We start from the raw sequence: 57,671 nt of genomic DNA on the forward strand, positions 1-57,671 counted from the left end.
GGGCGGCCTGGCTTATGACTCGAGGGTCTCAGTTCGGAGCTGGACAGGAAGAAAAGCGGAAAGCGGTCCGGAGCGACAGCGGAGGAGCTGCCTGACAAGCATAAGACGAGCAGGCCGTGGGAAGCGGTTTTTCTTCCCATGGACGGATTGGCTTATGACTCGAAGGCAGCAGCTTGAAGCTGGACAGATAGAAAAGCGGAGAACGGTGCCTGCTAAAGCAAGCTATTTTAATAAGCAATGATGTACCAGCTTTTTTTAAAAGCTGCTAAAGGCAACGCTTAAACAAACAGGGGATGCAGCTTCCCCGATCACTACTACAGAAATGGGGGATCCCCTTGCGCTTTGATGAAGCATATTCAGGTAATGTATTTATAAAGAGCCATCCGGATTTTGAGGAGTCAGAAGCCGTTATTTATGGAATGCCAATGGACTGGACGGTCAGCTATCGTCCCGGTTCACGTTTCGGCCCTTCAAGAATCCGTGAGGTATCAATCGGACTTGAGGAATACAGCCCGTATTTAGACCGTGATCTTGACGATGTAAAATACTTTGATGCCGGTGATATTCCGCTTCCTTTCGGGAATGCGCAGCGGAGCCTTGATTTAATCGAGAATTTTGCAGATAAGATCTTTGCAGAAGGAAAATTTCCGCTGGGTATGGGCGGGGAACACCTTGTCTCATGGCCTGTTATGAAGGCTGCTGCAAAGAAGTATCCCAACCTGGCCATCATTCATATGGACGCACATACAGATCTTCGTGAGGAATATGAAGGAGAGCCGCTCTCTCACTCCACACCGATCCGTAAAATTGCCGAGCATATCGGACCAAAGAATGTCTATTCATTCGGAATCCGCTCAGGCATGAAGGAAGAGTTCCAATGGGCGAAGGAAAACGGCATGCTCATCTCAAAATTTGAGGTGCTGGAGCCATTAAAAGAAATCCTTCCGACTCTTGCAGGACGTCCGGTCTATGTCACCATCGATATCGATGTATTGGATCCGGCCCATGCACCTGGCACAGGAACCGTTGATGCTGGAGGAATTACTTCCAAAGAATTGCTGGCCTCCATACATGCCATTGCCAAATCAGACATTAATGTGATCGGATGCGACCTTGTTGAGGTGGCGCCTGTCTATGATGTATCTGAACAAACAGCGAACACAGCGAGCAAACTGATTCGCGAAATGCTTCTCGGATGGGTGAATAAAAAATAATAGACGCAGCTTTTTTAAAAAGGGGTTCAGTATGGTTTCATGCTGAATCCCTTTTTAAATTTCGGGCGGGTAGGGCTTGCTGATAGGAAGGTGTGCGAAGCGGTATCAGAAATCGGACAAACAGGGTCTGTTGATGAGAAAGTTGTTCGAGCTCAACCTTCTGGAAATATGTAAGCATCCTTGCATTGAAGATTAAAAGTCTCACAAGATGATTCAGCAAGACTAAGATTTTGCCTTGATCAATAGATAAGATGTCGACCGTTCAGGAGGTTCCATACAAAATTGAAGAATCTTGTTGGTTGGAGTGGAAGGCGCGAAGACTCCTGCGGGAGCAGCGGGACAGGTGAGACCCCACAGGCGAAGCCGAGGAGGCTCACCGGCCGCCCCGCGGAAAGCGAAGCGCCTGGAATGTTAAACCAACAGCCCTTGAAGGGGGAACCAAAAAGATTTTATTTATCCATGGTTTGGTTTGGGCTTTTTATCTTTTGTTCACACTGATAAAGGGCTCTTGAATATTAGCGTGCAAATCCTTATACTTATATAGTTATTGGCTTTTCTATAGGAATCCTAAGATCAGCCGTACAATAAAGCTGGAGGTGTGTTTTTTGAATCGAACAGACTCCGAAAAGAAAAATGTTAAGATTACGGTGAAAACGACCATTACCAATGATGGGGATTCAGAGACATTTGAATTAAAGACCTCTGGGGTTTTGCATAGTAAAGCATCTGCGGATTATCTGCAGTATGAGGAACACGATGAAAATGGAAAAATCCAAACGCTTGTTAAATTCAATGATACGGATGTCATGCTGAAAAGAAGCGGATCTGTCAAGATGAAGCAGAACTTCCATGAAGCAGAAACAACAAATGGCTACTACGAAAGTATGTATGGCAGACTTCTGATGGAAACCAATACCCAGAAGATCGTGAGGGAATGGGACAGCGTTCAAAGGGAAGGTCTGATCAGGCTGCTATACCGTTTAAATATGCAGGGAAATTCGTTAGGGACCTATTTAATGGAGATTACATATAGGGAGGAAGCGTAAAAGCATGAATGTTGCAGAACAAGTGCAGGAAAAACTTAAACAGGAGATTAAGGACGCCGTAATAAAAGGCGGTCTGGCTTCGGAGGAACAAATACCGAATGTAGTTTTAGAAGTACCAAAAGAAAAGGCCCATGGCGATTTTTCTACCAATATGGCCATGCAGCTGGCTAGGGTCGCTAAGAAAGCACCTCGGATGATTGCTGAAACACTGGTGGAGCATTTTGATTCTTCTAAAGCAAACATTGATAAAATCGAGATCGCAGGACCAGGCTTTATTAATTTTTACATGAATAATTCCTATCTTACGGATATCATCCCGGCCGTTTTAGAGCAGGGGGACCGATACGGTGAAAGTAAGGTAGGCGGCAATAAAAAAGTTCAGGTTGAGTTTGTTTCGGCCAACCCGACCGGAGACCTTCACCTTGGACATGCCCGCGGTGCGGCAGTAGGGGATTCCCTGTGCAATGTCCTGGCTAAGGCCGGGTATGACGTTTCCCGTGAATATTATATAAATGATGCCGGAAATCAGATCAACAATCTTGCGAAATCCGTAGAAGCCCGCTATTTCCAGGCTCTTGGCAAGGATTTTCCGATGCCTGAGGACGGCTATCATGGCGAGGATATCATTGGGATCGGAAAGAAGATCGCTGAGGAATATGGAGAAAAATTCGCTGAGGCAGGAGAAAAAGAACGGTTTGATTTCTTTAGAAGCTATGGCCTTCAGGTAGAAATGGAAAAGCTTAAGCAGGATCTTGAGAACTTCCGCGTGAAATTTGATGTATGGTACTCTGAAACCTCTCTTTACCATAATGGGAAAATCGATGAGGCTCTAAGTGTGCTTCGTGAAAGAGGCTATATTTATGAGCAGGATGGGGCTACCTGGTTCCGCTCAACAGATCTCGGAGACGATAAGGACCGGGTATTAATCAAACAGGATGGCTCCTATACGTATCTGACGCCAGACCTTGCGTATCACCGTGATAAGCTTGAACGCGGCTTTGAAACGATCATCAATATCTGGGGAGCCGATCACCATGGCTATATCCCTCGCATGAAAGCGGCCATTGAGGCACTGGGCTATGAACGCAATCAGCTGGAAGTGGAAATTATCCAGCTTGTCCACCTGTTTAAGAACGGTGAAAAGATGAAGATGAGCAAGCGTACAGGCAAGGCTGTGACTATGAGGGACTTGATTGATGAAGTGGGCCTAGATGCAGTCCGTTATTTCTTTGCGATGAGAAGCTCTGATACGCATCTGGATTTCGACCTGGATCTCGCTGTCTCTCAATCCAATGAAAACCCGGTTTACTATGCACAGTATGCTCACGCTCGTATTGAGAGCATCCTGCGCCAGGGAAGAGAAATGAATCTAAGCTATGAAGACGGGCAGATTTCTTACGGGCAGATTTCTTCCGAGAAGGAATTCGATCTTCTGAAAAAAGTGGCAGACTTCCCGCAAATCGTGGCAGAAGCAGCCCAAAAGAGAATTCCGCACCGAATTACCAATTACATCAATGAGCTGGCTTCCGTGTTCCACAGCTTCTATAATGCAGAGAAGGTACTCGATGCTGATCAGAAGGAACGCTCTAAAGCACGCCTTGCCTTGATCAGATCTGTGCAGATCACGATTAAAAATGCACTTTCCCTGATCGGAGTCCATGCGCCGGATCAGATGTAATATCCATAAGAAAAGCTGTCTCCGCTTTAGGAGACAGCTTTTTCTTTACGGCCACTGTATACTCGCCCCGCTGGTCCTTTTTATGCCCCGTACTTTAGAAATATCCCCAACAAGCTGCAGAAGGGCTTTATCCTTTGTTTTGGCTTCAATCATAAAGTCGGCATCTAGGTTCATTTCCTTCAATAGGTGAAGCAGGGGCATAATGAAATCCACATCCACATAATCTGCATGATGCCTGAAGGCTTTTTCGCTTTTTGGTGAGGATATATGGATTTTTGGCACCCAATCAATTCTTTCCCAGGTTTTATAAACCCTCGCCAGCAGGTCTGGAAGAGGGAGATCGGATGGATTGGCCATATGATGATGATAATCGAAGGCAAGCGGAATATCCTCCTTTTCACAGACGGCCAGTGTTTCTTCGGTTGTATAAGTTTTATCATCATTCTCCAGGGTCATGGCCCGTTTAATATGGACAGGAAGCTTCCGGATGTTCTCGTGGAAGCGCTTGATGCTGGATTCCTTGTCCCCATAGGCTCCGCCTACATGGATATTGATGTTGGACCTGTCTTCTACTCCCATCGCTTCAAGCATGGCATAATGATACACCATGTCTTTCACGGAATTCGCCGTCAGCTCTGCTTTTTTTCCGGTAAAGAGCGTATACTGGCTTGGGTGGAAACTCACTCTGAGCTTATATTTTTTTACAAGCTCCCCGATTTCCCTCCATTCCTCCCTGAAGGGGGTGATGAAGTCCCACATCACCTCGGGATGGGTTGCGAGCGGGACCAGTGAGCTTGAGAACCGGTAGACTTCGATTTCATGGGCGATATTATAATAAAGGATTCGTAAGGTGTTCCGAAGGTTTTCCCGGGTAATATCCAATAGCTTGTCTCTTGCAGCTTCACTGCCTATTTCTCCATATCTTTTAAAAGTCATTGTCCTGGAAGGGGATGCTTCCCATAGGTTTAAGGCGGTGGACACATAGCCGAATCTGATTTTCATAAGCTGCTCCTTTGCTTTAAGGCATTTGCTGGATTCTCTCCGCTTTTAACAATTGCTTGCGAAAAGGATTCAAAGGCGATTCGGAACCGGCTGAATGCCATGAAAAGAGGCCCTGGATACTTCTACATAACCCGCTATCTATGAAGATAAACCACTTTTAAGAAGGAGTCACAGAAAATGAGAAATGGCCGCTGCTGCCAGCTCCAGGAAGATTCTTTTAGGATGAAAACCGGTGAGGCTTTTCAGCTCGACCTTTTCGGAGGAAGAAATATCTTCTATGAGGGCAGCCTCGATTTCTGAAATACAATCTTGGTCATAGATATAGCAGTTTAGTTCATGGTTTAGAAATAAGCTCCGCTTATCAAAGTTGCTGGTTCCCACATCACACATTTCATGATCAATTAAGATGACCTTCGGATGGTAAAAGCCATTTTGATAGTGATAGATGCCCGCTCCTTCTGGGATCAGTTTTCGGAAATAGGTGTAGGAGGCTTCTTTTACAAAAGGATGATCGGCTTTCCCCGGAACAATGACGGTAAGCTTGACTCCTTTTCTTAGAGCCTTGATCAGCTCATCAAGCAGCAGCCGGCTTGGGATGAAGTAGGGGGTGCCGATGATAATCTGTTCTTTCGCAATCCTGATCAGCTGTGTAAACTTTTCCTCGAGCGAGATCCCTTCACATGGGATGATCCGGTGCCTGCATTTTCCCTTTTTGGGCTTTGAATGAAAGGTCCCGGACTTGCGGAAATCCCTGCCTGTTGCTTCAAACCAGTCCTCAAGGAACTCCTCTTGAAGATCCTGGACACCCTCGCCGATGATTTTTAAATGATAATCCCTCCAAGGGGAGAGTTTTTTGTCTTCGTTGATATATTCCTTGCCGATATTAAAGCCGCCAAGATAGCCGGTTTTGCCATCAATGACCGCAATCTTTCTGTGATTCCGCTCCTGGGAGGAATAAAAAAGATAAGGCAGTTTTGGAACCTGGCAGAATGAAAGATGGATGTTGTGCTTTCTGATTTCCCTGATGGTGGTTTTCTTCAGCTTAAAGCTTCCCATCCAGTCAAGAAGAAGGCGGACCTGCACTCCCTCGTCTGCCTTTTTCTTTAATAAGCCCAGAAACTCTCTGCTGAAGTGATCCTCCTTTACGATGTAAAACAAAATATGGATATGGAGCTCAGCACGCTCAATCTCCGCAAACATATCCTCGAACAATGGGATACCGTCAGTAAAGAGGGATATATCGCTGTATCGATAAGGAAAATCGCGGTGGTGTGCCTTTTTTAGATGCGATTTCCTTCCAAGCTTAAAATCTATCCAAAACCAAAGAACAATAAGGAGAATAGCGTATAAGACAGCAAGCATCGGACTCAGCGGTTTTCCCTCCTTTTCCTGCCATGATAACAATTAGTGTGGCTCAAAAGGCAGGAAAGTATGAAGGGAGGCGGGGAGTTTAGAGAAAATAAAAATGTCATTTTCTTCGGAAAGAAAAACATTGACTGAATGCTCATTCATTATATAATGGAGATAAGTTATATTCAGAAAAGTTATACTCTTCAGTCGTAAAGAGAGAAAGGAGAATCATCTGTGAATATTTTTCTATGGATCAACCTCATCGCTTTTCTTGCTGTCACTGCTTACGCAGTCTCCCTCTTTGTCTATTTGATAAAAACAAGAGTTGCGTATATAAAGCTTGGAAAAAAAGAGGAATTTGATGCAGACACAAGAGAGCGCTTACAAAGAGTGTGGGTCAATGTATTTGGCCAAAAGAAACTGTTAAAGGATAAAAAAAGTGGAGCCATACACGTTATGTTCTTCTATGGTTTTATTCTTGTTCAGTTCGGGGCGATCGATTTTATTATAAAAGGGCTGCATCCCGGCTCCCATCTGCCGCTCGGCCCGCTTTATCCTGGTTTTACTTTTTTCCAGGAGATTGTGACTCTTGTCATTTTAGTGGCAGTGGTATGGGCGTTCTACAGACGATATATTGAAAAGCTTGTCCGTCTTAAGCGGGGCTTTAAGTCAGGGCTTGTGCTCCTGTTTATCGGCGGACTGATGCTTTCCGTCCTTTTAGGAAACGGAATGGCACAGATTTGGCACAGCGAGCCCGGCACATGGACTGAACCTGTCGCTTCCTTGATTGCTTCCGCCTTTTCATGGGCCGGAAAAACGGGAGCTGTTGCAGTCTTTTATGCTGCCTGGTGGATTCATCTATTGTTCCTGCTGACCTTCCTGGTTTATGTGCCTCAATCCAAGCATGCCCACTTAATAGCGGGGCCGGCCAATACCTATCTTGGCAGGACCACAAAGCCTGGAAAGCTGAGAGCGGTTAATTTCGAAGATGAAACACAGGAAAGCTTTGGGGCTGGAAAAATTGAAGACTTTACCCAAATCCAGCTCATTGATTTATATGCATGTGTGGAATGCGGGCGATGCACCAATATGTGTCCGGCAACAGGAACAGGAAAGATGCTGTCTCCTATGGACATCATCCTAAAAATGCGTGATCACCTGACAAACAAAGGGGCAGCCATTACATCCCGCCAGCCATGGGTTCCGGCTCTTGCCTTTTCCCATACACAGGGCAACCAGCTGGCACTTGCCGGCGCTGCGCAGGGTGCAAAGGAAGCAGCTGCCGCACTGGAATATAACCCTTCCCTGGTAGGGGAGGTCATTACGGAAGAAGAACTGTGGGCCTGTACGACCTGCCGGAACTGTGAGGATCAATGTCCGGTTATGAACGAGCATGTTGATAAAATTATCGATATGCGCCGCTATCTGGTCCTCACCGAAGGAAAAATGGACCCGGATGCACAGCGGGCCATGACCAATATCGAACGCCAGGGCAATCCTTGGGGGCTGAACCGCAAGGAGCGCGAGGACTGGCGCGAGGCCCGCGAAGATGTGGAGATTCCAACCGTGAAAGAATTGAAAAAGGCAGGAGAGGAATTTGAATATCTGTTCTGGGTCGGATCTATGGGTTCCTATGACAACCGAAGCCAGAAAATTGCCCTTTCCTTTGCGAAGCTTCTGAATGAAGCCGGAGTGAAATTTGCTATCCTCGGCAACAAGGAAAAGAACTCGGGAGACACACCGAGAAGGCTGGGGAATGAGTTCCTATTCCAGGAGCTGGCTGCGAAAAACATCGAGGAATTCGAAAAGAATGAGGTTGCGAAGATCGTTACGATTGATCCTCATGCTTACAATATCTTTAAAAATGAATATCCTGACTTCGGGCTGCAGGCGGAGGTCTATCATCATACGGAACTGCTTGCGAAGCTTGTGAAGGAAGGCAGGCTGGTTCCGAAGCATGAAGTTAAAGAAACGATCACCTTCCACGATTCCTGTTACCTGGGAAGATACAATGAAGTCTATGATGCACCGCGGGATATTCTGAAGTCCATCCCTGGAGTAAAGCTAGTGGAAATGGAACGGAACAGGGAAAACGGAATGTGCTGCGGAGCAGGCGGAGGGCTGATGTGGATGGAAGAGGAAACTGGACACCGCATCAATGTTTCCCGTACCGAACAGGCACTGGCTGTAAATCCATCCGTCATCAGCTCAGGCTGTCCTTACTGCCTGACCATGATTACAGACGGAACAAAAGCCAAAGAAGTAGAAGAAGATGTGAAAACCTACGATGTAGCCGAATTGCTTGAAAAGTCCGTGGTAGGGGAAGCAGTCCCTGCTTGATTGCCATTCTTTAAAAATTTTTTAGTAAAAGACCCGTCATAAAAAGCTGCCTCCCTTGAAAACCGAAAATCGGAGATCAACCAGGCAGCTTTTTTATGATTGTGAGTTCTGTCAGGACCAAGACTAATAGATCTTCAATCAAAAATACGATAAAAAATATTTTGAATATACTGACCAGTCAGGTAATATTAGGATATAAAGCGCTTACATATCAGGCGGTTTGTTTTTATAGGCTGTATTCTGAGCGAGCGTTCGGTCAACAGGATGATCATCAACATATAACCCTTAATTAACAGGAGGAATCACATATGGGAAAAACGGTCATTATCAGCGGAGTCAGGACACCATTTGGAAAGTTTGGGGGAGCGCTCAGCAGCTTCACCGCTTCAGAACTGGGCGGGAAGGTCATTAAGGAAGCAATCCACAGGGCAGGTATCTCTCCTGAATCCATTGATGAAGTCATCATGGGGACTGTGCTTCAGGGAGGCCAGGGCCAGATCCCATCCCGCCAGGCTGCAAGGCATGCCGGTCTACCGTGGGAGATTAAGACAGAAACGGTCAATAAAGTATGTGCGTCAGGGATGCGGAGCGTAACTCTTGCGGATCAGATCATCCGCTCTGGAGATGAGGAAGTGATTGTGGCAGGGGGAATGGAATCCATGAGCAGTGCCCCTTATATCCTTCCAAAGGCAAGGTGGGGCCTTAGGATGGGGGATAGCTCCCTGACGGATATGATGATCCATGATGGATTAAGCTGCAGCTTCACAGGCGTACACATGGGGACGTACGGAAACAGTACAGCGGAAGATTTGGAAATACCAAGGGAAGATCAGGACAGATGGGCATTAAGAAGCCATCAAAGAGCCATACAGGCGATTGAAAGCGGGGTTTTTGCCGAGGAAATCGTTCCTGTCGAGGTTCCGCAGAAAAAAGGCGAGCCTGTTGTTGTCTATCATGATGAAGCGCCAAGGAAGGATACAACGGCTGAGGTCCTTGCCAAGCTGAAGCCTGCATTCGGTAAAGATGGAACCATTACTGCAGGGAATGCCCCAGGGGTGAATGACGGAGCAGCTGCCCTTGTCCTGATGAGCGAAGAACGCGCAGAAAGGGAAGGGATCAAGCCTTTAGCCTATATAGTCGGGCATGCGGAAGTGGCTGTCGAAGCTAAGGATTTCCCTAAAACACCAGGTCTTGTCATCAATGAAATTCTAAAAAAGACCGGCAGGGATGTCAGTGAAATAGATTTATTTGAAATTAATGAAGCATTTGCAGCTGTCTCGCTTGCAAGCAGCAAAATTGCCGGACTGGATCACGAGAAGGTAAATGTGAATGGCGGGGCGGTGGCCCTTGGACATCCAATCGGGGCGAGCGGAGGCAGGGTCATCATTACCCTGGTAAACGAGCTAAAACGACGCGGAGGCGGAATCGGCATTGCGGCCATCTGCTCTGGAAGCGGGCAGGGAGATGCTGTAATGGTTGAGGTCCCAAAGGAAGCGTAAACGGTAAGAAGACCACAAAGGGAGGAAGCATGATGGGGATTCAAAAAGTAATGGTGATCGGCGCTGGACAGATGGGCTCTGGCATTGCCCAGGTATGTGCCATGAATGGCTATGAAGTGATCCTGCATGATCTAAAGGCTGAATTTGTTGAACGCGGCCAGGGAACGATCCGGAAAAACCTGATGCGGCAGGTGGAAAAGGGCAGGCTGCCTCAGGAAGAAATGAATCGTACGTTAAGCAGAATCAAGGAATCTACGGATCTGGTAAATGCCGGTGATGCGGATATTATCATTGAGGCCGCCGTAGAAAACATGGAGATTAAAACCCAGTTGTTTGCGCAGCTGGACGAGATTTGCAAGGAAGAGGCCATTCTTGCCTCAAATACCTCCTCTCTTCCGATCACGGAAATAGCGGCAGCTACCAAAAGGCCTGAAAAGGTGATCGGCATGCATTTCATGAATCCGGTTCCGGTCATGAAGCTGGTCGAAATCATCAAAGGGCTGGCGACAGCACCAGAGGTCTATCAGGCTGTGGAGGATATGGCAAAGGCATTAAATAAAGTACCGGTTGAAGTGAATGACTTTCCAGGATTTGTTTCGAACCGCATTCTTATGCCAATGATCAACGAGGCCATTTACACCCTTTATGAGGGAGTCGCCTCAAAGGAAGCGATTGATGAAGTCATGAAGCTCGGCATGAATCACCCGATGGGTCCGCTGACTCTGGCTGATTTTATCGGCCTGGATACCTGCTTGTACATTATGGAGACTCTCCACGAAGGCTTCGGTGATGATAAGTACCGCCCGTGCCCGCTTCTGCGTAAATATGTAAAAGCAGGCTGGCTGGGAAAGAAATCCAAGCGTGGCTTTTATATCTATGAGTAGCGAGGAAGCGGAACTCAAAGCCTTTTTTGCAAAATAGAAACTCCCCAGGAGGGCCATCATGAACTTTCGGTTGAACGATGAGCAGGAAATGATGAAAAAGATGGTGCAGGATTTCGCACGGACAGAAATCACACCTTTTATTGAAAAAATGGAGCAGGGCCATTTTCCAAAAGAAATCATTAAAAAGATGGGGGCTTTGGGCTTAATGGGCATTCCTGTACCTGAAAAATATGGCGGCTCGGAAATGGATTATTTGTCTTATATCATTGCCATCCAGGAAATCTCCAAGGTAAGCGCGGCTGTAGGGGTCATCCTATCCGTGCATACGTCCGTGGGCACCAATCCCATTTTATATTTTGGGACAGAAGAACAAAAAAACAAGTATGTGCCAAAGCTTGCATCAGGTGAGTATCTGGGTGCCTTTGCGCTCACTGAGCCTTCTGCGGGCTCGGATGCAGGAAGCCTGAAGACGAGAGCGGTAAAGGACGGGGATTCCTATATCCTGAACGGCTCTAAGATTTTTATCACCAACGGGGGAGAGGCGGATGTCTATATCACCTTTGCATCCACCGCCCCGGAGAAAGGATCAAAAGGGATCACGGCTTTCATTCTGGAGAAGGACACCCCGGGCCTTGTCATCGGAAAAAATGAACATAAAATGGGGCTTCATGGTTCCATGACTGTTCAGCTGATGTTTGAAGATATGAGGATACCAGCTGAAAATATCCTGGGAGCTGAGAACGAAGGAATGAAGGTGGCACTCGCGAACCTGGAAGCAGGGAGAATCGGAATTGCGGCCCAGGCGCTGGGAATTGCTGAAGGCGCTTTTGAGCACGCGGTCCGATATGCCAAGGAGAGACAGCAGTTCGGAAAGCCGATCGCAGCCCAGCAGGGAATTTCCTTCAAGCTTGCTGAAATGGCCACAAATATTGAAGCAGCTAAGATGCTTCTTTATCGTGCGGCAAACATGAGATCAGAGGGTATACCATGCAAGAAGGAAGCCTCCATGGCCAAGCTCATGGCATCCAAAACCGCGATGGAAACCGCTATAGAGGCGGTCCAGATCTTCGGCGGCTATGGCTATACCGAAGATTACCCCGTGGAAAGATATTTCCGGGATGCGAAGATTACAGAAATTTATGAAGGAACGAGCGAGATCCAGAGAATCGTCATCAGCAAGGAGCTTTAATCGTGTTCATACTATCAATCAAATTCAAGGAATGCTCTGCAATACCAAACATAGATCACCATGGAGGTTGTAATCATGCAATTTAAACTGACAGAAGAACATGAAATGATCAGGAAGATGGTCCGCGATTTTGCCAGGAATGAAGTGGCCCCTACAGCCGCTGAGCGGGATGAGGAAGAACGGTTTGACCGGGAGATATTTGACAAAATGGCTGAGCTTGGGCTGACAGGTATTCCATGGCCGGAGGAATATGGCGGGATCGGCAGCGATTATCTTGCATACTGCATCGCCGTGGAGGAGCTTTCCAGAGTCTGCGCCTCCACAGGAGTGACCTTGTCCGCACATACCTCGCTAGCGGGCTGGCCGATTTATAAATTTGGATCAGAGGAGCAGAAGCAAAAGTATCTGCGGCCGATGGCACAGGGGGAAAAAATCGGGGCCTATGGACTGACTGAACCTGGATCGGGCTCGGATGCAGGAGGGATGAGGACGGCTGCACGGCTTGAAGGAGACCATTACATCCTGAATGGATCCAAGATCTTTATCACGAATGGCGGGATTGCTGATACGTATGTGGTCTTTGCTCTGACAGATCCTTCCTCCCGTCAAAAGGGAACCAGCGCGTTTATCGTGGAAAAGGACTTTCCGGGATTCAGTGTCGGGAAGAAAGAAAAGAAGCTCGGCATTCGTTCATCACCGACAACCGAGATTATCTTTGAAGAATGCCGGGTGCCGAAGGAAAACCTTCTTGGTCAAGAGGGAGAAGGCTTCAAGATTGCCATGATGACGCTTGACGGCGGAAGAAACGGAATTGCGGCCCAGGCAGTCGGGATTGCCCAGGGAGCGCTCGATGCTTCCGTCGCTTATGCAAAAGAAAGGCAGCAGTTTGGCAAACCGATCGCGGCCCAGCAGGGAATAGGTTTTAAGCTGGCCGATATGGCGACCCAGGTGGAAGCTTCCAGACTATTAACCTACCAGGCAGCATGGCTTGAATCTGAAGGTCTTCCGTATGGAAAGGAATCTGCCATGAGCAAGCTCTTTGCCGGTGACACGGCTATGAAGGTAACGACAGAAGCCGTTCAGGTTTTTGGCGGATACGGCTATACCAAGGATTACCCGGTAGAGAGATATATGAGGGATGCAAAAATCACCCAGATTTATGAGGGAACCCAGGAAATCCAGAAGCTGGTTATTTCCCGGATGATTACGAAGGATTAACCCTCAAGTTTTCAATGAAAGGCGGTGGGAGGCAATGAAAAGGGATGTTCACGCCACGGTCAAGGATGAAAGACTCATCCTTAAAAGAAGAAATGAGATGATCAAAGGTGCTGTGACCCTCTTTAAAGAAAAAGGCTTTCACCGCACCACTACTAGAGAAATTGCGAAAGCCGCCGGATTCAGCATCGGCACTCTCTATGAATATATTAGAACCAAAGAAGATGTGCTGTATTTAGTCTGCGACCATATCTATGAGGAAGTGCGGGCACGCCTTCAGCAGGATCTGGATACCAGTCAGGGTACCCTGGATTCCTTAAGAGCCGGGATCCTGAACTTCTTCAAGGTGATGGATGATATGCAGGACGAGGTATTGGTCATGTACCAGGAAGTGAAGTCCCTTACAAAGGACGCCCTGTCCTATGTACTGGAAAAAGAGATCGAAATGGTTGCCCTGTTTGAGCAGATCATCCAATCCTGTGCAAATAACGGGGAGCTCGAGGCATCAGGGCCGGAAATAAAAATGATTGCCCACAATATTTTTGTCCAGGGCCAGATGTGGAGCTTTAGAAGATGGGCACTAAGAAAGATGTATACTCTTCCGGAATATGTGGATCTTCAGACACGGCTTTTATTCCGGGGACTGAACATCAAAACCAATAGTTAGAGGGGAGTGCAGAAACATGGCGGGCTACCAGCCTAAGCACCATATACGTTTTGTTACAGCTTCCAGCCTGTTTGACGGGCATGATGCCTCCATCAATATCATGAGGAGGATCCTGCAGTCAAGCGGCGCGGAGGTCATCCACCTGGGCCATAACCGTTCGGTGGAGGAAGTCGTGAATGCCGCCATCCAGGAGGATGTGCAGGGCATCGCGATTTCCTCCTATCAGGGAGGCCATGTGGAATATTTCAAATATATGTACGATCTGCTCCAGGAAAGAAATGCTTCCCACATCCGGATATATGGAGGCGGGGGCGGCGTCATCATCCCAAGAGAAATCAAAGAACTGCACGATTACGGCATTGCCTGGATATTTTCTCCTGATGACGGAAGGAAATACGGACTTCAGGGAATGATTGACATCATGATCAAGGAGTGCGATTTTTCTACGGTCGCTTCCAATCTGGGAGAAAAGCTGGATCTGTTAAAAGCGGGGGACCATCAGACGGTTGCCCAGGCTATCACACTTGCGGAAAATCAGATTTCCCTGCAGGATCAGACAGCTGCTTCCCTTGAGATCCTGGAGGAAGTCAAGCAGCAGGATAACAGGGTCCCTATCCTTGGAATCACAGGTACAGGAGGAGCGGGAAAGAGCTCGCTGACGGATGAATTAATCAGACGGTTTTTAAATGAAATTCCGGAGAAAAAAATCGCCATCCTCTCCATCGATCCTACCAAGAGAAAAACCGGAGGAGCCCTGCTGGGAGACCGGATCCGGATGAACTCCATCTTCAACCCAAGAGTGTTTATGAGAAGCATGGCTACAAGGGATTCCGGTAGTGAAGTATCGCTTGCCCTTAAGGATGCTCTATCGATTGTAAGCGCTGCCGGTTTTGATTTGATTATTGTGGAAACAAGCGGAATCGGGCAGGGAGATGCCAGCATTACGGATTTTACGGATCTTTCCATGTATGTCATGACCAGCGAATTCGGTGCGCCATCCCAGCTTGAAAAAATCGATATGATCGATTATGCGGATCTCGTAGTCATTAACAAATTTGAGCGTAAAGGATCAGAAGACGCAAAGCGCCAGGTCCAGAAGCAATTCCAGAGAAGCAGGATGTTATTTGAGCAGGAGCCGGATCACATGCCGGTCTATGGCACGATTGCCAGCCAATTCAATGATCCTGGAACGAATGCCTTATTTGCAGCCCTTGTGGAAAAGATCAATGAAAAATCCGGACTGGGATGGACCACAAGCTTTAGCAAAGAAGCAGACGTAAAAAAACAAAATGTGATTATTCCTAATAACCGCCGTTATTACTTAAGGGAAATTTCTGATACGGTCAGGGGCTACCACAGCAAGGCGGAAGAACAGGTACAGACAGCAAGGCGCCTGTTCCAGCTTGAAGGGGCCATCCAGGCGGTCCGCGAAAAAGAGCAGAACGGTGAAGTTCTGGCCTCCCTTGAAGCGCTCCGCACCGAAACTCTTGAAAAGCTGACAGAGGAATCCAAAAAGATTATCTTCGGCTGGGAAGAATTCAAAGGCAGATACTCAGGAGAAAAGTTCGTTACAAAAATAAGGGATAAGGAAATTGTGACTGATTTGACGGTTAAATCCCTTTCAGGATTGAACATCCCTAAGGTATCCCTGCCCAAATACGTGGATTATGGTGAAATCCTGAAGTGGGTGTACAGGGAAAATGCCCCTGGTTTCTTCCCGTACACAGCAGGTGTCTTTCCATTTAAGAGAGAAGGGGAGGATCCCAAGCGCCAGTTTGCCGGCGAAGGCTCTCCTGAACGAACCAACCGCCGGTTCCACTACCTCTCGAAAGATGATAACGCCAAGCGCCTGAGCACTGCGTTTGATTCTGTTACGCTGTACGGAGAAGACCCGGACTACCGGCCGGACATTTATGGCAAGGTCGGGGAAAGCGGGGTAAGCATCTGTACCCTCGAGGATATGAAAAAGCTGTATGCCGGCTTTGATCTCTGTCATCCATCGACCTCTGTTTCTATGACCATCAACGGTCCAGCTCCGATTATCCTGGCCATGTACCTGAATACGGCAGTCGCGCAGCAGGCTGAAAGGAAAAGGGAGGAATTAGGAAGAGAGCTGACTCAGGAAGAATATGAAGAAGTGAAGGCCTTCACCTTCCAATCTGTCAGGGGAACGGTCCAGGCGGATATTTTGAAGGAGGACCAGGGCCAGAATACCTGCATCTTCTCTACCGAGTTTGCCCTGCGCCTGATGGGAGATATCCAGCAGTATTTCATAGAGAAAAAGGTTAGGAACTATTACTCGGTCTCCATCTCCGGCTATCATATCGCCGAAGCGGGGGCCAACCCGATTTCGCAGCTTGCCTTTACGCTGGCAAACGGCTTTACGTATGTAGAATACTATTTAAGCCGCGGCATGAACATCAATGATTTTGCTCCTAATCTGTCCTTTTTCTTCTCCAATGGCCTTGATCCTGAATATACGGTTCTGGGCAGGGTGGCAAGAAGGATTTGGGCGACGGTCATGCGGAATAAATATGGGGCGGATGAACGCAGCCAGAAGCTTAAGTATCATATCCAGACCTCAGGGCGTTCGCTTCATGCCCAGGAAATTGATTTTAATGATATCAGGACGACACTTCAGGCGCTGATGGCCCTGCAGGATAACTGCAACTCGCTGCACACGAATGCGTATGATGAAGCGATCACCACTCCAACGGAGGAATCCGTCCGCAGGGCGATGGCTATTCAGATGATCATCACCAAGGAGCATGGCTTGAGTAAGAATGAAAATCCTCTCCAGGGTGCCTTTATCGTAGAAGAGCTGACCGACCTGGTAGAAGAGGCGGTCCTCCAGGAATTCGACCGGCTGAATGACCGCGGAGGAGTCCTCGGGGCCATGGAAACCCAGTATCAGCGGGGGAAAATCCAGGACGAATCCATGTTTTATGAAATGAAAAAGCATTCCGGGGAGCTGCCGATCATCGGGGTCAACACCTATCTGAATCCGAATCCACCATCAGAGGAGGAAATGAACAGCATGGAGCTTGCCCGGGCATCCAGAGAAGAAAAAGAACAGCAGATTGCCAATCTAAGAACGTTCCAGGACTCTCACAAGGATGAAAGCACTTCAAGGCTCAGCCGGCTTCAAAAGACGGCCTATGAAGGCGGGAATATCTTTGCAGAACTGATGGAAACTGTAAAATATGCGAGTCTCGGCCAGATAACAAAAGCCTTATATGAAGTGGGCGGGCAATACCGGCGGAATATGTAAATAATAGGTTGAATAGGCCGGCTTATGCTGGGGCAGTCCCTCTGGGTCAGCTGCCTCCTGTATAAGCCGGCCTTTATATGTCTGTTTAAAGCAGTTTTGGGGTATGATGGTAGATGAAACCTAAGTTCTTTTCGGAGGCTGCTGGAGAGGCGGCCCGGAGCCAAAATGTATAGAATCTGGAAAAACAGGAGAATCTATAAGATTGAACTAGCATAAACTCTGAACTATTGTTTATAATGTTATATATGTCCAGCAATGTCTTTTATGCTGACGAGCGAAGAACCAAGCAAATTTCAGCATACATATACGGTTTTGGCCTGAAATGTGCCGGAACGTCCGATTGGTGCGTATTATAGAAAGGAAGTGCAGAGGGTTGAGTTTAAGCCAATACTCTAAAGAAGAAATACAGGAAATGTCTTTGATAGAGCTTGCATACGATTACCTTGCAGGCCAGAAGCAAGCTATACCATTCAGTGAAATCATAGATGAAATCAAACGTCTCCAGGATCTTTCCGATGAGGACCTTAAATCCAGACTGGCTCAATTTTATACAGATTTGAATATCGATGGAAGGTTTACTTCTCTAGGAGAGAATAGATGGGGCCTGAAAGCCTGGTATCCTGTCGATCAGATCGAGGATGAAGTGCTGCCGGCAGCCAAGCCTAAGAAGAAGAAAGCTAAAGCCGCCGATGAGGATGAGCTGGAAGATTTCGATGAGATTGATGAGGATCTGGACTTCGATGAGGACTTTGAAGAGGAAGACGAAGAGGATCTTGTAGAAGACGATGACGATTTGATTGATGATGACGAAGATGATGATGAAGAAGAGGAAAACCTGGAGGAAGCTCTCGAGGACAGCGGCTTCATGATCGATGAAGATGAAGCAGATCTTGATGAGGAAGACGAAGATGAAGATCTGGAAGAAGAGAAAGAGGACGACGATAAACTGTAACTCTTTCAGTTAATGCTTGACTTTTTATAGCGATATTTGTAGAATCATTTTTGGGCTCCTTAAAAAAGGGCATGATTTAATCCATATATTACCGCTCCCCTTACATTCGTAGGCGGAGCGTTTTTTTATTGGCTTTTTTCTAAACCGAATGGTGAGAGTAGTGAAGCCAAGTCCATACAGCAGACTTATGAAGAGATTCGCTAAAGCTGAAAGCATGAAAAACCTTTGGGGAAAAAGGCCGATCGATTCATAAGTTTTCTTTATTGTGGCAAACTTTTCAGAGAATGTTTCATTTATGCTCCCTGCACAAAAAGACAGGCAAAATGAAACTGGCATTATTCTATTATTTATATTGCAAATGAAAAGGGCAGAAGGTTGTTAAAATTTGAAGGGGGAAGCAGCACATGACAAAATATATATTCGTAACAGGCGGAGTGGTTTCGTCTCTGGGAAAAGGAATTACAGCAGCTTCTCTAGGAAGGCTCCTGAAAAATAGAGGCCTGAATGTAACCATCCAGAAATTCGACCCGTATATCAACGTAGACCCGGGAACCATGAGCCCTTATCAGCATGGGGAAGTATTCGTTACAGATGACGGTGCGGAGACAGATCTTGATTTAGGTCACTATGAGCGCTTTATTGACATTAACCTTGGCAAGCACAGCAACGTAACGACAGGGAAGATCTATTCCACTGTGCTGAAAAAAGAGCGCCGCGGTGATTATTTGGGCGGAACGGTACAGGTTATTCCCCACATTACCAATGAAATTAAAGAGCGCGTATTCCGTTCAGGCCGCGAAACGAACGCAGATGTAGTCATCACAGAAATTGGCGGAACAGTCGGGGATATCGAATCACTTCCATTCCTTGAGGCCATCCGCCAAATTAAGAGTGATATCGGCCGGGATAATGTCATGTACATCCACTGTACACTGGTGCCTTTCATTAAAGCGGCGGGAGAAATGAAGACAAAGCCGACCCAGCACAGTGTAAAAGAGCTGCGCAGCATCGGTATCCAGCCAAACATCATTGTCCTTCGTACGGAAATGGAGATTTCTCAGGATATGAAGGATAAAATTGCTTTATTCTGTGACATCGATACTAAAGCAGTAATCGAATGCCGCGATGCAGAGACTTTATATTCGATTCCATTGACTCTACAAGAACAGAACATGGATCAGATTGTCTGCGACCACTTGAAATTGAAGTGCGGAGAAGCAGAAATGACAGATTGGAAGGTACTGGTTGAAAAAGTGCAGCACCTTTCAAAAACAGCCAAAATTGCCCTTGTCGGAAAGTATGTAGAACTGCAGGATGCCTACATTTCAGTCGTAGAGGCTCTCAAGCATGCAGGCTATCAGTTTGATGCAGACATTGAAATCAAATGGATAAATGCGGAGCATGTAACCAAGGAAAATGCAGCCGAGCTTCTAGATGATGCGGATGGCATCCTTGTACCGGGAGGTTTCGGAGACAGAGGTGTTGAAGGGAAGATCCTTGCCATCGAATATGCCCGTGTGAATAAAGTGCCATTCTTCGGCATCTGCCTAGGGATGCAGCTGGCTTCCATTGAATACGCGCGCAATGTTCTGAAGCTTGATGGAGCCCACTCATCCGAGCTGGATCCAGAAACTTCTTATCCGATCATCGACCTTCTTCCTGAACAAAAGGATGTCGAGGACCTCGGAGGAACTCTGCGTCTGGGACTGTATCCTGCGAAATTGACTGAAGGAACAAAAGCCTTTGAAGCCTACCAGGATGAAGTCATTTACGAGCGCCACCGCCATCGTTATGAATTCAACAACCAGTACCGTCAGGAGATGGAAAAAGCTGGATTTATCTTCTCGGGCACAAGCCCTGATGGAAGACTCATCGAAATCATTGAACTGGCTGACCACCCTTGGTTCCTGGCATCCCAGTTCCATCCGGAATTCACATCAAGACCGACCCGCCCGCAGCCGCTCTTCCGCGACTTCATTGAAGCGTCATTAAAATATAGCGAAAAATTGTAAAGATGATTTTAAAAAAGAGCAATCACCGCTTGGGGATTGCTCTTTTGCTGTTCATTATCCCTCATTATATTCCCGGATAATCTCTTCCATATTAAACTTCAGTCCATAGTAGGCGAAAAGAGCAGCCATAAGGGAAGGAAAACCGACACGGGAGCCGGTTTCGTTCGGGACCAGGGCTCTGGTCAGCTTTGTGTCGATATGGATGTCAGCTAACTCAGCCAGTTCATTTTTATGATCCTTCTGTATAGAAGAGACCGCAACAAAGCCTATGTCGTTTTTTTGCAGTTCACGGGCGAGTGCGACAGCTTCTTCGTCATCGGCAAATCTTGTGAAAAGAAGGACCCGGTCTTCATGGGCAAGCCTGCTTACATCATCCTGAAGAGGTTTAATGAACGAAAGAGTTTCTGCCCCGCAGAGTGCTTCGGTCTCAACTCCCTGCATTTCGTTAAACCCTTTTAAATAGAGGGTGCCTGCACTCACTGCCGCCTGGCATAATAGGCGGGCCCCATCCTCAAGGGAGAACTCTTCCTGATCCATGATTCGATTGTATACACCGGAAAGCTGTGTGGAAAAAATTTTTAGCATATGGCTGCTCCTTTAAAATGAATTCTCTATTTTTATATCATATCCATGCACTGCGCGCATTACTTGCCGCTATATTTTATAAAAAATAGCTGACAGGAAAAGCAGGATTTTGCCATCAGGGGGAAGAAATAAGTAAGATGAAATAGAACGCATAGTTGATTTATATAGATAGAAAAGGGGTAAATAATGATGGGAAGACGAGTATTGATAGTGGACGACCAATTTGGAATCAGAATCCTGCTCAATGAGGTTCTGCAAAGGGAAGGGTATGAAACCTTCCAGGCAGCGAATGGACCGCAGGCACTGGATATCGTGAAGAAGCATCCGCCGGATCTCGTTCTGTTAGATATGAAGATTCCCGGTATGGATGGAATTGAGATTTTAAAGAGAATGAAGCAAATTGATAAAGATATTAAAATCATCATTATGACAGCATATGGTGAACTGGATATGATCCAGGAGGCGAGAGACCTGGGAGCCTTGACGCATTTTGCCAAGCCTTTTGATATAGACGATATCCGCAAGGCCGTCAGGGAAAATATTCTCGTGTAGATCCGAGTCAATGCCTTTTCCTCCTTTTTCATAATTATATGAAATATGAGATTTTTTCAGCTGGAGGGAGCGGTAATTGGTTGCTCATTCCAGCTTCAATTGATATGCTAAAAATGGTTTTTAGTAGACCTCTTACTGTTCTTAGCGTATAGCGCCCTTTCGTAGAAGGAAGAATTTTAGGAGGGGCGTTAAGAGAATGAAGTCTGTTTACTTTTGAGGAGGAAAGATAATGCCTTTAGTTTCTATGAAAGAAATGCTGAACAAAGCACTGGAAGGTAAGTACGCGGTTGGTCAATTCAATATTAACAATCTTGAATGGACACAGGCAATCCTGGCAGCCGCTGAACAAGAGAAGTCGCCGGTCATCCTGGGAGTCTCTGAAGGTGCTGCACGCCATATGGGCGGCTTTTATACCACAGTCATGATGGTTAAGGGCCTGATGGAAGATATGAAGATTACCGTTCCTGCGGCGATTCATCTTGACCACGGCTCAAGCTTTGATAAATGCAAAGAAGCCATCGATGCTGGCTTTACCTCTGTCATGATTGATGCTTCTCACCACGCGTTTGAGGAAAACATTGAAATTACTTCCAAAGTGGTAGAGTATGCACACTCTAAAAATGTTTCAGTAGAAGCTGAACTTGGAGTAGTAGGCGGTCAGGAAGACGATGTGGTAGCATCCGGAGTGATCTACGCGGACCCTAAGGAATGCGCCGAGCTTGTAAAACGTACAGGCGTCGACTGTATCGCACCAGCATTAGGCTCTGTCCACGGTCCTTACAAAGGGGAGCCAAACCTTGGCTTTAAAGAAATGGAAGAAGTCCGCGACTCTACTGGCATTCCTCTCGTTCTTCATGGAGGCACGGGAATCCCGACACATGATATCCAAAGGTCCATTTCTTTAGGTACATCCAAGATCAACGTAAACACTGAAAACCAAATCTCCTTTACGAACGCTGTCCGTGAAGTGCTTAACAGCGATAAGGAAGTTTACGATCCGCGTAAATATTTCGGCCCTGGCCGTGAAGCTATTAAAGAAACGGTCATCGGAAAAATCCGTGAGTTTGGTTCCAATAATAAAGCGTAATCTGCACGCAGAAAACCGGGGCACCCCATATGGGTCCTGCTCCCACATGAATCGGTATTTAGACTAATGTAAATAGGGGCTAAATATTGGATGGTGGGGGAGGCCCCTTTTTATTTTTCAGCCTGTATTTCCTATAGGATTGTATGGATTACTATTTATAACAGGTTGATCTGCGTTCCATGTGCGGACATCCTGGAACGGAAATCAGCCTGATATCTTGGATACAGCCCTTACTATGCCTCTCATACTGGAACACTCTAGTACTTTCCTTTCTCCCCGGGGATTCTTCGTGAACATTCACTCATGGTTTTATTGATCCTAGTCAAATTGAAAATTTTGGAAATGGTTCATGGGAAAATATTTATTTTATTACATGATTTATAAATAATTGTGTAAACTAGAGAATAAAGACTGTCGTTTTATGCAGATTACTGTTGGAAGATAATACCTAATGAGCCTTTGCGGGATGTATGCTTGGGCATAGAAGGGAGCTATATCATGGAAAAGCTTAAAATTGCGGGAGGGTATCCATTAAAAGGATCGATTAGAGTCAGCGGTGCTAAAAACAGTGCGGTTGCATTAATTCCGGCCACGATCCTGGCTGACTCTCCGGTTACGATAGAAGGACTGCCGGAAATTTCGGATGTGGAAATACTAAAGGGTCTTCTCGAGGAAATCGGGGGCAAAGTATCCTTTTCGAATAATGAAATGATGGTAGATCCATCAGGAATGATTTCCATGCCGCTTCCAAACGGGCGTGTGAAAAAGCTTCGCGCTTCTTACTATTTAATGGGGGCGATGCTTGGCCGCTTTAAAAGGGCTGCGATCGGGCTTCCAGGGGGATGCCATCTTGGTCCCCGTCCGATTGACCAGCATATTAAAGGGTTTGAGGCTCTCGGTGCCCAGATTACCAATGAACAGGGAGCCATTTATCTGAGAGCAGATGAGCTGAGGGGAGCCAAAATCTATCTGGATGTCGTCAGTGTCGGAGCGACCATCAATATCATGCTTGCCGCTGTAAGGGCAAAGGGGCGCACCATCATTGAAAACGCGGCAAAAGAGCCAGAAATCATTGATGTAGCTACCCTGCTGACCAATATGGGCGCTAAAATCAAAGGAGCCGGAACGGATATTATCCGCATCGATGGAGTGGAGAGCCTGCATGGGTGCCGCCATACCATCATTCCAGACAGGATCGAGGCCGGCACGTTCATGATTCTTGCGGCAGCTGCAGGCAAGGGCATTGTGATTGACAATGTCATTCCTCAGCATTTAGAATCTCTTACGGCAAAATTAAGAGAGATGGGAGTCCATGTAGAAGCTGGCGACGACCAGATCTTCGTGTCTCCGGGCAGCAGACTGAAAGCAGTGGATATTAAAACTCTTGTCTATCCGGGCTTCCCAACGGATCTCCAGCAGCCATTCACGTCCCTCCTGACGAAGGCGGAGGGGTCTGCTGTCGTAACCGATACCATTTATGGGGCGCGCTTCAAACATATAGATGAATTGAGACGCATGAATGCCAATATTAAGGTAGAAGGAAGGTCTGCAATCATCTCCGGGGCCGTGCAGCTGCAAGGAGCGAAAGTGAAGGCGAGTGATCTTCGTGCAGGTGCCGCCCTGGTCATTGCCGGATTAATGGCAGAAGGAATCACCGAGGTGACTGGGCTTGAGCATATTGACCGCGGATACAGCAATCTGGAAGAAAAGCTTACCGGGCTGGGTGCTACCATCTGGCGTGAAAAAATGACAGAAGAAGAAGTGGAGCAGCTGAAAAGCTCCTGATAAAAGGAGTTTTGGCAGCTGCAGCTTTAAATGTTTAGGCGTGGAAATTCTGGGTAAATTAGTACCGCAGAATGAGGAAGAGATGACACAGTGTTTGAAAATGAGGCTTGATGTCAATAAAGTAGTAAGGATGGAAGTTTTGGTAAGGGGCGAGGATGCCATCTTTGCTGCCAAAGGGGTGACCGATGGAGAGCTCCTAAAGAGGCGTTCCGTATAAGGGCGCCTTACTGTTTATGCGTGAGAAAACAGGGTCTGTCCGCTTTATTGATGGCAGCCACAGTTTTGCAGGAAACCCAGCCTTTTGATCAAATAATAATCCGCAAGTTGAATAGATTACCATACAAGCGGGCGCCTCTCGAGCTCGCTTCCCTTTTGGACAAGGACTGCCTGGACGTTTATCCAACCTGATTCCGGGCTCATGACTGGTGGGAAATAATGGGCAGTCTCTCTTAATAGTTGAATAATTGCCATAAAAAAAGTAAAATAAATCTTGTTTTCAAATCCAAAATTCTTCAAACTTACTCCAAGTTAAAGAACCTTCCTTCATTTCTTTCCATCATCCATATCCCTTTGATGAATGAATTTTCAATATGGGTGTAGCTAATTTAAAAAGAGTGGTGTCATAATGAATTTAACAATTTCAAAATTAGAAACAATGAAACTGAAAGAGCTTTATGAATTGGCTCGTGAATTTAAGGTTTCCTATTATAGCAAGCTGACCAAAAAAGAATTGATCTTTGCCATCTTAAAGGCAAGGGCAGAACAGGACGGCCTTTTGTTCATGGAAGGCGTATTGGAAATCATTCCGTCCGAAGGCTTTGGATTCCTGCGGCCGATCAATTATTCATCCAGCTCTGAAGATATTTATATTTCCGCTTCCCAAATCCGGAGATTTGATTTAAGAAACGGAGACAAGGTTTCAGGAAAGGTCCGTCCTCCGAAGGAAAATGAGAGATACTACGGCCTGCTCCATGTCGAGGCAGTAAATGGCGATGATCCTGAATCAGCGAAAGAGCGTGTCCACTTCCCAGCATTGACCGCCCTGTATCCTGACCGTCAGATGATGCTTGAAACCACACAGAAAAATCTTTCAACACGGATCATGGATTTAATCGCACCAGTAGGATTTGGCCAGCGCGGCTTGATTGTTGCCCCGCCAAAGGCTGGTAAAACCATTCTTCTGAAGGAAATAGCCAACGCCATAACCGTAAACCACCCAGAAGCGGAACTGATCGTTCTTTTGATCGATGAGCGCCCTGAAGAAGTGACCGATATCGAGCGCTCTGTAGCCGGGGATGTTGTCAGTTCAACCTTTGACCAGGTTCCGGAAAACCACATCAAAGTGGCGGAGCTTGTCTTAGAGCGTGCGATGCGCCTTGTTGAGCATAAGCGCGACGTCATTATTCTCATGGACAGCATCACAAGGCTTGCCCGTGCCTATAACCTGGTCATTCCTCCAAGCGGAAGGACCCTGTCAGGCGGTATTGATCCGGCAGCCTTCCATAGACCGAAACGATTCTTCGGTGCTGCGAGGAACATTGAAGAGGGAGGAAGCTTGACCATTCTGGCAACAGCCCTCATTGATACAGGATCCCGCATGGATGATGTGATTTACGAGGAATTTAAAGGAACAGGAAACCTGGAACTGCATCTTGACCGCTCGCTTGCTGAAAAGCGGATCTTCCCGGCTATCGACATCCGCCGTTCAGGAACGCGGAAGGAAGAGCTGCTTATCCCGAAAAATCATCTGGACAAGCTGTGGGCCATCCGCAAATCCATGTCCGATTCGCCTGACTTTGCGGAACGTTTCCTTCGCAAGCTGAAATCGACCAAGAGCAATGAAGACTTCTTCAGCCTCCTTGATGAGGAAATGAAAAGGAATCAAAGCGGCAGCACAAAACGTTCATAGAAATTTCTCTAGGGTATTGCAAAAATGTAAGATTGTTGCTATAATAAAGTTAATGTGTTTGAATGTTTTATGCGGAATAACACAGCCGCATTTAAGGTATAAACTCTGTTTCGGTATGACTCAGGGCGGAAGGAGATGAAAAGAATGAAATCAGGAATTCATCCAAACTATAATAAAATTACCGTGACTTGTGCTTGTGGTAATACTTTTGAAACTGGTTCTGTAAAAGGTGAATTGCGCGTGGAAACTTGTTCCGAGTGCCATCCATTCTATACTGGACGTCAAAAATTCGCTGAAGCTGGCGGACGTGTTGACCGTTTCAACAAAAAATACGGCATTAAGTAATTTAGAAAATAAGACAAGCAGGCAAGTACTTCCTTGCCTGTTTTTTTAAGGCTTATTTTTACATATTTTAGGTTTTTTCTGTAAAAAGTGCGCTCCAGGCTGGATCTTTTTTAACATCGGCATGGGGCACCTTTCCTTTTTAAGGCATGCGCATAGAGTGTAAAACCTATAGGTTATACTAACCAATTATAATGTTATTTTGTACGATAGTAGTGTAAGTATTCTTGTAATAAAGATCCAAACGTGTGGAAGGGAGAGCCCAATTCATGTATGTAATGAAACAAACAGGCTGGATGGAATTAATCTGCGGCAGCATGTTCTCGGGGAAATCAGAAGAGCTGATCAGAAGAGTCCGCCGCGCACAATTTGCCAAACAAAAGATTGTGGTGTTCAAGCCTGCTATTGATAATCGATATAGTGAAGAAGCAGTAGTCTCTCATAATGGCTCCTCTTTCACAGCTTTGCCAATAGCAAAGTCAACCGATATTTTTAAAGTGATTGATCCAGATACAGATGTAATCGCGATAGATGAAGTCCAGTTCTTTGATCCTGAAATCGTCCAGGTTGCGGAGCACCTGGCAGACAGCGGATATCGGGTAATCCTAGCCGGCCTTGACCAGGATTTCAGGGGAGAGCCTTTTGGCCCGGTTCCTGCGCTTATGTCGCTATCGGAATCCGTAACGAAGCTCCAGGCAGTTTGTGCCGTATGCGGATCACCCTCCAGCAGGACACAGCGTCTGATCAACGGAAGACCTGCTTCCTACCATGATCCCGTCATCCTGGTCGGCGCTTCTGAAGCATATGAGCCAAGGTGCAGGCATCATCATGAAGTGCCAGGCCGTGAAGATCGGCTGAAAATGCCGGAAGATGCCGCAGTAAATCCTATTAAATAAAGGTTTTCCGGATGGATCCTTGTTACAGGACAGCGTTTTTTCCTGCTATTTTTAGCAGCATTTCAAGGAATTGGTTTGTTCGTTCCCCTTTTTAGGTATATAAGTAGTGGATAAAAAGTTCCCTCATCATAGTAAGGCTGTTTCTCGCATACTTGTCGTTTTTCGTACAACGTGTCTTTTTAGGCTCCAGGCTGTTTTATATCATTTATGAATGGATGTTTCCGCTCTGAATGTAACCACCGGATTTAACTGGCACAAAAAAAGCAGCAGTGTTATGAATGTCACGACATTCCGGCAGCGGTTAAGAAAACAGCCCATCATAGACAGCGTAGCAAAGCAGGCCTGATATATCACATGATAGGGCCTGCTTTTTTCTTACAGGGTTATCTCCAGCAAAACATTCACTTCAAAAGTACAAAAAGTTTAGTTAGTAACCCTCCCTATTTTTGGAAACAATAATAAGAGGAGGCGACCGTAATGAAAAGAAACAGGGACTTATCATCCCCAGCCCACTCTGCATATAGTGAAGTAGCTTTTGTTGATCCTAAGAAAGAGGATCAGTCATCACCATGCAAAATCCTGCCCTTTCGAAATAGGCCATCCCAATTTGATAAAATTAAAAACATTCTCCGGCAGGCTTCAGATTATAAGATAGGGCCAATATTTATAAAAGGGAATCGGATCTGGGTTATTTGTTATGGAAGCATTGAATGGATGAACAGGGAGCAGCTTGAAGAAGAAACAGAAAGAATCGCCTTTCTCTTGGAGAGGAAGCTGGCAAACTTTAAGATCTGCGTCAGGCTGGAAGAGGAAGGGTATGTTTTTCAATAGGTTTTGACGGCATTTTTTCCCTATACTATAATAAGGCTGAAGTAGATTTCGTTTGACGAGCAGCGAACAATGGGCTTCCCGGCTTCAGGCCGGGCCTTTTTTATAAGGAGCTGCCCGATTATATTTTTAGAAAAACATAGGCTGTTTCAGGTCTTGGTCCCTTAACGTGAAGGGAGAAAAGGATTCGAATACAGGCTTTATTAATACATTTTGAGGTGAGTTTCGTGTTTGATCGATTACAGGCAGTGGAAGACCGATATGAAAAGTTAAATGAATTGCTTAGCGACCCGGCTATCATCAATGATGCAAAAAAATTAAGAGAATATTCTAAAGAACAATCAGGGATACAGGATACGGTGACGGTATACCGCGAATATAAAACGGTCCAGGAGCAGTATCAGGACGCAAAACAGATGCTTGAAGAAAAGCTTGATGCTGATATGCGTGAGATGGTTAAAGAGGAAATGAACGAGCTTGAGGAACAACTGGAAGAGCTCGAAGGGAAATTGAAGATCCTGTTGATACCCAAAGATCCGAACGATGATAAAAACGTCATCATGGAGGTCCGCGGTGCTGCAGGAGGAGATGAAGCAGCCCTGTTTGCAGGAACGCTTTACCGTATGTACAGCCGCTATGCAGAGACGCAGGGATGGAAAATTGAAGTCATTGAATCAAATCCGACTGGTCTGGGCGGGTACAAAGAAATTATTTTCATGATTAACGGAAATGGAGCATTTTCGAAGCTGAAATTTGAAAACGGCGCCCACCGTGTACAGCGTGTGCCTGAGACAGAGTCCGGCGGACGGATCCATACGTCCACAGCGACGGTTGCTGTTCTTCCTGAAGCGGAAGAAGTAGAAGTCGATATTCATGAAAAAGATATCCGTGTGGATACATTTGCTTCAAGCGGACCTGGAGGCCAGAGCGTTAACACCACCATGTCTGCTGTGCGGCTTACACATATGCCGACCGGGATCGTAGTATCCTGCCAGGACGAGAAATCGCAGATTAAAAACAAGGAAAAAGCAATGAAGGTGCTTCGTGCCCGTGTCTATGACAAGTTCCAGCAGGAGGCACAGGCTGAATATGACCAGAACCGTAAGGCAGCAGTAGGGACAGGGGACCGTTCAGAGCGGATCCGGACATATAACTTCCCGCAAAACCGTGTGACTGACCACCGTATCGGCTTAACCATCCAGAAGCTGGACCAGATCATTGAAGGCAAGCTGGATGAGGTTATCGATGCACTCATCATGGAGGATCAGTCTAAAAGGATGCAAAATGAAGAAGCCTTATAAGTTTTCAAAGGTCTATGAAGCCCTTAGCTGGGCTTCTTCTTTTTTAGTGTCCAGCGGGCGTGATGCCAATGCCGGCGAACTGCTGCTGAAGTGGCTGCTTAGGATGGAACGCAGTACCCTGCTTGCCAGCCTTCAAATGGAGCTGCCGTCAGAGGTGAAGGAAGAGTTTATCTCTGCATGTGAAGCACATGCTGAAGGCATGCCAGTCCAGTATATAATCGGCTCGGAGGAGTTTTACGGAAGAACCTTTCTTGTGAATGAGGAAGTCTTGATTCCAAGGCCTGAAACAGAGGAGCTTGTGTATCATGCCTTGAATAAAATTGCGGAGCACTTTCCGGGGGGAGCGGATCTTCAGCTTGCTGATATAGGGACAGGAAGCGGCGCCATCGCCATTTCCATGAAGCTTGAGAATCCAGCTATCCAGGTACTGGCATCCGATATTGCGGAAGGATCACTTGAGGTTGCCCGCCATAATGCAGTAAGGCTAGGGGCTGAGGTATCGTTTTTAAAGGGAGATCTCCTGATGCCGTTTATCCAGGCTTCTAAAAGGCTGGATATTGTCCTGTCCAATCCGCCGTATATTCCCGAGGGAGACAGGGCGGAGATGTCGGAAGTTGTTACAGAACACGAGCCTGACAGGGCATTATTTGCAGGAGAAGACGGACTTGACTTTTACCGGGCGTTCATGGAACAGCTGCCCCTCGTCCTAAAAGAACGCGCCCTGATTGGCTTTGAAGTCGGTGCAGGCCAGGGAACGGCAGTACGGCTGCTCCTGGAGCAAACCTTCCCCCACAGCAGCACCGAAATCCAATATGATATCAACGGCAAGGACAGAATGGTCTTTGCCTGCTTGGGAAATAGGGGCTGACCCTGTTCTTTGCATATTTCCCAGCCTTACCCGCCGATGCCGAGTGCTTTTCATAAAGGCTGCCAGTCGTATTGGCATCATGATTCGTATAGAAAAAGTAAAACCCGTCGTCTGGCGGGTTTTTCTATTTGAATACACCCCTTATATAAAACCCTCATGTATTGATGATGATTATTGGCCGGGACTCTGACGCATATTTTTTATTTTAATAGTTTATCATATTCACATTTTGGCCAGAATGGAGGGTGTAAGGGAGGAATGGGGAATGAAGATGCTAAAGAAACATATGGCGGTTATTTATTTGATGATGCTGGTATCGGGAACGATCCTTAGTTTATATATGCCAAAGACGGAGTCTGTCCGGGCGGATGAAGCGGTTGTCATTCCGGGTGATGCAATCAGGCTCAGGATTTTGGCGAATAGTGATACAGAAAGTGATCAGGAGCTGAAGCATAAGGTCCGTGATGCGGTAAATCAGGAAATCACCAAATGGGTGAAGGATCTTACCTCAAAGAAGGAAGCAAGAAAGGTCATTTCGGGACATCGGAAAGAAATCCGACAGATCGCGGAGAAAGTAGTCAAGGAACAGGGATCAACCCAAACTGTTAAGGTCAAGTTCGGCAAGGCCAAATTTCCTGCAAAGCTGTATGGACAATATTTATATCCAGCAGGCAGCTACGAGGCGATCGTCGTTACCTTAGGAGACGGAGAGGGAGCCAATTGGTGGTGTGTCCTTTATCCGCCGCTCTGCTTCCTGGACTTCTCAAACGGGACAGCAGTCAGCCAGAGCCCGATGAATGAGGAGGAGAACAGCGGCCAATATGCAGCGGCTGCAGAAAAGACTGAATCTCAGCAGGATAAAATAGAAAACAAGAAACAAGGGACTGTTCAGGATCCAACAGAATCCGGGCATCCAGAAGCTGCCCCGGCTGTACAAGAGGACAGAGATCCTGCAGTAAAACAGGCTGATGAGCCGGATGATGTACAGCAGACAGAAAAACAGCCCGTCTATACTCCGCAGGATGAGGAGCAAGTGAAGGTTAAGTTTTTTATGGTAGAATTCTTTAAGGATTTATTTTAATAAATGGCCGCTCCCGATCTGGGCGGCTTTTTGGCTGTTCTATGAAGGAAGTCCCGTGCATATTTTAATAGAAAAAATGATAGAGGGGCTGTTGCATTGATGAGGCTGGCGGGTAAAGATGATATGGACTTCATTAAAGGGCTGATTGAACAGGCGGCACTGAACACAGAGGACTTGGACAAGGCGGATGTGGACTTCCTGGTTTGGGAGGACCAGAGCGGCAATCCTGCTGCAGTCGTAGGGATCGAGAATTTGAAGGAAGCAGGATTGATCCGCTCATTGGTTTTTACTCCCGTCTTTCATCCGGCCAATCTTCCATTATTCATAGAGAAGGCTGTCGGTCTCGGAAGGTTAAAAAAGTATTCGAGATTACTATTGGGAACAGATAAAAAAGCCTCCGCCGATCTATTTCACTGCATGGGCTTCCAAAAGGTGCAGCTTGAGGAGATTTCACAAACTTTGCAGTTATCCACCCATGGAAAGTATTTGATGGGGATAACTATCTGTGAATTTATGCAGATAAGGCTGTAATCCACAACTATCCACAAAGTTATCCACTGTTTCGTTGTTTTTATCCACATTTTGTGGATAAAACTTGTATTTCCATCTCTTATCTTCTATACTTTCATGGTACCTTTAGCGTGATAAACGGCTAAAAAGGGCTGAATTCCTTACATATTAACTCATTAATTTTATTTTTAGAATGAAGGTGCTGCACATGCAAACAAAGTTATGGACAGTGGATAATTATGTGGATAATGCGAATAGTTACCCACAGCTTGAAGAAGCTGCACATTTACTGCAGCAAAACCAGGTAGTAGCTTTTCCAACGGAAACCGTTTACGGGCTTGGAGCAAATGCCCGGGACAACGAAGCGGTAAAAAAAATATTTGAAGCGAAAGGAAGGCCGAGCGACAATCCGCTGATTGTCCATATTGCTTCGAAAGAGCAGCTGGCCTCTATAATAGATGAGATTCCCGGCATGACCCATACCCTCATGGATCAATTCTGGCCTGGCCCCCTTACCCTGATCTTTAAAAAGAAAGAAGGCGCCTTGTCCGATGCCGTGACAGCCGGCTTAGAAACCGTCGCCGTCCGGATGCCGAGTCATCCCCTCGCACTTAAGCTGATTGAAAAAAGCGGGCTTCCGATAGCAGCCCCAAGTGCCAATACATCAGGGAAGCCGAGTCCGACTACGGCAGGCCATGTTTATAAAGACCTGAATGGAAAAATCGCCGGGATTGTGGATGGCGGTCCAACAGGAGTCGGCGTTGAATCTACAGTCCTGGATTGTACCGGCCCGATTCCTGTCATTTTAAGGCCGGGCGGCGTCACGAAGGAGCAAATTGAGGAAGTCATCGGCCCTGTATCACTTGATACGGCCCTTTCCGATGAAAAGCAGGCGCCAAGATCGCCGGGGATGAAGTATACTCATTATGCTCCGCGTGCTGAACTGTCACTGGTCAGTGGCAGCAGGGAATTTATCCAAAGCCTTGTCAATGCCAAAAAGGCTGAGGGCTTTAGGGTGGGTGTTTTAACCACCGAGGAGAATCAAAGGTATTATGATGCTGATTATGTCCTTTCGGCAGGGAGAAGGGAACAGCTGGAGAGCGTGGCATCGGGCCTTTATTTTACATTAAGACAGTTTGATGACCTGGACGTGGAACTTATATTCAGTGAAGTTTTCCCTGTGGAAGGCATTGGCCAGGCCATCATGAACCGGCTGTCAAAAGCAGCTGGCGGCCGTTTGATCCAAGAATGAACAGTAGTCCCAAATCACAGATTCTATTTCCATACGGACGAGCATAAGCTGAAGTAGGCTAGTCCGGGGAGGTAGAAGTCTCGTGTCGATGTTGGGAGAGCTGGTGGCCTTAATGTCTATGGCGTTTGCATTGGGAATGGATGCATTTTCTATAGGCCTTGGAATGGGCATGTACAAATTAAGAATAAGAAGAATTGTAATGATTGGCATAACGGTTGGTTTTTTTCATACATTAATGCCTCTGCTTGGAATGGCGGGAGGGAAATTTCTATCAACCACCTTTGGAACCTTTGCCAGCTATGCGGGAGGCATCCTCCTCATGGTCCTTGGAATCCAAATGCTGCTGTCCGGATTAAGGGGAACCTCGGACTCCATCATAGCCCCTGTAGGATTTGGATTATTTCTTTTTGCGCTTAGTGTAAGTCTGGACAGTTTTTCGGTCGGATTGACTCTTGGAATCTACGGGGCTAAAACATGGCTGGTGCTTCTTTGCTTCGGCACAGCAGCTGCCATCCTAACCTGGGCAGGACTCCTGCTCGGCAGGAAAGTCCAGGGGATGCTTGGGAAATACAGCGTCGTACTCGGAGGAGCCATTCTTTTTGCCTTCGGATTCAAAATCCTGGGGCTGGGGAGTTTTTTTTTCTAAGAGAAATGACAGCAGGCAGCTTATTGTGAGCTGTCTTTTTTTATGGTCTTCTAGTGTGGTTCCTCTTGATAAATTGCAGGTTTGGCCTATGATGATCCAGGATTTGCGTTCCAGACGGAAATCAGCCTCCTGTTTAAAACCTATAGAATAAAAAAATAATGACGTATAATGGATAAAAAGGAGGGAGCAGATTTTGAATATTTTATTTGTATGCACGGGGAATACCTGCAGGAGCCCCATGGCGGAAGCGATCTTAAAAAATATGAACCTGCCGGAGGTAGAGGTTAGATCGGCCGGTGTTTTTGCAATGGATGGACAGGAAGCATCCAAACATACCAGGCTGGTATTGGATGAGAATTCAATTGAGCATCATCATACCTCCAAACAGATCGACGAGCATGACCTAAAATGGGCGGATTATGTTTTGACCATGACGGAAGGCCATAAAGCTACCCTGCTCATCAATTACCCTAATGCAGCAGGCAAGACCTTCACCCTCAAGGAGTTTGCCGGAGAAGATAAAAATAATTCAGATATAGTTGATCCTTTTGGCGGTTCTGCCGATATATATAGAGAAACCTTTTCGGAGCTGCAGAGTATCATCAAGGGGATTGTCCACAGGCTCCAGAAATAATTTGGGGGAAGATGTTGTGGCTGGCAGGAAGAAAAAACGGTATAAGTTTGGATTACGGAAGAAGCTGGTGGTTTTCACTACGCTATTGGCACTGATCACGTATTCAACAAGTGCACTATTTATTTATGAGATCTATCCATTTGTAACATCCTATCTATCTGAGGGCCTATTTAATCTGATTGTATTGGCTCTTGGAATCATTTGGTCCGGCATCCTTGCTTTTTCAGCTGCCGGATTTCTCACTAAACCGCTTCAAAAGCTGGAAGCTGCGGCATTGCGGGCAGCACAGGGAGACCTTGGGGTTGATCCGGCGGTTTCTAAATCTGACGATGAAATCCGGTCACTTGGAGAGGCATTCAGCCTTATGCTTTTCAATCTGCGTGAAATGGTTCAAAAAATTGATACAAACTTTAATGAAACGAACGACAAAGTCATCTATATTTCCCGGGAGTCTTCAAAGGCGGCCAATCAGGCGGAGACAATCTCCAGGGCGATCCGTGAAATATCTGCCGGGGCAGACAATTCGGCGGTTTCCATCCAGACAACAGTTGAGTCTGTGGAGGAAGTGATCCGGCTTGCAAGGGATGTACAGGACAATGCGAATTCGTCCTCTGTAAAAGCGCAGGAAATGGTACAGGAGCTTATGGGCAGCAAAGAGGTCATCGGTTCTCTTATTACCGGCATCCAGCAGCTGGCTGACGACAGCATTGAATCCCTGGAAGCAGTCCGGAGACTTGAAGAGAACGCAAAAAAAGTAGAGCAGATTATTCAGCTGGTTGGAGACATTGCCGGCCAGACCAACTTATTGGCCCTGAATGCTTCTATTGAAGCTGCACGTGCAGGAGAGCATGGAAAAGGATTTGCAGTGGTGGCGGAAGAGGTCCGTAAATTAGCGGATGAAAGCGCGAAAGCCGTCCAGGGCATTTCGGCTTTGATCAAAAATATCCAGCAGGATGTGCAGTGTGTTGTAAAAAAGATTACCGAACAAGTTCAATCAGCGGAATCCGAAGCGAAAAAAGGTTCACAAACCACAGAGGTTATTGAGGAAATGACCCTGTCAGTCAACAACGTGGCAGAAGCTGTCCGGGCCATTACGTCCCTTGTGGACAAGCAGATGGAAAGCATCCGGGAAACCTCGGCGCAGTCACAGGAAGTGGCGGCCATTGCCGAACAAACCTCCGCAGGAGCAATTGAGGTGGCTTCAGCGACCGAGGATCAAGCAGGGGTTATGGTTCGTGTTGAAACGCTTTCCGGAGAGCTGAAGGTACAGGCAGAGCAGTTGAAGGAAACCATAGCGAAGTTTACAATGTAAGGAAAAACCGGGGAATCTCTCCGGTCTTTTTTTATATCCAAAGATTGAAAGCGGCTTTCTTTATATTTTTCAGGCGGTGTGGGAAAATACAGATACATGAACTGAAAGTCAGAATTTTCGGAGAGGGGAAACGCGGATGGAAGAAAGGTCAATTACCAAGCAGGATCTCGAATTATGGCAGTCCCAGCTGAAAGAAGCTTTGGAAGACTTTCAAAAACAGGCTTCACTGACTGCTGGGAAGCTGATGGTTGTAGGATGCAGCACGAGTGAAGTCGTCGGGAGAAGAATCGGAACGGCAGGCACTCACGAGGTAGCCGAAATGCTATTCGGAGTTCTCCGGCAATTCCACGAAGATACAGGGGTAGAACTGGCATTCCAGTGCTGTGAACATCTCAACAGGGCCCTGGTTCTGACAAACGAAACGGCTGCAGCCAGAGGATATGAGGAAGTCACGGTCATCCCGATCAGACAGGCAGGCGGTGCCCTGGCAACCTTCGCCTTCAACAGCCTGGAAGATCCAGTAGTCGTTGAGCACATCAAGGCCGACGCCGGCATCGACATAGGAGACACCTTCATCGGCATGCACCTAAAACACGTAGCCGTCCCAATCAGAACCATCCAAAAACAGATAGGCCACGCCCACCTCACCACCGCCAAAACCCGACCAAAACTAATCGGAGGAGAAAGGGCCTGTTACACCTAATGCGGAGAGCGGTGCCTTCCACATAAAACTAGTTTTTTTACGATGTAAAGCAAAAAAATTTTAAAAGATTAGCCTATTTGGAAGGCAGACATCCGACAAGCATATGACGGGATGGCTATGGGAAGCGGTTTTCTTCCCGTAGACAGCCTGGCTTATGACTCGAGGATGTCAGCTCGGAGCTGGATGAGACTAAAGCGCAGAGCGGTGCTTTCACTGATAAAATAATTTTAAGCCCAATGATGATGAAAATCATATAAAAACTACAATCATTGAAAAGCAGAGACCCGAAAAGCATAAGACGAGCCGGCTGTGGGAAGCGGTTTTCTTCCCATAGACGGATTGGCTTATGACTCGAGGGTCTCAGCTCGAAGCTGGAAGAACCTAAAGCGCAGAGCGGTGCCTTCCAGATAAGACTAGTTTTTTAGCGATGTAAAGCTAAAAAATTTTAAAAGATTAGCCTAGTTGGAAGGCAGACATCCGACAAGCATAAGACGGGATGGCTATGGGAAGCGGTTTTCTTCCCGTAGACAGCCTGGCTTATGACTCGAGGATGTCAGCTCGGAGCTGGATGAGACTAATGCGCAGAGCGGTGCTTTTCACTGATAAAATAATTTTAAGCTCAATGATGATGAAAATCATATAAAAACCACAATCATTGAAAAGCAGAGATCCGAAAAGCATAAGACGAGCCGGCTGTGGGAAGCGGTTTTCTTCCCATAGACGGATTGGCTTATGACTCGAGGGTCTCAGCTCCATATAATAACATTTTCAACCCTGCTAATTAATCTGCTCCCCAACCGGATACCTCTAGGACTGTATGTATCCATTAAATCCAGCCCCGCTCCCCGCATACAATTCCCCTAGACCCATTGTCTCCCCCGCGGACTTAATGTTAGAATGATAGAGGATTTAAAAAAACGCACGTTTAAGCCCTAATAGGCGGGAAATGTGCGGCTCTGCATAATAAGCAGCGAAGGTGAGGGGGATTTTAATGAAACATTTAGCTCAGCAGGATGAAAAGGTTTTTAGCTCGATTCAGGATGAACTTAAGCGGCAAAGAACTAAGATTGAGTTAATTGCCTCTGAAAATTTTGTGAGTGAAGCCGTAATGGAAGCGCAAGGGTCTGTATTGACCAATAAGTATGCGGAAGGATATCCGGGCAAGCGGTACTATGGCGGCTGCGAACACGTAGACGTTGTGGAGGATATTGCCCGTGACCGCGCGAAGGAAATATTCGGCGCAGAGCATGCGAATGTGCAGCCCCATTCAGGTGCACAGGCTAATATGGCGGTTTACTTTACAATTTTGGAGCCAGGCGATACGGTGCTTGGCATGAATCTCTCTCACGGCGGCCATCTTACACATGGCAGCCCGGTGAATTTCAGCGGTGTTCAATACAACTTTGTAGAATATGGTGTGGATCAGGAAACCCATCTTATCAATTATGAGGATGTACTTCAAAAGGCCCGCGAAAGCAAGCCGAAGCTTATTGTGGCTGGAGCCAGTGCATATCCCAGGGAAATTGACTTCAAACGGTTCAGGGAAATCGCCGATGAGGTCGGTGCCTACTTAATGGTAGATATGGCCCATATTGCCGGCCTTGTTGCGACAGGGCTTCACCCAAGCCCGGTGCCTCATGCCCATTTTGTCACCACCACCACACATAAAACATTGCGCGGTCCTCGCGGCGGCATGATTCTTTGCAAAGAAGAATTTGCGAAAAAAATAGACAAGTCCATTTTCCCCGGCATCCAGGGAGGACCGCTGATGCATGTCATTGCAGCTAAGGCTGTAGCTTTTGGCGAAGCATTGCAGGATTCGTTTAAAGAATACTCTAAGCATATTATTGACAACTCTAAGCGTCTGGCCGAAGGTCTCAAAAAGGAAGGCTTTACCCTTGTTTCGGGAGGAACCGATAATCACCTGATTTTGGTTGATGTCCGTTCTGTGAGTCTTACAGGAAAGCAGGCCGAGCACATCCTGGATGAAATCGGAATCACCGTCAATAAAAACACGATTCCATTCGATCCGGAAAGTCCATTTGTAACAAGCGGGATCCGAATTGGAACAGCTGCCGTGACATCCCGTGGATTTAAGGAAGAAGATATGGACGAAATAGCTTCTATCATCGGTACAGCCCTTAAAAACCCGGCAGATGCTGCCAAGCTTGATGAGGCTAAACAGCGGGTGGAGAGCTTGACTAGTAAATTTACGTTATATAAAGAACTATAAAATAGAGAAAAACCGGCCCATAAAAGGCCGGTTTTTATTAGGGAATCTGCCCTTATTTTGTAAGAGGCCTGAAAAAATTTCAGGGAGATAGGGCAAGATACAAAATGTCTGTCTTTAATTAGACTTATTATTGAAGATTCTATTTTTTTTCTGTAAAATGAATCGAAGTGTAAATAGGCGTCCATAAAGTAGTTTTTTGGCGCAATCCGCGGGACATTTAAGAAAAGGGGCGATTGTACATGGGAAAAGTATTTGTTTTTGATCATCCGTTAATACAGCATAAGCTTACATACATTCGTGATAAGAATACGGGTACCAAGGAGTTCCGTGAGCTGGTAGATGAAGTGGGTTCTTTAATGGCTTTTGAGATTACCCGTGATCTTCCATTGGAGGAAGTAGAAATCGAAACACCTGTACAAAAAGCCACTTCTAAGGTGCTTGCAGGGAAGAAGCTTGGCCTTGTGCCGATTCTCCGTGCAGGAATCGGAATGGTTGATGGAATGCTGAAATTGATTCCAGCAGCGAAGGTAGGTCATATCGGGCTGTACCGCGACCCGGAAACCCTTCAGCCTGTTGAATATTATGTCAAGCTTCCTAGCGACTTGGAGGATAGAGATTTTATCGTGGTCGATCCAATGCTTGCCACTGGCGGTTCTGCTGTGGAAGCCATCCACTCCCTCAAGAAGAGAGGGGCGACCAGTATCCGCTTTATGTGCCTGATTGCTGCACCAGAAGGAGTAGAAGCGCTGAAGGAAGCTCATCCTGATGTCGACATCTACATTGCAGCCCTGGATGAAAAGCTGAACGAAAAAGGATATATCGTTCCTGGACTTGGCGATGCAGGGGACCGTTTATTCGGAACGAAATAAGATTGGCGGTATAGACATGAAGCAGCCTATTAAAGTAATGACCATATTTGGGACAAGGCCGGAAGCCGTGAAAATGGCGCCGCTTGTCCTTGAGATTCAAAAGCATCCAGAACAGTTTACTTCTATAGTAACGGTTACGGCCCAGCACAGGGAAATGCTCGACCAGGTTTTGGAGCTGTTCTCAATCAAGCCCCATTATGATTTGAATATCATGAAGGACAGGCAGACATTGGTGGATATTACAACAAGAGGGCTTGAGGGACTGGACCGAGTGATGAAAGAAGCGAAACCCGATATCGTCCTTGTCCATGGAGATACAACCACTACTTTCATCGCCGGCCTGGCGGCATATTATAATCAAATCACAGTCGGCCATGTGGAGGCAGGGTTACGGACGTGGAATAAATATTCCCCGTTCCCTGAAGAAATGAACAGACAGCTGACAGGTGTCCTGTCAGATCTTCACTTTGCACCAACCTCTATATCGGCAGGAAATCTCCTTGCTGAAAATAAAAACGCAGAGAATATTTTTATAACAGGAAACACGGCCATAGATGCTCTGCAGACGACGGTTAAAACAGAATATCAGCATCCGGTGCTTGATTCGGTCGGAAGTAACTCCATGATCCTGCTGACAGCCCATCGCCGGGAAAACGTGGGTGAACCGATGGAGAATATCTTCAGGGCAGTTAATCGCATTTTGGAAGAGCATGAGGATGTGCAGGTGATCTATCCTGTCCACTTGAATCCTGCGGTCCGGGAAATAGCGGACCGGATTCTTGGAGGGAATCCAAGAATCCATTTAATTGATCCGCTGGATGTGTTTGATTTTCACAATTTTGCCTCGCGTGCCCGCCTGATCCTGACCGATTCCGGCGGTGTCCAGGAGGAAGCTCCTTCACTTGGGGTTCCGGTTCTTGTTCTGAGAGATACAACGGAGCGGCCGGAAGGGATTGAGGCAGGCACCCTGAAGCTTGCCGGAACCGATGAGGATACTATTTTTGAAATGGCGCACGAGCTGCTTGTGAACGAAGAAGCCTATCAACAAATGGCGCAAGCCTCAAATCCTTATGGAGACGGCAGAGCCTCCGAAAGGATCTGCGAAGCCATCCGATATCATTTCAATCAAATCTCTGCACGGCCGAAAGACCTGCAGATCTAATAGAAATAAAGGGCCTGACATTGTCAGGCCCTTTATTTTGCTTAAGAGCAGGTTTCGAACCCGCTGATGCAGGGCCTCTGGATCCTGTGCGAATAGGTATTCTTTAAGGTTCCGAAGATAAGTCTAATGGCATGATGACTCTGCAGCTTATGAAAGACACAGGATCGGCATATTGGGGGGCGATATGTCCTTCATCAAGGGTGTGAAGGACATTGGGATTGCAAATGGGTGGCGATATGTCCTTCATCAGGGGTATGAAGGACACTGGGATTGCGAATTGATGGCGATATGTCCTTCATCAGAGGTGTGAAGGACACTGGAATGGCAAATGGGTGGAGATATTTCCTTCATCAGGGGCAAAATGGGTGGGAATATGTCCTTCGCCAGGATTCCAATAGAAAAATCTGCACCTTCAACGAAAGTTTAAAAAACTACTTCATTATGGTCGGAAGAACTTCTTAAAGTGTATCGTAGGAGTTCCGGTTTTTAAGAATCCGGGCCAAATCTTTACTTATAAAAGTGCTCTCATTTTGCTTACATTCCCGCTTTCTTTACTTTCATTGCTTTTCTCACCCATAATAAACATCCATCCCTCCTCATCTGAATGAATCTGCCGAATAAAGACACTCTATTAAAAAAAGGGGATGTCTTAATGAAGCTGTTTATGATTTCGGCTATGGCCATTCTTACAGTGATTTCTTTTTCGGCTGCTTCAGCAGAAGTTAAGATTCCTGACAGGCCTGCCCGTTATGGGGATGAACGTGTAATTGCCATAGCTGTGTTTAAGAAAAATCGAGATGGAAAAACTATAGTGAATAAACATCCCGCACTAAGAATCAGGGAGGTTTATACTCACGCTATTAATGGATATTCTTTGGAAGGTCCCAGAAAAGAAATGGAAGCTTTAAGAATGGAAGCAGATATAGAGCAGGTGAGTGAATGTAATGTCTATGAAGCTGAAATAAACGAAAGCGTCCCCTTTATAGGCGGCGGAAAAGCCCGCGGCTATTTTAGCAGTAAGAATGAGAGGCTGACAGGCAGGGGAGTCCGTGTTGGAATCATTGATACAGGAATCGATTATCACCATCTTGCATTGAAAGCTTCCTTTAAAGGAGGCTATGATTTTGTGGACAAGGATGCGGATCCTAAGGAAGCGGGAGGAAGGCAGCCGACGATCCATGGCACGCATGTTGCCGGAATCATAGCGGCGGATGGAAGAATGAAGGGGATGGCCCCTGAGGCCGAAATATATGTCTACCGTGTGCTTGGACCCGGAGGATCAGGTAATACGGAACTCGTGCTGAAAGCGATTGATAAAGCGATTGAGGACAAAATGGATATTCTGAATTTGTCGCTTGGCAACAGTGTGAATGGACCTGACCTTCCCATCAATATGGCATTGGACAGGGCGGTGGAGCTGGGAATAACGGCTGTGGCCTCTAGCGGCAATTCAGGTCCGGGGATGTGGACGGTAGGTTCGCCGGGCACGTCATCGCGGGCTATTTCTACCGGAGCATCCACGCCGCCTTTGAAGGTTCCCTATCTACTAGCTGGACTGGGGCAAAGCAAAAAGGAGTATCCGGTTGCAGCGCTTATGGGATCCAAGAGCTGGCCTGCTTTATCGGCATCCGCTGCCTACGGCGGAATCGGGCGTCCTGGCGAACTCAGGCATGTGCGGGGCAAGGCGGCAATCATAAAAAGAGGCGGACTTTCCTTTACCGAAAAGGTCCGGAATGCAGAGAAGGCAGGAGCGGCAGCTGTCTTAATTTACAATAATACAAGAGGCCAGTTTCTAGGAAAACTTGAAAAAGCTGCTGGTATTCCCGCTGCATCGATATCCAGAGAAGCAGCTGATGCGGTTTTGCGGTCTTCGTATATCAAAACCATAATGAAAACGGAAAAGGACAGGGTAGCCGAGTTCAGTTCGAGGGGACCTGTGACAGTGAATTGGCAGATAAAGCCCGATATAGTGGCTCCGGGTGTGGATATTCATAGCACGGTCCCGGGAGGATATCTTTCTTTGAATGGAACGAGTATGGCGGCGCCTCATGTTACCGGAGCCTGTGCGATTCTCAAGCAGGCACACCCGGACTGGGGGCCGGACACTATCAAATCTGCATTGATGTCCACAGCCAGAATTCTGGGCGACGGACGCCGCACCTACCATACGTACGAACAGGGAGCAGGGAGAATCCAGCTGGAGCAGGCCTTGAAAGCTGATACCTTCCTTTATCCGAGTTCCATTTCACTCGAGATCAAGAAAGCCGCAAGGAGATCAAGGGTCTGGATAGAAGCTGAAAACACAAGCAAGACCGAGAAGCATTACCGATTTTCACTTCCTAAGCGAGAGGAAGGAGTCTATTGGAAGCTGCCGCTTGCCTTTACCCTTAAAGAAGGAGAGAAGAAAAGACTGCCGATTGAGCTGTCACTGGATAGGAACAAGATGAAGCCTGGTGTTCATGACGGATATCTGACCATCCATGAAAATGCAAACATCTTATCTCTTCCCTACTTGTATGCAGTAAAGGAACCTGATTATCCAAGGCTTGCGGGATTCCAATTTGTGCCTGCTGATTCAGAAGGCGCCTATCGATATGAGCTGTATCTGCCAGGGGGAGCAGATGAAATGGGCATCGCACTTTATGAAAAACAGAGTCTGCGATTTGCCGGCTTTCTCGATTGGGCACAAAATGCACACAGAGGTCTTGTAAGGAAGCAGATAAAAGAAGAAAATGTTCCTCCGCCAGGCAGTTACAAAGCTGTAATTTTTGCCAGAAAAGGGAAAAAAGAGGATCGTTTGGAGACTGAAATAAAAATACTTGAAAACACATATAAACAAAAATGAAAAAAATGTGAACAAATCAAGAAAATAGACACACACGTGGGAATTTCTTTATAGGATTCATTGACATTAAAAGGGACCTATTGTATGCTTACAAAGGGTATGAACAGCGGGGTTTTTACTAGATTTCGCATGCAATACCGATATGTCAAAACCGGGGTTGTCCACCCGAAAAAAACCGCGAGGATGTAACGATGAGTCAGAAAGAACGCCACCCGTTAAAAGCGATGGCTCTAATGTCTGCCATCCTTTCTCAAATAGTAGGTTCCGTCGTGATCGGAGTCTTCGGTGGAAGATGGCTTGACCGCACGGCTGGCACCGAACCGCTTTTTCTAATCATTGGCCTTCTCACAGGGCTAGCAGCAGGGACATATTCCATGCTCCGAACAGTCCGGCATTATTTCTCGGGAGACTAAATACAAAAATGTTCAATCTTGATCAATTTTTCTACAGAACACTTAAATACATGATATACCTGATAGCGATTTATGTATTGGGGTGGGGCTTTACGCCCTATAAGTCTGTTTTCCTGGGATTGATCTTTGGGACAACCTTAAGTCTGTATCTTTTATGGACGATGGTAAGCAAGAACAGAAAGCTGACAAAAGCAGCACTGGAAGGGAAGAAGATGAAGTCTGTCGGCACCCTTTCAAGAATGGCGGCAGCAGCATTGGCTGTAACGGTGGCACTCCGATTTCCGTATGACCTGCACCTTATCAGCACATTAGTGGGATTAATGACGATCTACTTTGTCATTCCTATAGATTTTTTTATCCAACACTTACTCAAAAAGTAGAGAAGAGAGGTGAATACTGTTGAATCATGAAGCTCCTATCTGGGAATTTGCGGGACTGGATTTCAATCTTGCAAACATGCTGATGATTACAATTGCAAGTCTGATAGTCTTCATCATAGCTGTTGCTTCAACCCGAAAGCTTGCCATGAAGCCAACCGGCGCCCAGAACTTTATGGAATGGGTTATGGATTTTGTTAAAGGGCTGATAAACAGCACGATGGACTGGCAGACTGGCGGACGCTTCCTGCTTCTGGGGATGACCCTGCTTATGTACATATTTGTTTCAAATATGTTAGGGCTGCCATTCTCAGTGGTTATCGGTCACGAGCTCTGGTGGAAATCACCAACGGCAGACCCTGCGGTCACATTGGCATTAGCCTCAATGGTAGTGGGACTTTCACATTACTATGGCATTAAGATGAAAGGGCCGAAACCTTATTTAAAAAGCTATTTCGAGCCTTTTAAATTGCTTTTCCCAATCAAGATTATCGAGGAGTTTGCAAATACCCTGACAATGGGTCTGCGGCTTTACGGTAATATCTATGCAGGTGAAATCCTATTAGGATTGCTTGCTGGTATGGCAACAAACGGAATCGGCGGAACGTTAGGCGCAATCGTTCCAATGATCGCATGGCAAGGATTCAGTATCTTTGTCGGTGCAATCCAGGCATTTATCTTCACTATGTTAACAATGGTTTACTTAGCTCACAAAGTAGCTGATGACCATTAATTATAAACACGTTCATGTAAATGAACAAAAAATAAAAAACTAATTTATTTTCTGAGGAGGAAATTTTTCATGACAGGTTCAGCAGGTCTTATAGCAGCTGCAATTGCAGTTGGTCTAGCAGCAGTAGGTGCTGGTATTGGTAATGGTCTTATCGTAGGTCGTACAGTTGAAGGGATCGCTCGTCAGCCAGAAGCTCGTGGATTACTTCAAACTACAATGTTCATCGGTATCGCCCTAGTTGAGGCACTTCCTATCATAGCCGTAGTTATCGCGTTCATGGTTATCGGTAGATAATTTAACTTTAAAAAACGTTCGGGCAGATGGCGAAGATCATTCCTTGAGAACCTTCGCCATTCCTTTATGCCCTAAAAGCGTAAAAAAACAGGCAATTTGTCTGAAAAAGTTCAAATATTGCTGTAAATGATATTAGTGAACGACTCTTGAAGGGAGTGAACCCAGGGTGTTATCAGAAAGCTTAGTACTTGGTGAAGCTATGCACTTTAATGGCGGCGACATTATCTTCCAATTAGTAATGTTTATCATATTGCTGGCATTGATTAAGAAGTTCGCGTTTGGTCCTCTTATGGGAATCATGAAAGAACGTGAATCACATATCGCAAACGAAATCGAAGCTGCTGAAAGAAGCCGTGCGGATGCGCATAAGGCTCTTGAAGAACAGCGTGAACTGCTTAAGCAGTCCCGCAGTGAAGCTTCTGCTTTAATTGAAAACGCCAGAAAACAGGGGGATGCACAGCGTGAAGAAATCATTGCTGCAGCCCGCGCGGAATCTGAGCGTATCAAAGAAGGCGCTAAGATTGAAATCGAACATCAGAAAGAACAGGCGATTGCTGCCTTGCGTGAGCAGGTTGCATCTCTATCTGTAATGATTGCTTCTAAGGTCATTGAAAAAGAATTGACTGAAGCGGATCAGCAGAAACTGATCAATGAATATATTGACGGGGCAGGAGATCAGCTATGAGCAATCCAACCGTAGCAAACCGCTACGCAGTTGCCCTTTTCCAGATCGCTAAGGAAAAGAATCTTTTAGCTCAATTTGAAGAGGAACTGCGTACAGTAAAAGCTGTGTTCTCTCAAAATCATGAACTTACTGGCTTTTTAAGCCATCCAAAGATAAATGGTGTCCAAAAAAAGCAGTTGATCCAGACTGCATTCGGCAGCCTTACAGCAGCCGTCCAAAACACTTTGATGCTTCTTGTGGAGCGCCATCGTGAAGGAATTATTTCTGAAGTGGCAGATCATTTTATCAATCTTGCCAACGAAGAGCGCGGTGAAGCAGAAGCGAAAGTCTACTCCGTTCGTCCGCTTACAGATGACGAACGTGCGGCTATCAATGCATCGTTTGCTAAAAGAGTAGGCAAGAATTCATTAAATATCGAAAATATAATTGACCGCAGTTTACTGGGCGGAGTGAAAATCAGAATCGGAAACCGCATTTTTGACGGAAGCGTTTCTGGAAAGCTCCAGCGCCTGGAACGGAAATTATTAGGATAACATTCACAGTTAGGGGTGAAATTCATGAGCATTAAAGCTGAAGAAATCAGTGCGCTGATCAAACAGCAAATTGAAAACTATCAGTCTGAAATAGAAGTAAACGATGTTGGTACAGTAATCCAGGTTGGTGACGGTATCGCACGTGTTCATGGTCTTGACAATGTAATGTCTGGAGAACTAGTAGAGTTCTCTAACGGTGTTATGGGTTTAGCACAGAACCTTGAGCAAAGCAACGTAGGTATCGTAATCCTTGGTCCTTTCGCTGATATTCGTGAAGGCAGTGAAGTACGCCGTACAGGACGCATCATGGAGGTACCGGTTGGTGAAGAGCTGATCGGACGTGTAGTAAATCCTCTTGGACAGCCTGTTGACGGACTTGGCCCAATCAACGCTACGAAAACTAGACCAATTGAAAGTCCTGCAACAGGTGTTATGGACCGTAAATCTGTTCATGAACCTCTTCAAACAGGAATCAAAGCGATCGATGCCCTTGTTCCAATCGGACGCGGACAGCGTGAGCTTATCATCGGTGACCGCCAGACTGGTAAAACATCTGTAGCGATCGATACCATTCTTAACCAGGGCGACCAGAACATGATCTGTATCTATGTAGCTATCGGCCAGAAGGAATCAACGGTGCGTAACGCAGTTGAAACACTTCGCCGCCATGGTGCGCTTGATTACACAATCGTTGTGACTGCTTCTGCATCCCAGCCGGCTCCTTTGCTGTTCCTGGCTCCTTATGCAGGTGTTACAATGGGTGAGGAATTCATGTTCAACGGCAAGCACGTTCTTATCGTTTATGATGATCTTTCTAAACAAGCGGCTGCTTACCGTGAGCTTTCTCTATTACTACGCCGTCCTCCAGGCCGTGAAGCATTCCCTGGTGACGTATTCTACTTGCACTCACGCCTTCTTGAGCGTGCAGCGAAGCTGAATGATACACTTGGTGCTGGATCTATTACAGCCCTTCCGTTCGTTGAAACACAAGCTGGTGATATTTCGGCTTATATCCCAACAAACGTTATTTCAATCACAGACGGACAAATCTTCCTTCAGTCTGACTTGTTCTTCTCTGGTGTACGCCCAGCGATCAACGCTGGTCTGTCAGTATCCCGTGTTGGGGGATCTGCACAGATTAAAGCCATGAGAAAGGTTGCCGGTACTCTTCGTCTTGACCTTGCGTCATTCCGTGAGCTGGAGGCCTTTGCACAATTCGGTTCTGACCTTGACAAAGCGACACAGGCGAAGCTTGCCCGTGGTGCACGTACTGTTGAAGTATTGAAGCAGGACCTAAACAAGCCGCTTAAAGTTGAAAAGCAGGTTGCCATTCTTTATGCACTTACCCGCGGTCACTTAGATGAAATCCCTGTAGGAGATGTCCGCCGTTTCGAGGGCGAATTCCACAGCTGGCTGGATCAAAACCGCAAGAGCTTATTAGATCAAATTCGTACAACTGGCGAACTGCCTAAGGACGAAGATATGGTTTCTGCAATTAACGAATTCAAAAAGACATTCGTTGTTTCTGAATAATCGGTCTAACAAACTCTTTTTATAGGTGGTGAGAACTAATGGCATCATTACGCGATATAAAGACTCGTATAAACTCAACCAAAAAGACGAGCCAGATTACAAAGGCAATGGAGATGGTATCTGCTGCAAAGTGGAACCGCGCTGTCCAAAATACACATTCGTTTCAGCCGTACATGGATAAAATCCAGGAGGTTGCAGCGAGTGTAGCTGCAGGCAGCAAAGGGGTCAGCCATCCTATGCTGGTTTCCCGTCCTGTTAAAAAGACTGGTTACATCGTGATCACTTCTGACCGCGGTCTGGCAGGTGCATATAACAGCAGCGTGCTGCGCCATGTCCTTCAGACTATTCAGAGCCGCCATAAGTCTCAAGATGAGTACGCCATCATCGCCATCGGCCGTGTCGGCCGCGACTTCTTCGTGAAGCGCGGAGTGAAAGTAGCGCTTGAAATTGTCGGCCTTTCTGATCAGCCATCATTTGCTGAGATTAAAGACATTACAAGCCCTTCTGTAGGCATGTTCTCTGATGGAACCTTTGATGAATTGTATATGTATTACAACCACTATGTCAGTGCCATCCAGCAGGATGTTACAGAGAGAAAGCTTCTTCCGTTAACGGATATTTCTCCTTCAGGCAAAATGGTTTCATATGAATTTGAACCATCAGCTGAAGACATTTTGGAAGTATTGCTGCCTCAATATGCGGAAAGCTTAATATTTGGTGCAATTCTGGACGGAAAAGCAAGTGAACACGCAGCCCGTATGTCTGCAATGAAGAGTGCAACGGATAATGCCAAAGAGCTTATCAATTCACTTTCCCTGCAGTATAACCGTGCTCGTCAAGCAGCCATCACCCAGGAGATCACAGAGATCGTCGGCGGTGTAGCTGCACTGGAATAGAAATTTTTAGGCAAGGGGGCGGGCCTTCCGGCTTCCCCCTGCCATCATATATGTTCGGCTTAAGTTTAGATAGGAGGGAAAACGATGAACAAAGGATACGTTACACAAGTCATGGGTCCGGTTGTTGACGTAAAATTCGAGAGCGGACAGCTTCCCGAACTTTACAACGCACTAAGAATCCAGCAAGCGGCCACTGAAAATGGCGTGGCAATCGATTTAACTCTTGAAGTTGCCCTTCATTTAGGTGATGACACTGTTCGTACCGTAGCAATGGCTTCTACTGACGGTTTAACACGCGGAGTGGAAGCACAAGACACTGGTGCACCGATTTCTGTACCAGTAGGAGACATTACTTTAGGGCGTGTTTTCAACGTACTGGGTGAAAATATCGACCTTGACGCTCCAATCCCTGCAGAAGAGCGCAGAGACCCAATTCACAGACAAGCTCCTTCTTTCGAGCAGCTTTCTACATCTGTTGAAATCCTTGAAACTGGAATTAAGGTAGTAGACCTTCTTGCTCCATATATCAAAGGTGGAAAGATCGGTCTATTCGGTGGTGCCGGTGTTGGTAAAACCGTATTAATCCAGGAGCTTATCAACAACATCGCACAAGAACACGGCGGTATCTCCGTATTCGCAGGTGTTGGTGAGCGTACTCGTGAAGGAAATGACTTATACCACGAAATGAGCGATTCCGGAGTTATCAGCAAAACGGCAATGGTATTCGGACAGATGAACGAGCCTCCAGGTGCGCGTATGCGTGTTGCCCTGACTGGTTTGACAATGGCGGAATACTTCCGTGATGAGCAAGGACAGGACGTTCTATTCTTCATCGATAACATTTTCCGATTCACTCAGGCAGGTTCTGAGGTATCAGCGCTTCTTGGCCGTATGCCATCTGCGGTTGGTTACCAGCCGACACTTGCTACAGAGATGGGTCAGCTTCAAGAGCGTATCACATCTACAAATGTTGGTTCTGTAACATCCATCCAGGCGATCTATGTACCTGCGGATGACTATACAGATCCGGCTCCAGCTACAACGTTTGCCCACTTGGATGCGACAACAAACCTTGAGCGTAAGCTTACAGAAATGGGTATTTACCCAGCGGTAGACCCTTTGGCTTCAACTTCACGCGCTTTGACTCCTGAAGTTGTCGGCGAAGAGCACTACACGATTGCGCGCCAGGTACAGCAGACACTACAGCGTTATAAAGAACTTCAGGATATCATCGCCATCCTTGGTATGGACGAGTTATCTGATGAGGATAAATTGATTGTACACCGTGCACGCCGTATTCAATTCTTCCTATCTCAAAACTTCCACGTTGCTGAACAGTTCACAGGTCAAAAAGGTTCTTATGTACCTGTTAAAGAAACAGTTCAAGGCTTCAAGGATCTTCTTGCCGGCAAGTATGACGACCTGCCAGAGGATGCATTCCGTCTTGTAGGAAGAATGGAAGAAGTAATTGAAAAAGCAAAACAAATGGCGTAATTAAGGGACCTAGGAGGGTATGAAATGAAGACGTTACAAGTCAGTGTTGTTACTCCCGATGGCCCAGTGTTTGATGCAGACGCAGAAATGGTAAGCACTAAAGCAAAGAGCGGCGACTTAGGAGTCCTTCCAGGACATATTCCTATGGTTGCTCCTCTTGAAATCGGTTCTGTCCGCTTGAAAAAAGATGGAAAGACTGAATTTATCGCTGTCAGCGGCGGACTCTTGGAAGTCCGTCCTGACAAGGTAACCATCCTGGCTCAATCTGCAGAAAGAGCTGAAGATATCGACCTTGCTCGCGCAAAGGCAGCAGCTGCCCGCGCCGAGAAACGCCTGCAGGATAGTGCCGACCACGTAGACGCAAGACGTGCGGAATTATCCTTAAGACGTGCCATCAACCGCATTTCACTTGCGGAACGAAAATAATCGTTTCACCACCCTTCCGATCAATCGGAAGGGTGGTTTTTTTGTTGTGGCGGTCTTGAGGCAGGTTCACAAGAAGGCTCTTTTCTAAAGGATTGTTGTTTTTACAATTATGAGACACGATTCCGTTATCACCTGCCTTGTTTCAAAGCAACAAAGTTTACAAAACAGCCTTTAAGAAAGATCCGAAAGTTCTATTGAAAAATAGTGCTTTTTTTCTTATCCGTTAAATAAACTATAGAGCATGGACATTAGGGGTTTTAAAACAGTCCTAAACAGTTCTGAAGGCGTGTCGACACCCTTAAAGAACAATGGTATAATGAATACGCTTACATTTAATGGTTTGATTATTCAAAAATAATTTTATAACAAGGGGGTCAGACATGGATCTAGTAAACAGCTATCAGAATAATTATTTGATAGTTTTTGTGTTTTTATGTCTCGGTATCCTGCTGCCTGTCATAGCTCTGTTCCTCGGCAGACTGCTGAGGCCGTATAAACCTGAAGAAGCAAAGTATACCACCTACGAAAGCGGTGTAGAGCCCTTTCACGATTCTAGGATCCAGTTTAATGTGCGGTATTATATTTTCGCGCTTCTCTTTGTCATTTTTGATGTGGAAACGGTATTTCTATATCCATGGGCAGTTGCCTATGATAAACTCGGCATCTTTGCTTTAATCGAAATGCTCATCTTTGTACTCCTGCTTGTCATTGGTCTCATATATGCATGGAAAAAGAAGGTGTTAAAGTGGACTTAACGTTAGAGGGTATAACTCCTGAAGAAATGGCAGAGCTCAGAAGAAATGTCTTCCTGTCTACTCTGGAACAGCTCAAAGCCTGGGCACGGAGCAATTCGCTCTGGCCGATGACATTCGGTCTTGCCTGCTGTGCAATTGAAATGATGGGGGTAGGCTCCTCTCATTATGATCTGGACCGTTTTGGATCTTTTTTCAGAACCTCGCCGAGGCAGTCAGATGTCATGATTGTTTCCGGTACTGTCACAAAGAAGATGGCGCCGATCCTAAGAAGGCTTTATGATCAAATGCCTGAGCCGAAGTGGGTGATTGCTATGGGTTCCTGCGCTACTGCGGGAGGACCTTATGTGAAATCCTATTCGGTCGTAAAGGGAGTGGATCAAATCGTGCCTGTCGATGTGTATATTCCCGGATGTCCACCGAATCCAGCGGCCCTCATATATGGCATTAATAAGCTGAAGGAAAAGATCCGCTTTGAGGCTAAAACCGGGAAGAGGGTGATTTAACGGTGAGCGGAGAAAAAGATTTAGAACTGGCAAAGAAAAAGGCGGCAGCAGCCGCAAAGGCAAAAGCGGCGGCCCTCGCTAAAATGAAAGCCGGAAAGAAGGATTCACAGCCTCCTTCAGAACGCAGTACGGACCCCATTGAAATAGAAGTGGAACTCGCCCAGCAAAAAGCCGAGGCTCTTGCCGAAGCGAAGAATGCCCCGCAGGGTTTCGAGCCGGAGGCAGGAAAAGAAGAAACAGGAAATGATCTGCCCCTTCCGAACCCAGCTCATCTGGAGCTGGAGCTTGCGAAGCAGAAAGCTGCAGCTGCGGCGAGAGCCAAAGCAGAACCCCTTGCAGATAACCAAGGTGGCAGGACTGCTTCCGAGCCGCTATTAGAAATAGAACGATTTAATGAATTCTCAAAACCCCTTCCTAATCAGTCCTTTGCGGATATGGAGCTGGCAAAGCAAAAAGCATCCGCCGCAGCCAGGGCAAAGGCTGCCGCCATGGCCCAAGAAATGGCTGCAGCCCAAACCGTCAGCCTCAGCCGAGAATCTCAGCAGGACACCAACAAGAATCCAGCCTCATTACCTACAACATCAGCCCATACAGAATTTGACCTAGAAGCAAGAAAAGCCATAAAAGCTAAAGCCGCCGAACTGGCCGCGAAGAGCTCCACTTTTTATTTAGAGGATGATAATACGAAGGCATTGGCCACAGAAAAGGAAACAGCATCTGCTGAATTAAAGTCCAAAAGGGCCGCAATGGCCAGCAGTGCAGCTGAGCATCCCGAGCAAAAAAGCGAGCCGATTATGTCTAAGAAGGCAGCTGAAGAATTTTCACAGCTTTCCGAAGAAGATGAAAAGGCAAAGGCGGCCGCCCTGGCAAAGCAGGGTGGAGAAGCTCCAGAGGGAGATGAAAAGGCAAAAGCAATTGCAGTTGCCAAGGCAAAAGCAGCGGCAGCAGCCAAGGCAAAAGCGGCCGCCCTGGCAAAGCAGGGTGGAGAAGCACCAGAAGGAGACGAAAAAGCCAAAGCCATCGCAGCCGCCAAAGCAAAAGCGGCGGCAGCAGCCAAGGCAAAAGCGGCCGCCCTGGCAAAGCAGGGTGGAGAAGCACCAGAAGGAGACGAAAAAGCCAAAGCCATCGCAGCCGCCAAAGCAAAAGCGGCGGCAGCAGCCAAGGCAAAAGCGGCCGCCCTGGCAAAGCAGGGTGGAGAAGCACCAGAAGGAGATGAAAAGGCCAAAGCCATCGCAGCCGCCAAAGCAAAAGCAGCGGCGGCAGCAAAGGCAAAAGCAGCCGCCCTGGTAAAGCAGGATGGAGAAGCTCCAGAAGGAGATGAAAAAGCCAAAGCTATTGCGGCAGCCAAAGCGAAGGCAGCTGCAGCAGCGAAGGCCAAGGCGGCTGGAGCAGGAAAAGCCCGTCCGGCTGTAGAGCCTCCGGCTGACAGCAAGCCTTCGCCGAATCAGAAATTCCTGGATAAGTACATAAAGGTCATTGAAGAGAATCTGGGAACGGATATTTTGGCAGCCGCCTATATTAATCCTCTTTCAAAGGATGTTCCTACCCTGGAAGTGAAGGTGTCAGCTTATTACCGGACTGCTGAGTTTTTGAAATATAACGAGCAGCTGGCCTTTGATTATCTGTCAGAGCTGCACGGAACGGATTTCGGGTCACATTTTGAGGTGTATGTACATCTATATTCCTATCGAAATTCACAGTCCGCTGCGGTAAAAGTGAGAGTGGACCGTGAGAATCCGGTCCTTCCATCCCTTGTGCCTTTATGGCAAGGAGCCAATTGGCCGGAAAGCGAGGCGTATGATCTCCTGGGAATCCAATTCTCCAATCACCCTGATTTAAAACGGATCATGCTGGGAGAGGGATGGATCGGCCATCCGCTTCGCAAAGATTATGAGCCTTACGATGTGGAGGTTTAAGGATGATTCGAACGGAAGAGATGCTTTTAAATGTCGGGCCCCAGCATCCGAGCACACACGGAGTCTTCCGGCTGGTCGTGAAAATTGATGGAGAAATCATTAAAGAGGCGACGCCGGTAATTGGCTATCTTCATCGAGGGACGGAAAAGCTGGCGGAAGATCTGCAATATACCCAGATTATCCCTTATACCGACAGAATGGATTATTTATCAGCCATGACCAACAACTATGTGATCTGCCATGCAGTTGAAACGATGATGGGACTGGAGATCCCTGAGCGGGCGGAATATCTCAGAGTGCTTGCGATGGAGCTCGGCAGGGTTGCCAGCCACCTTGTTTGGTGGGGGACGTACCTCTTGGATATCGGGGCAGTCAGCCCTTTTCTATATGCCTTCCGCGAGCGGGAGATGATTATCAATCTATTGAATGAACTATCGGGTGCCCGGCTGACCTTCAATTATATGAGAGTCGGGGGAGTCAAATGGGATGCCCCGGAAGGCTGGATTGATAAAGTCCGGGAATTCGTCCCGTATATGAGACAACAGCTGGAGGGCTATCATAGGCTTGTCACCGGAAATGAAATATTCATGAAGCGGGTGAAGGGAATCGGGACTTATACGAAGGAGGAAGCGATCAATTATTCCCTGAGCGGTGCGAATCTCCGCTGCACAGGAGTGAACTGGGATCTGCGGAAGGATGAGCCATACTCCATTTATGACCGCTTCAGCTTTGATACAGTGGTACGCACCGGCGGCGATGCATGGGCGCGGTATGAATGCCGGATGCAGGAAATAGTTGAGTCCCTGAAAATCATTGAGCAGGCAGCAGCGCAGTTTCCGGCCGAAGGAAGCATTATGGCCAAGGTGCCAAAGATCATTAAGGCGCCTAAGGGGGAGGCTTACGTGCGAATTGAATCGCCGCGGGGCGAAATAGGCTGCTATATTGCCAGTGAAGGAAAAAAGGAGCCTTACCGGTTAAAATTCCGCAGGCCGTCCTTTTATAATCTGCAAATTCTTCCTAAACTCCTGAAGGGTGAAAACATGGCTAATCTGATTACCATCTTGGGAGCTATTGATATTGTACTGGGGGAGGTGGATGGATAATGGTCCAGGAACTGCTAGCTTCACCGCCGGGACTGATGAATTTTGCGATATTCTTTTTGCTTGCGGCCATCCTGCTGATGGTGATTCTTGGATTCGTGACCTATGCCATCCTGGCTGAACGGAAAGTGATGGGCTTTATGCAGCTCCGCCATGGACCGAATCAGGTAGGAGGCAGATGGGGCCTGCTTCAGACAGTCGCCGATGTATTGAAGCTTTTGATCAAGGAGGATACCATTCCGAAGCTTGCTGATAGGCCCTTGTTCATCCTGGCGCCTGTCATTGCGTTTGCGCCGGCATTTTTGGTCCTTGCCGTGATCCCTTTTACAGATAAGCTTCAATTTGCGGATATCGGAGTAGGTCTGCTTTATTATATCGCCATTTCAGGGATTTCCACTGTAGGGGTTGTAACGGGGGGATGGGCCTCCAATAATAAATATGCCCTCCTTGGGGGGATGCGTGCTGCGGCACAGATGATCTCCTATGAAATCCCGCTTGTCATGTCCCTCCTTGGGGTCATCCTGCTGTCAGGAAGCCTGAATTTGAATGACATTGTGTCAGCCCAGAGTCACGGCTGGTTTATCATCAAGCAGCCGATCGCTTTTATCATCTTTATCATCGCCTCCATTGCAGAGCTTAACCGGACCCCATTCGATCTGCCGGAAGCGGAATCAGAACTCGTTGCCGGTTTTCATGTGGAATACTCAGGATTCCGCTGGGCTTTCTTTATGCTTTCGGAATATGTGTATCTGTTTGCCATGGCGGCCTTGACTACTGTCCTATTCCTTGGAGGGTGGGGGGCACTGCCTTTTTTAGGATTCATTCCTGGCGCAGTCTGGTTCAGCCTTAAGTTCAGCTTGATCGTCTTTATTTTGATCTGGGTGCGTGTGACTCTTCCAAGGCTCCGTGCCGACCAGCTCATGGAATTCGGCTGGAAGGTGCTCCTGCCGGCAGCATTGGCCAATATTTTTTTGACAGCGATCTTAAAGGAGCTTTTCTGAATCTGGACGGCACATCCATTCGTTTAAACTTCTTCTAAGCTATAACTCTCAAAAAAGCTGCCCTCAGCCATCAGTTCCTGCCGGGGCATACTTGCAAAATATTCTGGCTGGCCGCCTGCCGGCAAAAGAAGGGGTGACAGAGATGATAGGGTTGGCAAAAGGCTTTTCGTATACCCTGAAAAATTTAACGCGGAAGAAAGTAACCTATGATTACCCCAATGAGCCTCTTCCGCTTCCAGACCGTTTCCGCGGCATTCAAAAATTTTATCCGGAAAAATGCATTGTCTGCAACCAATGCTCGAATATCTGCCCGACGGATTGCATTCAGCTGACAGGGAAGAAGCATCCTGATCCCAGTAAAAAAGGGAAAATTATCGATACCTATGACATCAATTTTGAAATTTGTATTCTATGCGATTTGTGCACAGAAGTATGCCCGACAGAGGCGATTATCATGACCAATAATTTTGAGCTGGCTGAATACAGCCGGGATCAGCTGTTTAAGGATCTCGTGTGGCTGGATGAGAATGATGAACATATACGGAGGGTGAATAAACCATGACCCTCTCAGGAGAAATGCTGGCATTTACCTTATTATCACTGGCGGCCATTATGGGAGGGATTCTGCTGATCACCCTGGATAGGGTCGTGCATATGGTCATTGCCCTTGTCTTCACCTTTATCAGCATTGCCGGAATCTATGTGATGCTGTCCGCCGAGTTCGTAGCCGCAGTCCAGGTGCTGATCTACTCGGGAGCAATCACCATTATTATGCTTTTTGGGATCATGCTGACAAGGCATAATGATACGAATCAGCAGACAGCGGGAATCTTCCGCAAGCTGCTGCTTCTTTTAGGGATTGCAGGATTTGGGATTGCGGTATATGCGGGGATTTATCAGCTGGATATACCACCAGAGGAAACGAGCCTTCATATTGACAATACCAGAAAAATAGGGACTGCTCTGTACTCCAGGCATATTATACCGTTTGAATTAACCTCGGTCCTGCTGCTCGCTGCTCTGGTCGGCGCCATTATCCTTGCCAAAAAAGACAGTGAAAAAGGGGAGGAGGAGGAAGGATGACTTCCATACCGCTTTCGGCCTATCTCGTACTGGCTTTGGTGCTGTTCTGCATCGGCCTGTATGGGGCCCTGACCAAAAAAAATACCGTCATCGTCCTGATTTCCATTGAATTAATGCTTAATGCTGTGAATATAAATCTAGTGGCCTTCAGCAGGCTTGGACCTTCGCCGTCCATTACCGGCCAGATCTTTTCTCTGTTCACGATTGCGG

At 46.8% G+C, this 57,671-nt stretch carries 54 protein-coding genes and 1 pseudogene (1 of these 55 only partly in view); 52 read left to right on the forward strand and 3 right to left on the reverse strand.

Annotation, left to right across the window (positions count from 1 at the left end; genetic code table 11):
* Positions 1-335: 335 nt before the first annotated feature.
* The 3 genes from speB (at position 336) to argS (ending at position 3,938) form a co-directional block, all read left to right on the forward strand.
* Positions 336-1,214, forward strand: a complete 879-nt coding sequence (speB, locus tag H539_RS0126020; protein WP_026695958.1) for an agmatinase — start codon at positions 336-338, stop codon at positions 1,212-1,214.
* A 605-nt stretch (positions 1,215-1,819) separates the two neighbouring features.
* Complete coding sequence (locus tag H539_RS0126035) at positions 1,820-2,260, forward strand: YwiB family protein (RefSeq protein ID WP_026695960.1); 441 nt, start codon at positions 1,820-1,822, stop codon at positions 2,258-2,260.
* Positions 2,261-2,264: 4 nt separating this feature from the next.
* Positions 2,265-3,938, forward strand: coding sequence for an arginine--tRNA ligase (argS, locus tag H539_RS0126040; RefSeq protein WP_026695961.1), 1,674 nt, complete (start codon positions 2,265-2,267; stop codon positions 3,936-3,938).
* 45 nt (positions 3,939-3,983) lie between these two features.
* Here argS and uvsE read toward each other — a convergent pair whose 3' ends face one another.
* On the reverse strand, positions 3,984-4,940 hold the full coding sequence (gene uvsE, locus H539_RS0126045) for a UV DNA damage repair endonuclease UvsE (protein ID WP_026695962.1): 957 nt from the start codon (positions 4,938-4,940) through the stop codon (positions 3,984-3,986).
* Positions 4,941-5,108: 168 nt separating this feature from the next.
* Positions 5,109-6,344, reverse strand: a complete 1,236-nt coding sequence (gene cls / locus H539_RS0126055) for a cardiolipin synthase (protein ID WP_245602267.1) — start codon at positions 6,342-6,344, stop codon at positions 5,109-5,111.
* Positions 6,345-6,524: 180 nt separating this feature from the next.
* On the opposite strand from cls, the gene H539_RS0126060 reads away from it, so the two are divergent.
* The 9 genes from H539_RS0126060 (at position 6,525) to H539_RS0126100 (ending at position 20,319) form a co-directional block, all read left to right on the forward strand.
* Positions 6,525-8,630: a (Fe-S)-binding protein gene (locus H539_RS0126060; protein ID WP_026695964.1), complete on the forward strand. Its 2,106-nt coding sequence runs from the start codon at positions 6,525-6,527 to the stop codon at positions 8,628-8,630.
* A 308-nt stretch (positions 8,631-8,938) separates the two neighbouring features.
* Positions 8,939-10,129, forward strand: a complete 1,191-nt coding sequence (locus tag H539_RS0126065) for an acetyl-CoA C-acetyltransferase (RefSeq protein WP_026695965.1) — start codon at positions 8,939-8,941, stop codon at positions 10,127-10,129.
* 32 nt (positions 10,130-10,161) lie between these two features.
* Positions 10,162-11,013, forward strand: a complete 852-nt coding sequence (locus H539_RS0126070; protein WP_026695966.1) for a 3-hydroxybutyryl-CoA dehydrogenase — start codon at positions 10,162-10,164, stop codon at positions 11,011-11,013.
* A gap of 58 nt (positions 11,014-11,071) precedes the next feature.
* The gene (locus tag H539_RS0126075) at positions 11,072-12,202 is read left to right on the forward strand and encodes an acyl-CoA dehydrogenase (protein ID WP_026695967.1); all 1,131 of its coding nucleotides are present in this window, start codon (positions 11,072-11,074) and stop codon (positions 12,200-12,202) included.
* Positions 12,203-12,277: 75 nt separating this feature from the next.
* Complete coding sequence (locus tag H539_RS0126080) at positions 12,278-13,420, forward strand: acyl-CoA dehydrogenase (RefSeq protein ID WP_026695968.1); 1,143 nt, start codon at positions 12,278-12,280, stop codon at positions 13,418-13,420.
* 34 nt (positions 13,421-13,454) lie between these two features.
* Positions 13,455-14,084 carry a TetR/AcrR family transcriptional regulator gene (locus tag H539_RS0126085; RefSeq protein ID WP_026695969.1) on the forward strand — a complete coding sequence of 210 codons (630 nt, stop codon included), beginning with the start codon at positions 13,455-13,457 and terminating at the stop codon, positions 14,082-14,084.
* A 16-nt stretch (positions 14,085-14,100) separates the two neighbouring features.
* Positions 14,101-17,355 (forward strand): fused isobutyryl-CoA mutase/GTPase IcmF, encoded by a 3,255-nt coding sequence (icmF, locus tag H539_RS0126090; protein WP_026695970.1) that lies wholly within the window; start codon positions 14,101-14,103, stop codon positions 17,353-17,355.
* 373 nt (positions 17,356-17,728) lie between these two features.
* Positions 17,729-18,307: a DNA-directed RNA polymerase subunit delta gene (rpoE, locus tag H539_RS0126095; RefSeq protein WP_026695971.1), complete on the forward strand. Its 579-nt coding sequence runs from the start codon at positions 17,729-17,731 to the stop codon at positions 18,305-18,307.
* Between the two features lie 404 nt (positions 18,308-18,711).
* Positions 18,712-20,319, forward strand: a complete 1,608-nt coding sequence (locus tag H539_RS0126100) for a CTP synthase (protein WP_026695972.1) — start codon at positions 18,712-18,714, stop codon at positions 20,317-20,319.
* 54 nt (positions 20,320-20,373) lie between these two features.
* Here H539_RS0126100 and H539_RS0126105 read toward each other — a convergent pair whose 3' ends face one another.
* The gene (locus H539_RS0126105; RefSeq protein ID WP_026695973.1) at positions 20,374-20,904 is read right to left on the reverse strand and encodes a DUF2529 domain-containing protein; all 531 of its coding nucleotides are present in this window, start codon (positions 20,902-20,904) and stop codon (positions 20,374-20,376) included.
* A 189-nt stretch (positions 20,905-21,093) separates the two neighbouring features.
* On the opposite strand from H539_RS0126105, the gene H539_RS0126110 reads away from it, so the two are divergent.
* The 40 genes and pseudogenes from H539_RS0126110 to nuoK form a co-directional block, all read left to right on the forward strand.
* Positions 21,094-21,456, forward strand: a complete 363-nt coding sequence (locus tag H539_RS0126110) for a response regulator (RefSeq protein WP_026695974.1) — start codon at positions 21,094-21,096, stop codon at positions 21,454-21,456.
* 229 nt (positions 21,457-21,685) lie between these two features.
* Positions 21,686-22,543 (forward strand): class II fructose-bisphosphate aldolase, encoded by an 858-nt coding sequence (locus tag H539_RS0126115; RefSeq protein ID WP_026695975.1) that lies wholly within the window; start codon positions 21,686-21,688, stop codon positions 22,541-22,543.
* A gap of 498 nt (positions 22,544-23,041) precedes the next feature.
* Positions 23,042-24,328, forward strand: a complete 1,287-nt coding sequence (locus H539_RS0126125; RefSeq protein ID WP_026695976.1) for a UDP-N-acetylglucosamine 1-carboxyvinyltransferase — start codon at positions 23,042-23,044, stop codon at positions 24,326-24,328.
* Between the two features lie 22 nt (positions 24,329-24,350).
* A pseudogene (locus tag H539_RS31200) lies at positions 24,351-24,633 on the forward strand (fructose-bisphosphatase class II); the annotation flags it as partial.
* 320 nt (positions 24,634-24,953) lie between these two features.
* Positions 24,954-26,237, forward strand: coding sequence for a transcription termination factor Rho (rho, locus tag H539_RS0126140; RefSeq protein ID WP_026695978.1), 1,284 nt, complete (start codon positions 24,954-24,956; stop codon positions 26,235-26,237).
* Positions 26,238-26,381: 144 nt separating this feature from the next.
* Positions 26,382-26,582, forward strand: coding sequence for a 50S ribosomal protein L31 (gene rpmE, locus H539_RS0126145; RefSeq protein WP_026695979.1), 201 nt, complete (start codon positions 26,382-26,384; stop codon positions 26,580-26,582).
* Between the two features lie 266 nt (positions 26,583-26,848).
* Complete coding sequence (locus H539_RS29820; RefSeq protein ID WP_051348817.1) at positions 26,849-27,475, forward strand: thymidine kinase; 627 nt, start codon at positions 26,849-26,851, stop codon at positions 27,473-27,475.
* Positions 27,476-27,952: 477 nt separating this feature from the next.
* The gene (locus H539_RS0126155) at positions 27,953-28,306 is read left to right on the forward strand and encodes a hypothetical protein (RefSeq protein ID WP_026695980.1); all 354 of its coding nucleotides are present in this window, start codon (positions 27,953-27,955) and stop codon (positions 28,304-28,306) included.
* A gap of 224 nt (positions 28,307-28,530) precedes the next feature.
* A complete protein-coding gene (gene prfA / locus H539_RS0126160; protein WP_026695981.1) occupies positions 28,531-29,604 on the forward strand; it encodes a peptide chain release factor 1 in 1,074 nt (357 codons plus the stop codon).
* Complete coding sequence (gene prmC, locus H539_RS0126165) at positions 29,588-30,472, forward strand: peptide chain release factor N(5)-glutamine methyltransferase (RefSeq protein ID WP_026695982.1); 885 nt, start codon at positions 29,588-29,590, stop codon at positions 30,470-30,472. Before prfA ends, prmC begins: the two co-directional genes overlap by 17 nt.
* A gap of 265 nt (positions 30,473-30,737) precedes the next feature.
* On the forward strand, positions 30,738-31,553 hold the full coding sequence (gene spoIIR / locus H539_RS0126170; RefSeq protein WP_425414770.1) for a stage II sporulation protein R: 816 nt from the start codon (positions 30,738-30,740) through the stop codon (positions 31,551-31,553).
* 96 nt (positions 31,554-31,649) lie between these two features.
* On the forward strand, positions 31,650-32,084 hold the full coding sequence (locus tag H539_RS0126175; RefSeq protein ID WP_155890282.1) for a GNAT family N-acetyltransferase: 435 nt from the start codon (positions 31,650-31,652) through the stop codon (positions 32,082-32,084).
* 187 nt (positions 32,085-32,271) lie between these two features.
* Positions 32,272-33,315, forward strand: coding sequence for an L-threonylcarbamoyladenylate synthase (locus tag H539_RS0126180; RefSeq protein WP_026695985.1), 1,044 nt, complete (start codon positions 32,272-32,274; stop codon positions 33,313-33,315).
* A gap of 88 nt (positions 33,316-33,403) precedes the next feature.
* Entirely contained in the window at positions 33,404-33,961 is a 558-nt protein-coding gene (locus H539_RS0126185; RefSeq protein ID WP_026695986.1) for a manganese efflux pump MntP, read from the forward strand.
* A gap of 193 nt (positions 33,962-34,154) precedes the next feature.
* Complete coding sequence (locus H539_RS0126190) at positions 34,155-34,595, forward strand: low molecular weight protein arginine phosphatase (RefSeq protein ID WP_342664046.1); 441 nt, start codon at positions 34,155-34,157, stop codon at positions 34,593-34,595.
* A 16-nt stretch (positions 34,596-34,611) separates the two neighbouring features.
* A complete protein-coding gene (locus H539_RS0126195) occupies positions 34,612-35,907 on the forward strand; it encodes a methyl-accepting chemotaxis protein (RefSeq protein WP_026695988.1) in 1,296 nt (431 codons plus the stop codon).
* A gap of 136 nt (positions 35,908-36,043) precedes the next feature.
* Entirely contained in the window at positions 36,044-36,610 is a 567-nt protein-coding gene (locus H539_RS0126200) for a TIGR01440 family protein (RefSeq protein ID WP_035324259.1), read from the forward strand.
* Positions 36,611-37,601: 991 nt separating this feature from the next.
* Positions 37,602-38,843, forward strand: a complete 1,242-nt coding sequence (locus tag H539_RS0126210; protein ID WP_026695991.1) for a serine hydroxymethyltransferase — start codon at positions 37,602-37,604, stop codon at positions 38,841-38,843.
* 239 nt (positions 38,844-39,082) lie between these two features.
* A complete protein-coding gene (gene upp, locus H539_RS0126215; RefSeq protein ID WP_026695992.1) occupies positions 39,083-39,712 on the forward strand; it encodes a uracil phosphoribosyltransferase in 630 nt (209 codons plus the stop codon).
* Between the two features lie 16 nt (positions 39,713-39,728).
* The gene (gene wecB / locus H539_RS0126220) at positions 39,729-40,874 is read left to right on the forward strand and encodes a non-hydrolyzing UDP-N-acetylglucosamine 2-epimerase (RefSeq protein ID WP_026695993.1); all 1,146 of its coding nucleotides are present in this window, start codon (positions 39,729-39,731) and stop codon (positions 40,872-40,874) included.
* 184 nt (positions 40,875-41,058) lie between these two features.
* Positions 41,059-41,184, forward strand: a complete 126-nt coding sequence (locus H539_RS33225) for a hypothetical protein (protein WP_281171480.1) — start codon at positions 41,059-41,061, stop codon at positions 41,182-41,184.
* 342 nt (positions 41,185-41,526) lie between these two features.
* A complete protein-coding gene (locus H539_RS0126230; RefSeq protein ID WP_026695994.1) occupies positions 41,527-43,719 on the forward strand; it encodes a S8 family serine peptidase in 2,193 nt (730 codons plus the stop codon).
* A gap of 191 nt (positions 43,720-43,910) precedes the next feature.
* Positions 43,911-44,132 (forward strand): AtpZ/AtpI family protein, encoded by a 222-nt coding sequence (locus H539_RS0126235; RefSeq protein WP_026695995.1) that lies wholly within the window; start codon positions 43,911-43,913, stop codon positions 44,130-44,132.
* 8 nt (positions 44,133-44,140) lie between these two features.
* Entirely contained in the window at positions 44,141-44,512 is a 372-nt protein-coding gene (locus H539_RS0126240) for an ATP synthase subunit I (protein ID WP_026695996.1), read from the forward strand.
* A gap of 19 nt (positions 44,513-44,531) precedes the next feature.
* A complete protein-coding gene (gene atpB / locus H539_RS0126245) occupies positions 44,532-45,242 on the forward strand; it encodes a F0F1 ATP synthase subunit A (protein ID WP_026695997.1) in 711 nt (236 codons plus the stop codon).
* 69 nt (positions 45,243-45,311) lie between these two features.
* On the forward strand, positions 45,312-45,536 hold the full coding sequence (gene atpE, locus H539_RS0126250; protein WP_026695998.1) for a F0F1 ATP synthase subunit C: 225 nt from the start codon (positions 45,312-45,314) through the stop codon (positions 45,534-45,536).
* 166 nt (positions 45,537-45,702) lie between these two features.
* Positions 45,703-46,221 (forward strand): F0F1 ATP synthase subunit B, encoded by a 519-nt coding sequence (atpF, locus tag H539_RS0126255; protein ID WP_026695999.1) that lies wholly within the window; start codon positions 45,703-45,705, stop codon positions 46,219-46,221.
* Positions 46,218-46,754: a F0F1 ATP synthase subunit delta gene (locus H539_RS0126260; protein WP_026696000.1), complete on the forward strand. Its 537-nt coding sequence runs from the start codon at positions 46,218-46,220 to the stop codon at positions 46,752-46,754. The genes atpF and H539_RS0126260 overlap by 4 nt, the downstream gene beginning before the upstream one ends.
* Before the next feature lie 24 nt (positions 46,755-46,778).
* The gene (atpA, locus tag H539_RS0126265) at positions 46,779-48,287 is read left to right on the forward strand and encodes a F0F1 ATP synthase subunit alpha (RefSeq protein ID WP_026696001.1); all 1,509 of its coding nucleotides are present in this window, start codon (positions 46,779-46,781) and stop codon (positions 48,285-48,287) included.
* A 38-nt stretch (positions 48,288-48,325) separates the two neighbouring features.
* Entirely contained in the window at positions 48,326-49,183 is an 858-nt protein-coding gene (locus H539_RS0126270; protein ID WP_026696002.1) for a F0F1 ATP synthase subunit gamma, read from the forward strand.
* A gap of 84 nt (positions 49,184-49,267) precedes the next feature.
* A complete protein-coding gene (gene atpD / locus H539_RS0126275) occupies positions 49,268-50,677 on the forward strand; it encodes a F0F1 ATP synthase subunit beta (protein ID WP_026696003.1) in 1,410 nt (469 codons plus the stop codon).
* A 24-nt stretch (positions 50,678-50,701) separates the two neighbouring features.
* Entirely contained in the window at positions 50,702-51,103 is a 402-nt protein-coding gene (locus tag H539_RS0126280) for a F0F1 ATP synthase subunit epsilon (protein ID WP_026696004.1), read from the forward strand.
* A 380-nt stretch (positions 51,104-51,483) separates the two neighbouring features.
* Positions 51,484-51,858 (forward strand): NADH-quinone oxidoreductase subunit A, encoded by a 375-nt coding sequence (locus H539_RS0126285; protein ID WP_026696005.1) that lies wholly within the window; start codon positions 51,484-51,486, stop codon positions 51,856-51,858.
* The gene (locus H539_RS0126290) at positions 51,828-52,361 is read left to right on the forward strand and encodes a NuoB/complex I 20 kDa subunit family protein (RefSeq protein ID WP_180321073.1); all 534 of its coding nucleotides are present in this window, start codon (positions 51,828-51,830) and stop codon (positions 52,359-52,361) included. Before H539_RS0126285 ends, H539_RS0126290 begins: the two co-directional genes overlap by 31 nt.
* 488 nt (positions 52,362-52,849) lie before the next feature.
* Positions 52,850-54,277 (forward strand): NADH-quinone oxidoreductase subunit C, encoded by a 1,428-nt coding sequence (locus tag H539_RS33000; protein ID WP_425414772.1) that lies wholly within the window; start codon positions 52,850-52,852, stop codon positions 54,275-54,277.
* Positions 54,278-54,279: 2 nt separating this feature from the next.
* Positions 54,280-55,380: an NADH-quinone oxidoreductase subunit D gene (locus H539_RS0126300; protein WP_026696008.1), complete on the forward strand. Its 1,101-nt coding sequence runs from the start codon at positions 54,280-54,282 to the stop codon at positions 55,378-55,380.
* Complete coding sequence (nuoH, locus tag H539_RS0126305; protein WP_026696009.1) at positions 55,380-56,378, forward strand: NADH-quinone oxidoreductase subunit NuoH; 999 nt, start codon at positions 55,380-55,382, stop codon at positions 56,376-56,378. Before H539_RS0126300 ends, nuoH begins: the two co-directional genes overlap by 1 nt.
* 142 nt (positions 56,379-56,520) lie before the next feature.
* Positions 56,521-56,940, forward strand: a complete 420-nt coding sequence (gene nuoI / locus H539_RS0126310; RefSeq protein ID WP_026696010.1) for an NADH-quinone oxidoreductase subunit NuoI — start codon at positions 56,521-56,523, stop codon at positions 56,938-56,940.
* Entirely contained in the window at positions 56,937-57,461 is a 525-nt protein-coding gene (locus tag H539_RS0126315) for an NADH-quinone oxidoreductase subunit J (RefSeq protein WP_026696011.1), read from the forward strand. The genes nuoI and H539_RS0126315 overlap by 4 nt, the downstream gene beginning before the upstream one ends.
* A protein-coding gene (nuoK, locus tag H539_RS0126320) for an NADH-quinone oxidoreductase subunit NuoK (protein ID WP_026696012.1) crosses the window boundary here: on the forward strand, positions 57,458-57,671 show its 5' portion. It continues 101 nt past the right edge of the window; the window shows 214 of its 315 coding nt (coding positions 1-214); its start codon is at positions 57,458-57,460; its stop codon lies off the right edge, out of view. Before H539_RS0126315 ends, nuoK begins: the two co-directional genes overlap by 4 nt.

Origin of the sequence: Peribacillus kribbensis DSM 17871 (assembly GCF_000430765.1) — a bacterium.
GTDB lineage: Bacteria > Bacillota > Bacilli > Bacillales > DSM-1321 > Paraperibacillus > Paraperibacillus kribbensis.

Coding starts and splice junctions, on each gene's coding strand:
- argS (WP_026695961.1), top strand. CDS start 2,265: ATGAATGTTGCAGAACAAGTGCAGGAAAAACTTAAACAGGAGATTAAG.
- uvsE (WP_026695962.1), bottom strand. CDS start 4,940: ATGAAAATCAGATTCGGCTATGTGTCCACCGCCTTAAACCTATGGGAA.
- H539_RS0126065 (WP_026695965.1), top strand. CDS start 8,939: ATGGGAAAAACGGTCATTATCAGCGGAGTCAGGACACCATTTGGAAAG.
- H539_RS0126070 (WP_026695966.1), top strand. CDS start 10,162: ATGGGGATTCAAAAAGTAATGGTGATCGGCGCTGGACAGATGGGCTCT.
- H539_RS0126075 (WP_026695967.1), top strand. CDS start 11,072: ATGAACTTTCGGTTGAACGATGAGCAGGAAATGATGAAAAAGATGGTG.
- H539_RS0126080 (WP_026695968.1), top strand. CDS start 12,278: ATGCAATTTAAACTGACAGAAGAACATGAAATGATCAGGAAGATGGTC.
- H539_RS0126085 (WP_026695969.1), top strand. CDS start 13,455: ATGAAAAGGGATGTTCACGCCACGGTCAAGGATGAAAGACTCATCCTT.
- icmF (WP_026695970.1), top strand. CDS start 14,101: ATGGCGGGCTACCAGCCTAAGCACCATATACGTTTTGTTACAGCTTCC.
- H539_RS0126100 (WP_026695972.1), top strand. CDS start 18,712: ATGACAAAATATATATTCGTAACAGGCGGAGTGGTTTCGTCTCTGGGA.
- H539_RS0126105 (WP_026695973.1), bottom strand. CDS start 20,904: ATGCTAAAAATTTTTTCCACACAGCTTTCCGGTGTATACAATCGAATC.
- H539_RS0126110 (WP_026695974.1), top strand. CDS start 21,094: ATGGGAAGACGAGTATTGATAGTGGACGACCAATTTGGAATCAGAATC.
- H539_RS0126115 (WP_026695975.1), top strand. CDS start 21,686: ATGCCTTTAGTTTCTATGAAAGAAATGCTGAACAAAGCACTGGAAGGT.
- H539_RS0126125 (WP_026695976.1), top strand. CDS start 23,042: ATGGAAAAGCTTAAAATTGCGGGAGGGTATCCATTAAAAGGATCGATT.
- rho (WP_026695978.1), top strand. CDS start 24,954: ATGAATTTAACAATTTCAAAATTAGAAACAATGAAACTGAAAGAGCTT.
- rpmE (WP_026695979.1), top strand. CDS start 26,382: ATGAAATCAGGAATTCATCCAAACTATAATAAAATTACCGTGACTTGT.
- H539_RS29820 (WP_051348817.1), top strand. CDS start 26,849: ATGTATGTAATGAAACAAACAGGCTGGATGGAATTAATCTGCGGCAGC.
- H539_RS0126155 (WP_026695980.1), top strand. CDS start 27,953: ATGAAAAGAAACAGGGACTTATCATCCCCAGCCCACTCTGCATATAGT.
- prmC (WP_026695982.1), top strand. CDS start 29,588: ATGAAGAAGCCTTATAAGTTTTCAAAGGTCTATGAAGCCCTTAGCTGG.
- spoIIR (WP_425414770.1), top strand. CDS start 30,738: ATGAAGATGCTAAAGAAACATATGGCGGTTATTTATTTGATGATGCTG.
- H539_RS0126180 (WP_026695985.1), top strand. CDS start 32,272: ATGCAAACAAAGTTATGGACAGTGGATAATTATGTGGATAATGCGAAT.
- H539_RS0126185 (WP_026695986.1), top strand. CDS start 33,404: ATGTTGGGAGAGCTGGTGGCCTTAATGTCTATGGCGTTTGCATTGGGA.
- H539_RS0126200 (WP_035324259.1), top strand. CDS start 36,044: ATGGAAGAAAGGTCAATTACCAAGCAGGATCTCGAATTATGGCAGTCC.
- H539_RS0126210 (WP_026695991.1), top strand. CDS start 37,602: ATGAAACATTTAGCTCAGCAGGATGAAAAGGTTTTTAGCTCGATTCAG.
- upp (WP_026695992.1), top strand. CDS start 39,083: ATGGGAAAAGTATTTGTTTTTGATCATCCGTTAATACAGCATAAGCTT.
- wecB (WP_026695993.1), top strand. CDS start 39,729: ATGAAGCAGCCTATTAAAGTAATGACCATATTTGGGACAAGGCCGGAA.
- H539_RS33225 (WP_281171480.1), top strand. CDS start 41,059: ATGTCCTTCATCAAGGGTGTGAAGGACATTGGGATTGCAAATGGGTGG.
- H539_RS0126230 (WP_026695994.1), top strand. CDS start 41,527: ATGAAGCTGTTTATGATTTCGGCTATGGCCATTCTTACAGTGATTTCT.
- H539_RS0126235 (WP_026695995.1), top strand. CDS start 43,911: ATGAGTCAGAAAGAACGCCACCCGTTAAAAGCGATGGCTCTAATGTCT.
- H539_RS0126240 (WP_026695996.1), top strand. CDS start 44,141: ATGTTCAATCTTGATCAATTTTTCTACAGAACACTTAAATACATGATA.
- atpE (WP_026695998.1), top strand. CDS start 45,312: ATGACAGGTTCAGCAGGTCTTATAGCAGCTGCAATTGCAGTTGGTCTA.
- H539_RS0126260 (WP_026696000.1), top strand. CDS start 46,218: ATGAGCAATCCAACCGTAGCAAACCGCTACGCAGTTGCCCTTTTCCAG.
- atpA (WP_026696001.1), top strand. CDS start 46,779: ATGAGCATTAAAGCTGAAGAAATCAGTGCGCTGATCAAACAGCAAATT.
- H539_RS0126270 (WP_026696002.1), top strand. CDS start 48,326: ATGGCATCATTACGCGATATAAAGACTCGTATAAACTCAACCAAAAAG.
- atpD (WP_026696003.1), top strand. CDS start 49,268: ATGAACAAAGGATACGTTACACAAGTCATGGGTCCGGTTGTTGACGTA.
- H539_RS0126280 (WP_026696004.1), top strand. CDS start 50,702: ATGAAGACGTTACAAGTCAGTGTTGTTACTCCCGATGGCCCAGTGTTT.
- H539_RS0126285 (WP_026696005.1), top strand. CDS start 51,484: ATGGATCTAGTAAACAGCTATCAGAATAATTATTTGATAGTTTTTGTG.
- H539_RS0126290 (WP_180321073.1), top strand. CDS start 51,828: ATGGAAAAAGAAGGTGTTAAAGTGGACTTAACGTTAGAGGGTATAACT.
- H539_RS33000 (WP_425414772.1), top strand. CDS start 52,850: ATGGCCCAAGAAATGGCTGCAGCCCAAACCGTCAGCCTCAGCCGAGAA.
- H539_RS0126300 (WP_026696008.1), top strand. CDS start 54,280: ATGATTCGAACGGAAGAGATGCTTTTAAATGTCGGGCCCCAGCATCCG.
- nuoH (WP_026696009.1), top strand. CDS start 55,380: ATGGTCCAGGAACTGCTAGCTTCACCGCCGGGACTGATGAATTTTGCG.
- nuoI (WP_026696010.1), top strand. CDS start 56,521: ATGATAGGGTTGGCAAAAGGCTTTTCGTATACCCTGAAAAATTTAACG.
- H539_RS0126315 (WP_026696011.1), top strand. CDS start 56,937: ATGACCCTCTCAGGAGAAATGCTGGCATTTACCTTATTATCACTGGCG.